The following is a 57,671-nucleotide window of genomic DNA, read 5'->3' as shown; positions in this document are numbered from 1 at the left end:
CTTTATTCGTAAATTACTCGATAAAGCGAATATTCCACATATAGTAACCCGGGAGCCAGGCGGCACGCCGCTCGCGGAAGAAATTCGCAATCTTCTGGTTGTTCCGCGTGAAGAGTCGATGACTGAGTTGGCTGAGTTATTGTTGGTGTTCGCAGCGCGGGCACAACATTTAAAGACACTAATAGAGCCTGCCTTGGTGAAAGGTGTATGGGTATTGTGTGATCGGTTTACCGATGCCACCTTTGCCTATCAAGGCGGTGGACGGGGTTTGTCTGCTGATACCATTGATCAATTACAAAACTTGATTCAGGGTGATTTGCGTCCTGACTGCACCTTGTTACTAGACGCCCCGGTAGATGTTGGCATGGCGCGGGCAGGTGCGCGAGGCGCTCTTGATCGATTTGAGCAGGAAAAGCAGGTGTTTTTTGACAAGGTCAGAAGCGCTTATTTACAGCGAGTTGAACAAGAGCCTGAGCGTTTTTCAGTCGTTGACGCTAGCGCAGATTTAGCTACGGTTCAGGCTAATATTGAGTTGGTTTTGCAGTCGCAGATCTCCCTTTATAAGGGCGTGAACAATGGCTGATCCGCTGGTTGCCTATTCCTGGCAAATGAGTCAATGGCAGGATCTTCAGCGCCTAATTGACTCAAATCGATTGCCCCATGCGCTATTACTAGCTGGGCCAGATTTAATTGGTAAGTTACGGTTTGCAAAAGCACTTGCTGGTTATTTATTGTGTGAATCACCTAACAAGTTGGCAGCATGCGGGCAGTGTCGAAGCTGTCATTTCCAGATTGACGCCAACCATCCCGATTACCGAGAAATATGCCCCGAGGAGGGCAAGCGCCAAATCGGTATCGATCAGGTTCGAAGCCTACAAAGTTTTTCGGCCCAACACGCTCATCGTGACAATGGTCGGAAGCTCGTGGTGATTCACCCGGCGGAGGCGATGAACGTATTTACCGCGAACGCTTTGCTTAAAACGCTAGAAGAGCCTAATACTGGTACAGTGCTTATTTTGGTGAGTCATACAAGTAGCCAGTTACTTCCTACGATACGATCTCGATGTGTGCAGCTACGCTTTGGCGTGCCCGATGCTACTTTGGCGCAAACATGGTTGCGTGATTATGTTGGCGACGCTGAGTTAGCCAAGACTTTGCTTTTGGCGGCGGGTGGCCGTCCTTTGGCGGCAAGACAAATATTCGATGATAACGGTTTGGCCACTCGCGATGGCTATGATGCGGGTCTAATGGCCATGCTTAACCGGCAAAAAACACCGTTGCAGCTCGTCGATGATTTATTTGATCAAGATATTTTGCAATTGCTTGATTGGTGGTGTTCGCGGCTTATGGATTTGTCGCGGCATCAACTCGCGGCTAAACCATTACAGGCGAAGAGTTGGCAGGCTTTCGAAAAACTGTCACCCAAGCTTGTTATGCAGACTTTGCAGCGTGGTTTGGAGCTGCGCTCCGGTTTTAGCCGCGGGGTGGCTTTAAATAAACGTTTAATTTTAGAATCACTGTTTCTTGATTGGTCCGCATTGTGCCAAAGCCGTGCGGCATCGGAAGCAAGTTGATATAGTGTCGCCTATTATGGAATTTGGTTTTGAGTCTATGAGGTTGAATATATGAGTGGTGCGCAGGGTGCACGCAACGGGATTTTGTCTCTGACTATCAGGGATAAAGCTGTTCTCTACGCGGCATATATGCCATTCATACGTGACGGCGGTTTGTTTGTTCCAACCACTAAGCCTTATAAAGTAGGTGATGAAGTGTTTATGCTACTCACCCTAATGGACGAGCCAGAAAAATTACCTATCGCAGGTAAAGTTGTATGGATTACCCCGCGTGGTGCGCAGAGTAATCGCGCCGCAGGTATCGGCGTTCAATTTGTAGGTGGCGACGGCGTTGCCAATAAAAAGATTGAGTCCTATCTTGCGGGTATAATAGAGTCTGATAAGCCCACGCACACCATGTAAACTCATCACTGGCCCATTCAGGCCAGTACGTGAAACAGAAAAATCCTAACGGAAATCTCATGCTCGTAGACAGTCATTGTCACCTCGATCGAATTGACCTTAAGCCCTATGATGGCGACTTAAATTTAGCAATACAGGCGGCAACGGAGCGTGGCGTAAGCAAAATGCTATGTATCGGTATCGATTTGGGCAATGCCCCGACGGTCGTTGCCATAGCCGAACGCTTTCCGCAAATTTATGCGTCTGTTGGCGTGCATCCACTCGATATAAGTGATGAGGTCTGTTCGGTACAAACGCTTACTGATCTGGCTGATCATCCCAAGGTTGTGGCGATTGGTGAGACCGGCTTAGATTATTATTACAGCAAGGATCGTAAAGACGATCAGCAGCGCAGTTTTGCCCAGCATCTTCAGGTGTCGGCGGCCATTGGCAAACCGACGATTGTTCACACTCGGGATGCCCGCGAGGACACCTTAGCCATTATTGCCGAGCACGGGGCGCCCTCGGTGGGCGGTGTATTGCATTGCTTTACAGAATCGTGGGAAATGGCAGAAGCGGCGATAGATATGGGCTACTGTATTTCCTTTTCCGGCATCATTACCTTTAAAAACGCGGAAGAACTTCGTGAAGTTGTGCGTCGCGTTCCTATTGATCGTTTACTAGTAGAAACTGATTCCCCCTATCTGGCGCCGGTGCCTTACCGCGGTAAGAAAAATGAGCCGAAGTATGTTGTTGAAGTGGCGGAGTGCGTGGCGGAATTAAAAGGTTTGTCTTATCAAGACGTGTTGCGACATACAACGCAAAATTTTGAACGGCTTTTTCCGTTAGCGCGATAAGTACGCAGCGATACGGCTTTATATAGACTTAGGAGACAGTGCATTGAGCACAGAGACATTATTAACGACCCCTTTGAACGCCTTACACCGCGAGCTTTCGGCCAAAATGGTGCCATTTGCAGGCTACGACATGCCTGTGCAATATCCTTTGGGCGTGCTCAAGGAGCACCTACATGTAAGAAATGCAGCGGGTCTATTTGATGTGTCTCATATGGGGCAAATACGTGTGAGTGGCCCAAATGTTGCGGCCGAACTTGAAAAATTAATGCCGCAGGATGTTATCGGGCTACCCGAAAACCGTCAGCGTTATGGCCTGTTGACCAATGAGCAGGGTGGCATACTGGATGATCTTATGTTCGCCAATTGTGGTGATGACTTTCTGTTAATTGTGAACGCCGCTTGTAAACGTCAAGATTTTGCCTGGTTGAAGCAGCATCTGCCTGCAGATATAAAAATGGAGATGCTTGAAGATCAAGGCTTGCTCGCGCTGCAGGGGCCGCAGGCGAGACAGGTACTGTCGCGTTTGGCGCCGGAGACGGCGACGATGATCTTTATGGATACTGCAGATTGCATGATCGGTGGTATCTCATGCTGGCTAAGCTGTTCGGGCTACACCGGTGAGGATGGTTTTGAGATATCAGTCGCCCCAGAGCAAACCGAGGCACTAGCACGCTTACTTCTAGCTGAGCCTGAAGTTGAATTTATTGGATTGGGGGCCAGAGACTCCTTGCGTCTAGAGGCCGGACTTTGTCTTTACGGTCACGATATGGACGAGACGATTAGTCCGATTAGCGCCAACTTACTGTGGTCAATTTCAAAAGCTCGACGACCAGACGGCGTTCGCAGTGGAGGCTACCCAGGCGATTCGTTTATCTCATCACAACTCGCTAATGGCGTGACTGAAAAACGTGTTCTTCTTGATGTCGAAGGTAAGGCACCGGTGCGTGAAGGGGCGGAGATTGTCACTACTAGCGGCGAAACAGTGGGTAGAGTCACTAGTGGTGGCTTTGGTCCCAGTATTGGGCGGCCTATTGTGATGGCCTATGTTGCAACTGCTGCGCTCAATTCAGATGAATCATTGTTTGCAAGTGTGAGGGGTAAGCAATTGCCTGTGACTCTGCGGAAAACACCGTTTGTAGAGCAACGTTACTATCGCGGCTAATGGATTGAGAGAGGTGCTGTGAGTAAATCTTTTACAACATCCGTTATCGAAGGGTTTTATGGTCGTCAATGGACGTGGTCTCAGCGCTTTACTTTGCCGGAGTCGCTCGCAAATTGGCAGTATCAAAGCTACATCTATGCACCGAAGGGCGACGCTAGTTTACGAAGCCGTTGGTCTCAGCCATTTACTGAAGAGCAGCGATTAAATTATGAGCGTCTTGGTAACGCCTGTCATGCGGCCGGTTTAAGCTGGGGCTTAGGCCTGTCGCCGGTGGGCTTGCAGGCAAACTATGGCACAAGTGAAAAGCACTCATTAATTAAAAAAATAAAAGAAATTCAATATCTTAAGCCGGATATCTTATGGGTTTTGTTCGATGATCTGCCCGCTGGAAATATGCTGCTGGCACATAATCAAGTCGCTGTTGTTAACGATATCCAGCGTCATTTGCCTAATGTTCAGCTGGCCATGTGCCCAAGTTATTACAGTTTTGACCCAATTCTTGAAGAGCTATTCGGTGCCTGCCCAGAACATTATTTCCGCGATCTAAATACTGGACTTGGGCAGGACATAGATTTGTTGTGGACGGGTAATCGTGTCGTAAGCGAGTCCTATACTGCGGATGATTGTCGGCGCGCGGCAGAGCTACTAGGTCGAAAGCCGCTCATTTGGGATAATTATCCGGTAAATGACGGTCGAAAAATTAGTCGGTTTTTGCACTTGGCTCCGTTCACTGGCCGGCCAGCAGAAATGGCTCAGCTGTGCAGTGGTCATGCCGTTAATCCAATGAATCAATTTCATTTGTCTATGTTGGTGTTGCCAACGCTGGCAGATGTCTATGCTCGCGGGGTTCACTATGATCCAGATGCGGCGTTTGCTGATGTAACAGCGGACTTGCCAACCGAGTTGGCTAGTCTAGTCTCTAGGGATGCCGATATATTTCAGAATCTTGGCTTAGACGGCATGAGTGACGGGCAAAAAGCACTATTGCGTTCAGCTTACGGCAGTATCGATCATCCCTTGGCGAGAGAAGTTTGCGAGTGGTTGGATGAGCTATACCGATTTGATCCTGCCTGTTTGACGGATTAATGTGTTGCCGTGCTTGCCAAGAATTTCGGAATACGGTAGTTTTAGCACCCAATGTTTACATGGTAAACATGAAAAGTATGGCAAATGCCGCCGCCACAACTCTATTCGAGGAAAAAAAATGATTTATCAAGGCAAGGCGTTAACTGCAAAGTACCTAGAAGAAGGCATTGCGGAACTCTGTTTCGACCTAGAAGGCGATTCAGTCAACAAATTTAATCAGCTAACTCTTTTGGAGTTGGGTGCAGCGACCGCCGCCTTAGCTGCGGAAGCAAATTTGAAAGGTGTGCTCGTTAGCAGTGCGAAGTCGGTATTTATTGTCGGTGCTGATATTACCGAATTTACCGAGCTTTTTAAGTTACCAGACGCGGATATTAGGGAGTGGGTGACTAAGGCAAATGCTGTGTTTAATGCGTTTGAAGACCTGCCCGTGCCAACCGTGGTCGCGATAAATGGTGTTGCATTAGGCGGCGGTTTTGAAATGTGTTTAGCCTGTGACTTCCGGGTGATGTCGTCGGCAGCAGTTGTCGGTCTTCCGGAAGTAAAATTGGGCATTAACCCCGGTTTTGGTGGCACTGTTAGATTGCCTCGTGTTATCGGTTGTGACAATGCAATGATGTGGGTTGCAACGGGCAATCATCAAAAGCCAGATGCTGCGCTTAAAGATGGCGGTGTTGATGCGGTTGTAGCGCCAGATGTTCTTCGTGATGCGTCTTTAGATCTTCTTAAAAACGCGATAGCAGGTGAGTTTGACTATAAGGCACGTCGTATCGAAAAAACCTCTCCGGTTAAATTAAATGATATCGAGCGCATGATGTCTTTTACCACCGGTAAAGCGATGGTTGCTCAGCAGGCTGGTCGCCATATGCCAGCACCTCTGACTGCAGCTAAGTCGATGGAGCGTAATGCTGGTTTGAGTCGCGCTGAGGCCATTGAAGTTGAAATTGATCATTTCATTAAGCTAGTACGTACGCCACAGGCTGGCGCCTTGGTGGGTTTATTCCTAAGTGAGCAAGCGGTGAGCAAAGCCGCGCGTGGTTTTGCAAAAAATGGCGGAGATATAAAACAAGCTGCGGTCTTAGGTGCGGGCATTATGGGTGGTGGTATTGCTTACCAGTCTGCCTATAAAGGTACGCCGATCCTAATGAAAGACATTGCTGATGCCGGTCTTGCGCTGGGTATGAAAGAAGCTGGCAAGCTTCTCGCAAAACGAGTGTCCCGCGGTCGCATGACTGCAGACAAAATGTCTGCGGTGCTAAACAGTATTCGTCCATCGTTAAGCTATGACGGCTTTGATAAAGCCGATGTGATTGTTGAAGCGGTAGTTGAAAATCCAAAAGTGAAGCAGGCAGTTCTTTCTGAGACTGAAAAACACATCCGTAAAGATGCGGTTTTGGCGTCAAATACCTCAACAATATCCATCACCCATCTTGCCGATGCGCTGGAGCGCCCAGAGAACTTCTGCGGTATGCATTTCTTCAACCCTGTGCACGCGATGCCCTTGGTAGAGGTTATTCGTGGTGAAAAAACCAGCGATGAGACCATATCCAAAGTCGTTAAATACGCGCTACAAATGGGTAAAACCCCGATTGTTGTCAACGACTGCCCAGGTTTCTATGTGAACCGTGTGCTGTTTCCGTATTTCGCCGGCTTTGACATGCTGATTCGCGACGGTGGTGATTTCCGTAAGATCGATAAAGTTATGGAAGGCTTCGGCATGCCAATGGGGCCTGCCTACCTGATGGATGTTGTCGGTATCGATACCGGCTACCACGCCGCTGAGGTAATGGCAGAAGGCTTCCCAGATCGCATGCGCCATGACTTTACGGGTATTTCGCAAATGATGTTTGAAGCGAAGCGCTACGGTCAGAAAAACGGCATCGGTTTCTATCGTTACGAAGAAGACGCCAAAGGTAAGCCTAAGAAGTGTGAAGATGACACGGCGTTAGCGATGGCAGAGTCTGCGAAACAAGCCACGGTTGAGCTTTCCGACGACGATATCGTCGCGCGGATGATGATACCAATGTGTATAGAAACCGTTCGTTGTATCGATGAGGGTATTTTGCGTGACCCAGCTGACGCCGATATGGGTTTGGTTATGGGTATCGGTTTCCCCGTTTTCCGTGGCGGTGCGCTGCGCTATATCGACCAAATGGGCGTTAAAGCCTTTTGTGAGATGGCAGATCGCTATGCGGATCTTGGTCCGCTATATCAGCCAACAGAAAGCCTCCGCCAGATGGCGGCCAATGGCGAATCTTTTTTTAAATAAACGGGCGGAGATACAACCATGACTTATAAAGCAAATGATGTAGTAATCGTCGATTGCGCCCGTACTCCAATGGGGCGTTCAAAAAACGGCGTATTCAGAAATGTACGTGCAGAAAACATGTCGGCGGCGTTGATAGATAGTTTATTGGCGCGCAATCCCGGTATTGATCCGGCGCTGTTTGAAGATGTGATTTGGGGCTGTGTAAACCAGACCAATGAGCAGGGCTGGAATATTGCGCGGATGATCTCGGTGATGACAAAGCTTCCCCATGAAGTCGCTGGTCAAACTGTGAGCCGACTTTGTGGTTCATCAATGTCGGCCTTGCACACTGCGGCGCAGGCCATTATGAGTGGGTTTGGCGATACCTTTATGGTTGGTGGCGTAGAGCATATGGGCCATTTGGCGATGAACCACGGCGTTGATCCTAATCCGCAAGCAAGTAAATACGTTGCCCGTGCTGCCGGTATGATGGGGATGACCGCAGAAGCACTCTCGATGATGCACGGTATTGGTCGTGAGCAGCAGGATGAATTTGGTTTGCGTTCGCATATGCTTGCAGCAGATGCCAGTGCTAATGGTCGTTTTGACAAAGAGATTATCGCTCTGGAAGGCCACGGTGACGACGGTCGTAAAATCTTGGTAAAAGCGGATACCACCATTCGCCCCGAAACCACTCTTGAGAGTCTTGCTCAGTTGCGTCCAGCCTTCGATCCTCGTAACGGTACAGTGACCGCCGGTACCAGTTCGCAAATTGCTGACGGCGCCTCCGCCATGATCATGATGTCTGGACAGCGGGCAATGGATTTAGGTTTGTCACCTCGCGCAAAAATAGTTGGTATGGCTGTGGCGGGTGTAGATCCGTCGATAATGGGTTACGGTCCTGTGCCATCGACTCAGAAGGCTTTAAAGCGTCTTGGCATGAGTATGGACGATATTCAAACCGTCGAGCTCAACGAGGCGTTTGCGGCGCAGGCTTTGCCAGTGCTTAAAGATCTCAAGTTGCTAGACAAGATGGATGACAAGGTAAACCTCAATGGTGGCGCGATCGCATTAGGTCATCCGTTTGGTTGTTCCGGGACCCGAATAGTCACAACACTTCTTAATGTTATGGAGCAGCGTGATACGTCGGTAGGTCTTGCCACTATGTGTATTGGTATGGGGCAGGGCATTAGTACAATTATTGAGCGAGTTTAACGTTGTCATGGGCTGTTATTGCCTGATTTTTACGCAATAACGGCCTTTGATGATAATTGTTTGCAGGTCTGCTTGATCACGCCCATGGCCTGTGGCACAATCTCGTTCCTCGCGTAGTCATGGCTGCGCGATTTTATTTGTAAACCGTGATAATTCAATACCTTAAGACGGTTTTACAAGTGCGCGGATGTGGTGAAATTGGTATACACGCCAGATTTAGGTTCTGGTGCCGCAAGGCGTGAGAGTTCGAGTCTCTCCATCCGCACCATTTCATAGAATTCTTTTAAATGGCCGCTTTGAAATCATAGTGGCCATTTGTGTTTAACAGCCCTGTTTTGAGGACCCCCCATGCAAGTCTCAGTTGAAACGACTTCTGGCCTAGAGCGTCGCCTGATTGTTGGCGTTCCTGCTGCACGTGTTGATAGTGCCGTTGATTCACGCCTGCAAAATGCTGCGCGCACTGTAAAATTAGACGGCTTCCGCCCTGGTAAGGTACCAATGCGTGTTGTTCGCCAGCGTTTCGGCGAGTCAGTGCGTATGGAAGTGCTTGGCGAAGTCATGAATGAGAGCTTCTATGAAGCCATTCAGCAGCAGGGTCTAAAACCAGCTGGTCGCCCAAATATTGAACCCAAAAGTTTAGAAGCGGGTAAAGATATTGAATTTGTTGCAACCTTTGAGGTGTTTCCTGAGGTTGAATCAAAAGACTACAGCACGATAGAGGTCAAAAAGCCGGTTTCAGAAATTACTGCCGCCGACATTGATAAGATGATCGAGAATCTTCGTCAACAACGTGCTGAATGGCAAGTTGTTGAGCGCGCTGCAGCCGGTGGTGATAAGGCAAACATTGATTACTTGGGCACGAAAGACGGTGTCGAGTTTGAGGGCGGTAAAGCCGAAGGTAGCGATCTAGAGCTGGGTTCTGGTCGTATGATTCCTGGTTTTGAAGATGGTGTTGTTGGCATGAAGGCTGGCGACGAGAAGGTTGTGGCACTATCTTTCCCTGACGATTACCACAGCGAAGACCTTAAGGGTGCCGCTGTTGAATTCAAGATTACCTTGAATAGCGTTAGCGAGAAAAAGCTTCCAGAATTGGACGAAGCTTTGTTTGAAGCTTTCGGCGTCAAAGAAGGCGGCGAAGAAGCTTTTCGAGCTGAAGTAGAAAAAAATATGGCTCGTGAGTTGAAAAATGCGACTAAGTCCCGCATTAAGAATCAAGTGATGGAAGGTGTGCTTACCATTCACGCAGACTTACAAGTTCCAAAAGCCTTGGTTTCTCAAGAAATCGACGCTTTGCGTAATCAGCAGATGCAGCAATTTGGTGCGATGGCCGAAAAGCTAAATGCTGCTGATATTCTTCCTGATGAGCTGTTCCGCGAAAACGCAGAGCGCCGCGTCAAGTTGGGCTTGGTCTTAAATGAGTTGATTAGCGCAGAAGGCATCAAGGCAGATGAAACTAAGGTTCGCGCTGCTTTGGAAGAAATGGCCGCAAGCTATGAAGACAAAGACGAAATTATTAATTGGTATTTGAGCAACCCGCAGCAACTTCAACAGATCGAAGGCATGGTCATTGAAGAGGAAGTTGTTGAGAAATTGCTTGAAAAATCGAAGCTTAGCGAAGAAACTTTAAGCTACGAAGAAGTTATGTCGCCACCAGCGAAAGAGGCAGAAGAATCCTAATCTGAAAAGGATACTCTGGTTTTTCCGGGCAAGCGACTGAACGAAAGTTCCGTCGCTTGATTTTTTTCCGCTGGCCGTAAATTTAGAACATTAATTACGTACTGAAGAGTATTCAATATGTCTCGCAACTCGATTGATGGTTATAACAATAATGCTGTAACTAACCTAGGCTTGGTGCCTATGGTGGTGGAGCAAACTGCTCGTGGTGAACGCTCCTACGACATTTATTCACGTCTACTGAAAGAGCGCGTTATTTTTTGCGTGGGCCAAGTTGAAGATCATATGGCCAATCTCATTGTGGCGCAGCTACTTTTCCTTGAGTCAGAAAACCCGGATAAAGACATTCATCTTTACATTAACTCTCCGGGTGGGTCGGTCACTGCTGGTTTATCTATTTACGACACAATGAAGTTTATAAAACCCGATGTCAGCACTATGTGTATCGGCCAAGCTGCGAGTATGGGTGCATTCTTGCTGAGTGGTGGTGCCAAGGGTAAGCGCTTTATCGTGCCAAATGCCCGCACCATGATTCACCAGCCAAGTGGCGGCGCACAGGGTCAGGCTACGGATATAGACATTCAAGCTAGAGAAATTTTGATTATTCGCGAGAAGCTTAATCATTTGATGGCCGAACATACTGGGCAGACTTATGAAACCATCGCCCGCGATACTGAGCGTGATAACTTTATGAATGCGCAGCAATCCTGTGACTATGGGTTGGTTGACGAGGTGTTAACTGCGCGTAAATAGTACTATTAAGCACGTTGTTCGCATTCGATTGTGGATAGTGCAAACTTGCAAAAGCGGGTAAAAGGCGTCATCTTTACCCTAAGGTGCTTCGAACACCCTGCAAAATCAGAACAAGGTAGGTATGAATGAGTAGTAAAGACGGCACAGATGATAACGGCAAACTGCTGTACTGTTCCTTCTGTGGTAAAAGCCAGCACGAGGTTCGCAAATTAATTGCGGGGCCGTCTGTCTTTATCTGTGATGAGTGTGTCGATCTTTGTAATGACATCATTCGCGAAGAAGTTCAGGAAGCAGCAAGCGAAGCGGGGCGTGACAAATTGCCTACGCCGCAAGAAATTAATCACACGCTAGATCAATACGTTATTGGTCAGACTCGTGCTAAGAAAGTATTGGCTGTGGCTGTTTACAACCATTATAAGCGCCTGCGTTACGGCGATAAGCACAAAGATGACGTAGAGCTTGGCAAAAGTAATATTTTGCTGATAGGGCCAACCGGTAGTGGTAAAACCCTGTTGGCTGAAACCCTTGCTCGATTACTTGATGTTCCGTTCACCATTGCTGATGCGACTACGTTAACTGAAGCCGGTTATGTGGGTGAGGATGTTGAAAACATCATCCAAAAACTGCTGCAGAAATGTGATTACGATGTAGAAAAGGCCCAGATGGGCATCGTTTATATCGATGAAATCGATAAAATTTCGCGCAAATCGGATAATCCGTCGATTACTCGCGACGTGTCGGGTGAGGGGGTGCAACAGGCGCTTCTTAAGCTGATCGAAGGAACAGTTGCATCAGTGCCACCTCAAGGTGGTCGCAAGCATCCGCAACAAGAGTTTTTGCAGGTTGATACCTCAAATATCTTGTTCATCTGTGGTGGTGCGTTTGCAGGGCTCGATCGCGTTATTCGCGACCGGTCTGAAAAAGGGGGTATTGGCTTTAGTGCAGAAGTGAAGAGCAAAAATGAAGCTCGGAACGTGGGTGAGATTTTGGCCGATGTTGAGCCTGATGATTTAGTGCGTTACGGACTAATTCCTGAATTCGTAGGCCGTTTGCCGGTCATAGCGACGCTCGAAGAATTGGACGTGGATGCCTTGGTCAGCATTCTCACCGAACCGAAAAACGCTCTAACCAAGCAATACGCTAAGTTGTTCGATATGGAAGGCGTAGAAGTCGACTTCCGTGAAGATGGTTTGCGATCAGTTGCTGAAAAAGCGATGACGCGTAAAACCGGTGCACGTGGTCTGCGCTCCATACTCGAATCGGTATTGTTAGATACGATGTATGATCTTCCCTCTATGGATAACGTCAGCAAAGTGGTCATTGATGATTCGGTCATCAAAGGTGATTCTGCCCCGATATTGGTGTATCACAATAGCGAGCATGAGCAGCGCAAAGCAGCTCCAAAAGAGTAATCCCCGCTAAATAACACTGCGAAAACCTCGTTTTCGCAGTGTTTCTCTTTTTTGTCAGTTTCTTTACACGTCAAGTCTTGTTTTTAACTCCGCAAATCCCCATCTTAGAGCTAAGCTGTCTGTATTGGCGGCAAATATCCGCTGCGAGCGGATTGAACCAGATTAACTAAGAGGAAACGTAATGGCTGACACACACGAGATAATGGAATTGCCACTGCTTCCTTTGCGCGACGTCGTGGTTTATCCCCATATGGTGATCCCACTATTTGTAGGTCGGGATAAGTCGATCCGAGCGCTTGAGTTAGCCATGGCTAGCAACAAGGAAATTGTACTCGCTGCCCAGCGTAATCCAGATCTCGATGAGCCAGGCACAGATGATCTTTATGATATTGGCACCGTTGCGAATATCCTCCAGCTACTAAAACTTCCTGACGGAACCGTTAAAGTTTTAGTGGAAGGCACCTATCGTGCACAGCTAAACGCGGTGACCGCAGAAGAAGATTATTTCAGTGCAGAAATCACGGCGATCGATGGCGAGAAAATAGCCGCCGATGAGTCAGAAGTAATGCTTCGCTCAGCTATTTCTCAATTTGAAAAGTACATCAACCTGAGCAAGAAGATACCTGCGGAAGTTCTTACATCTCTATCAGGAATAGATGATCCTGGCCGTTTAGGCGACACCATCGCTGCACACATGACCATGGAGCTTGAGCAAAAACAAGCGGTTTTGGAAATGGCTAATGAGCGCGAGCGCCTTGAGAACTTAATGGGGTTGATGGAAGCGGAAATCGATCTTTTTCAAGTTGAAAAGCGTATCCGTGGTCGCGTTAAAAAGCAGATGGAGAAGAGCCAGCGCGAGTACTATCTGAATGAGCAAATGAAAGCGATTCAGCGTGAATTAGGCGAATCTGAAGAGGGTGTAAATGAGCTCGAAGAACTAGAAGGCAGGGTTCTGAAGGCGGGCATGAGTAAAGAAGCCCTTGAAAAAGCCAAAGCCGAATTAGCAAAACTTAAAATGATGTCGCCCATGTCTGCCGAGGCCTCGGTGGTGCGTGGTTACATTGATTGGCTAGTCAATATTCCTTGGCAGAAGCGTTCGCGTGTGAAACATGATTTAAAACGCGCCCAGGAAATATTAGATGAGGATCACTATGGCCTAGAGGAGGTCAAGGATCGCATTCTTGAGTATCTCGCTGTTCAAAAGCGGGTAAAGAAAGTGAAAGGGCCGGTACTTTGTTTGGTCGGGCCACCTGGCGTAGGTAAAACATCGTTAGGTGAGTCTATCGCTCGCGCAACCAACCGCAAGTTTGTCCGTATGGCGCTGGGGGGGGTTCGTGACGAGGCCGAGATTCGCGGTCATCGTCGAACCTATATAGGTTCTATGCCGGGTAAAGTTATTCAAAAAATGTCGAAAACGGCCGTACGCAATCCCTTATTTTTGTTAGATGAAATCGACAAAATGGGGATGGATCACCGTGGTGATCCTGCCTCGGCATTGCTAGAGGTGTTGGACCCAGAACAGAATCATGCTTTCAATGATCACTATCTAGAAGTCGATTACGATCTGTCTGACATCATGTTTATTTGTACGTCTAACTCACTGAATATTCCACCCGCCCTTATGGATCGGATGGAAGTGATTCGGATTCCTGGTTACACAGAAGACGAGAAGATCAATATTGCTCGCAAGTACCTCATACCTAAGCAGTTAAAGAATAACGGCTTAAAACTGACGGAAGCTGAAATTGATGATGAGGCACTGCAAGACATAGTCCGTTATTACACCCGCGAGGCCGGGGTGAGGGGCTTGGAGCGCCAAGTTGCAAAGGTTTGCCGAAAAGTCGTTAAAAGTGTCGCCCTTCATGGTGATACCGGCATTATCTCGGTAACGAGTGCAAATCTTGAAGAGTATCTTGGCGTCCGTCGTTATACCTTTGGCAAGGCCGAGGAAGAAAATAAGGTGGGTCAAGTCACTGGCTTGGCGTGGACTCAGGTCGGTGGCGAGCTTCTCACCATAGAAGCGGTTTCTGTTGTCGGTAAAGGCCGTCATATTAAAACCGGTTCGCTTGGCGATGTTATGCAGGAATCTATCCAAGCTGCAACAACGGTAGTTAGAAGCCGTTCTAAGCGTCTTGGTATTCCCGCGCGCTATCATGACAGGCACGATATCCATATCCATATGCCAGAGGGAGCAACGCCCAAGGATGGCCCGTCGGCGGGTATTGGTATGTGTACGGCACTTGTTTCGGTGATTACCGGTATTCCTGTTCGTTCAGATGTGGCAATGACCGGTGAGATTACCCTACGTGGCCAAGTATTAGCGATTGGTGGTTTAAAAGAAAAATTACTGGCAGCGCACCGTGGCGGTATAAAAACCGTTATAATCCCTCTGGAAAACGAGCGGGATCTGAAAGAAATTCCGGAAAACATAAAAGCCGATTTAGAAATCCGTCCTGTAAAATGGATTGATGAGGTTCTAGATATTGCGCTGGAAAGTCTTCCTGAAGAAATTTCTGAAGAAGCTTATCTTGCTGGTATAGACGACAGTCACAAGAACGTTGATGGCAACGGAGATAATCTTGGTGAATCGCGCGCAAACGCGCACTAGACGCAGAGATATCTTGACCATATACGGCGCAGTTGGTATAAATCCCACTCTTTACGCATATGGCTCTTACAGCGTATGGGTATATTTGTGACGGTCACCAGTCAGTTAACGTAGAAATATTTTTTATAACAATTTGAAGGGGAAGAATAAGTGAATAAATCTGAGCTAATCGACGCTATCGCAGAATCCGCGGATTTGTCTAAAGCAGCGGCAGGACGTGCATTGGATGCAGCCGTAGAAGCCATTACTAATGCACTGAAATCAGATGATTCAGTTTCTTTAGTTGGGTTTGGTACCTTTAGTGTAAAAGACCGCGCAGCTCGCACTGGTCGCAACCCACAAACTGGTGCACCAATCGAAATTTCAGCAGCCAAAATTCCTAGCTTTAAAGCTGGTAAGGCGCTGAAGGATGCCTGTAATTAAGGTATAGACTGCCAGTCCCGTTCATTCGGGGGGCCGTAGGGGTAAAACCTCTTACAGAAGGCGCATCGAGAGGTGCGCTTTTTTTTTGATTCAGAATCAGGTTTAGCATCAATGCTGCAAAATATTCGCAATAACATTCAGGGAACCGCGGCCAAAGTCATCATCGCGATTATTGTAGTGCCATTTGCACTATTCGGGATCGATAGCTTATTCAATAGCTCCTCACCAACACCCGCGGCGGTCGTAAATGGTGCCAAGATTTCACAGGCAGAGTTGCAACAGGCAATTAGCCTGCAAAAACGTCGCTTGTTAAGCATGATGGGCGATCAAATTGACCCTAGCATGCTAGATGATACAATTTTGCGAAAACCGGCTTTAAACACCCTGATTAAGCAACAGCTTCTTCTGCAAGCTGCCAAGAATGAAAATATCGAAATTTCTACCGCGCAGCTGAACGCCACGATTGTGGCAATGCCACAGTTTCAGGAAGATGGTCGCTTCTCGCAAGAACGCTATGAGCAAGTTCTGCGTCTACAGGGTTATAACAGTAGTTTCTTCAAGCAGTTGTTAAAATCCGATTTAACGATTCAGCAGCTATCAACCGCTATTGCCGGTTCTGCTATTGTTAGTGACGCTGAAATTACTCGTGCTGTGGGATTATTGTACGAGTCGCGTGATTATCATTACATTAACGTTCCCCTTGCTAGGTTCACTGACAACGTCACGGTCAGTGACGAAGAAGTTGCCGCTTATTACGAAGCAAATACAGATGCGTTCTTAAGCGATGAGAAAGTTCGTTTCTCCTACATTGAACTTACTGAGCAGCAGTTCTATGAGCCGGTTTCGGAGGATCAAGTTCAATCCGAATACCAGCGCTTAATAGAGGCAAGCAATAATCAAATTGAGCGCGAAGCCGCCCATATTTTAATTGAAGTAAACGATGATCGCAGTCGTGAAGAAGCACAAGCGCAGCTAGAAAAGATACGTGCTGAAATTCTTGCCGGCGCGAGTTTTGGGGATGAGGCGAAAAAATATTCTGCGGACGCGGGTTCTGCTGCTAATGACGGTTTACTAGGGTTTACCAGTGGAGAAAGTTTTCCTGCGGAATTCGAAGAAGCCTTGGCTAATTTAAACGAGGGTGAATTGTCTCCAGTTGTTGAAACTGAAGCCGGTTTGCATCTGATTAAACTAGTCAGTATTCGCAAGCCTGAAGTACCCGATATTGATGCGGCGCGTTTGGAAATTACTGAGCGTTTACGTCAGCAAAAAGCGCAACCTCGTCTCGTTGGGGCTGTTGATACCCTAAAAGACCTCGTTTTCAACGCTGAGAGTCTGAAGATGCCAGCTGAAGAAATGAAGTTGAAAGTGAGTCAAAGCGAATTACTGAGTCAAAATTCAACCGAAGGATTGTTCGCATTTCCCGCAGTAAAACAAGCTGCTTTCAACCAAGAGCTCCGTAGTCAAGGTTTGAATAGCGAGGTTATAGAGCTCACGCCAGATCGCTATGTAGTTCTTCACATAGAGGAATATAAAGCGCCAGAACCGAAGCCTTTAGAAACCGTAAGGAATGAAATTAAAACTACCTTGTCTGACAACAAGGCAGCTGCTGCGGCCTTGGCTAAGGCGAAGGAGTTGCAGCTTGCGTTAAATGCCGGAGGACGTGCGGAGGAGGTCGCTAAAGAACATGGCCTAGTATGGAATGGCGTTGTCGATGGTAAGCGCAGCGATATCAGTGTTGATTCATCGATACGTAATCAGGCATTCGCAATGCCTCGTCCAGGATCTCAAGCCAGCGTAAGTACTTTACGCAAAAACGGTGGTGATCAGGTCGTTTTACAATTGCTAGAAGTCCGCTACGGCGATTTATCTTCGTTGACAGGAAATGTTGCGATGGAAGCTGAGAAAAATGCTTATCGTAATAAATCATCTCAAGAGTTTTCTGCCTACTTTAATAGTTTGTGGGAAAGCGCTGAGATAAAAATTAATTGATTAAATGTGATTATTACGGTGGTGCAGCAGCTACAGTGATAATCACTTGGATATATAAAAATAATGATTTCCGCTGTACCGAAAAGACCGTTACAAATTGGCCATATCGACGTTTGGTATTGTTTTACCGATGATCATCGACTCAACAGTCGAGTAGATCAGTATGAGGCGATGTTATCTCCCGCAGAGTTAGCTCAATACCAACAATTAATGCATGGCAGCAACGGCAAAGATTATCTTGTCAGTCGTGCGTTATTAAGAACTGTGCTATCTGAATATTGTGATCTTGCACCAGAGAAAATTAGCTTCTGTGTAAATGATTTTGGTAAACCAGAACTAAATAATAGCGAAGCGCGAGGGATCATTCAGTTTAATACAGCCCATACAAGTGGGCTGACTGTATGCGTTGTCACGAGAGATAATGATGTTGGTGTCGATGCTGAAAGTCATGCAGAAAACCAAAGTGTCGTAAATATGGCTGATGACTATTTTTCGGCGCTAGAGTTGCAAGCATTGAATAGCTGCTCCGATGACCAGAAATTAGACCGATTTTATCGTTATTGGACTCTTAAAGAAGCATATATAAAAGCACGGGGTGAAGGCCTTTCTATCCCCTTGCACGACTTTTCGATTGTATTAGATGAAGAGGGTGGCTTCGACGGATTTATTGGCCCGGAAGCTGACCGCTGGGATTTCCGAGTTTTGTGTAAAAATCTTAATTACACCGTAGCATTGGCAATGGGTGGAAAAATTGAAAATGTTTCGTATTTTCACAGCCTGCCATTAGGGCAGCAGGTACAACTCAGTCCTGAAGACGCGTTTAATCATATGCCTTTGAATACGAACGCGCAGCGCCATCGTATGATTGGTTAATTAGTAACGAGGATGTTTTTGTGTACAAAATATTGACCCTTAATCAAATTTCACCGAAAGGTTTAGAGCGCTTGCCTCGCGCAAGCTATGAGATTGCGAGTGAGTTTACGACCCCTGATGCCATCTTATTACGTAGTCACAAATTACAAGCCGATGACATTGCGAAGACTGTTAAAGCAATTGGTCGCGCCGGTGCCGGAACTAATAACATTCCAGTGGCTGCGTGCACAGAGCGTGGTATTCCTGTCTTTAATAGCCCTGGCGCAAATGCCAATGCCGTTAAAGAGTTGGTCATTGCTGGTTTAGCGCTCGGCTCTCGCGGAATCTTGCAAGGCATTTCCTATGTGAATTCGCTAAGCGATATGAACGATGCCGGTGAAATGGCAAAATTGCTGGAAAAAGAAAAGAAACGTTTCAAAGGCAATGAGTTAGCTGGCAGAACACTGGGAGTTGTTGGTCTCGGTGCGATAGGCTCAATGATCGCTAATGCAGCACTGAACTTAGGTATGGATGTTATTGGCTACGACCCTGCGTTATCAGTAGACGCAGCTTGGCGTCTACCTAGCTCTGTTAAGAAGATGGAAAATATCGGCAGTCTGTTTGCAAAGGCCGACTATATAACTCTTCACTTGCCGGTTTTAGAGTCTACCCGTGGTTTGGTAAACGCTGACTTATTGGCCGCCTGCAAGCCGGAATGTTGTTTGCTTAACTTCGCTAGAGAAGAAATTGTAAATGTTGATGCGGTAATCGCTGCGCTCGATAAGAAACAATTGCGTCAGTTCATTACCGACTTCCCTGTGCCGTCACTGATTGGACGTGACGATGTGATTTTAATGCCACACATTGGTGCCAGCACTGACGAAGCGGAAGATAATTGCGCGGTAATGGCAGCGGAGCAGATAGATGATTTCCTTAAAAATGGAAATATAAAGAATTCCGTTAATTTTCCAAATTTGCAATTAGAACGCAGTGGTTGCTGTCGTATAGCGATAGCCAACCATAACGTTCCTAAAATTCTTGGCAGTATCTTGGGGATTTTGGCTGACGCAAATATCAATATTGTTGATATGCTAAATAAAAGTCGCGATGAGATTGCCTACAACCTAATTGATTTAGGTGGTGATATTAGTGACTCACTTTTGTCTGAATTGGCGGCTTTAGAGGGCGTAATAAACGTTAGGTTGATTCATTAAGCCCCTTACTCATTCCGTAAAGAAAGCGTGCTTTAGGAGGGTACTTTGATGGCAACATTAACAGCAATAGAATCACTGTTACGCGATCAACGAGGTGCGCCTCCTATTGAAAAGTGGCATCCAGAGTTAAGCGGCGATATTGATATTGTCATAACTTCAGATGGCCGCTGGATTCATGAAGGGGGCGAAATAAAACGCCATAAACTCGTAAACTTGTTTGCTTCTATTTTACGGCGTGAAAAGGATGGTGAGTATTATCTTGTAACCCCTGTTGAGAAGTGGCGAATTACGGTAGAAGACCTGCCCTTACAGATTATTGATTTTGAAGTGAGTGAGCTAGCAGAAGGGCGGCGAATTGCTGTAAAAACCAATGTCGATATGTGGTTGGAACTCGGTACCGTGCATCCGCTAAAGGTCGTTACGGATGAGGCGACGCAAGAGCCAAAACCGGCTGTAGTCCTTGAGCATGGTTTAGAGGCCAGAATTAATCGAGCGTGTTTTTATAAATTAGTTGAACTGGCTGAATGTATTGATGGCCAATTGGTGTTGAAAGTTGGCAGTGAGAATTTTGAGCTAGGTCGCATTTAATTTTTTTATAGTAATTTTTTGAAAGAAAACAAAAAGGGCAGCGTAAGCTGCCCTTTTTTATTACAAAAAAACGGTTACATATTTGGGTAATTGGGTCCACCCAAGCCTTCAGGTGTTACCCATACAATATTCTGTGCAGGGTCTTTAATGTCACAGGTTTTACAGTGCACACAGTTCTGGCCGTTGATCTGGAATTTCGGTGTGCCGTCTGCACTTTCAATAACTTCATATACACCCGCTGGGCAGTAGCGCTGCGCAGGTTCGGCGTATTTGGGCAAGTTGTCGCGAATAGGCAGCTCTGGGTCTTTCAGGGTTAAATGGCAGGGCTGGTCTTCTTCATGATTGGTATTAGATAGAAAGACAGACGTCAGCCTATCAAAGGTGATTTTGTTATCAGGCTTCGCGTAGGTGATCTTCTTTGAATCTGCCGCCAGCTTCATTTCCGCGTGGTCTGGGTGATCGTCACCTAATGTCCACGGAAGTTTGCCACCGAAAAGGTTGATGTCAATGAAGGCATAGGCTGAGCCTACCAAGTTACCCCATTTGTGCTGAGCTGGACCGAAGTTGCGTTGCTCATAAAGTTCTTTATAAAGAGACGAGCTTTCGAACGCCGTTTTGTATTCCGTTAACTCGGCACCAGTGGCTTCGTTCTCAGTAATCGCCTTGTGAACCACTTCAGCTGCGATCATGCCTGATTTCATCGCAGTATGGCTGCCTTTGATTTTAGCAAAGTTTAGCGTACCAGCATCACATCCAATCAATAGGCCGCCTGGGAAGGTCATTTTTGGTAGTGATTGCAAACCACCTTTTGCAATAGCGCGCGCACCGTAAGAAATACGCTCTCCACCTTCCAAGAACTGAGAAATGGTAGGGTGCTTTTTGAAGCGTTGGAATTCTTCAAATGGTGATAAATATGGGTTGTCGTAGCACAGGTCGGTAATTAAACCGATGGACACCTGATTGTCTTCGATGTGATACAGGAAGCTGCCGCCAAAAGCGCCATTTTCTGACAAGGGCCAGCCAGTCGCGTGAATAACCTTACCTTCTTCGTGCTTGGCAGGATCAATTTTCCACAGCTCTTTAATACCGATGCCGTAATGCTGGGGATCTTTGCCCGCATTCAAATCGAATTTTTCCATCAGGCGCTTGCCCAAGTGACCACGGCAGCCTTCGGCAAACAGGGTGTACTTTGCGTGAAGCTCCATGCCGGGCATGTAGCTGTCTTTGTGGCTACCGTCCTCTGCAATGCCCATGTCGCCAGTTACAACACCTTTTACGCTTCCGTCTTCATGGAATAGAACATCTGCAGCGGCAAAGCCAGGGTATATTTCAGCACCCATACCTTCGGCCTGCTCAGCCATCCAACGGCACAAATTGCCAAGACTGATAATGTAATTGCCTTCGTTGTGCATTGTCTTTGGTACAGCGAAACCAGGAACCTTGATCGCCTTCTCGGCGCTGGTCATATAGTAGATGTCGTCGCCCGTTACCGGGGTATTGAGCGGGGCGCCTTTTTCTTTCCAGTCTGGAAAAAGCTCATTTAGCGCGGTGGGTTCAAAAACAGCACCTGAAAGAATGTGAGCGCCGACTTCAGAGCCTTTTTCTACAACACAAACACTGATGTCTTTACCGGTGCTTTCGCTTAACTGACGAATTTTACACGCCGCAGCCAATCCGGCGGGGCCAGCCCCAACGATCAGGACGTCAAATTCCATTGATTCGCGTTCCACAGACTCTCTCCTCTGTATGCTATAGCTGCATAGCCCTTGTTTTGGGCGGTTTATGACCGATTTAAGGCGCGAATTATAAAACCTGAGGCTTTAAAACGCTACTTTAGCAGGGGTTTTATTCCTTACTTATTTGTTATTCTTACAATCTGGTGCGCAAAAAAAACCTTTTTTAAACAAAACCTTACTAATTAATGTTCCAATTATGAATAGCTTGCGAATAGCTGTTATTCGCGAGGTGAATATGCTGCTTTTATTGACCTTAGGTCTTATACGCGTCAATATAACCGCGCTTTGAAAAGAGGCTTTATCCGGTTGGAACTGGTTTGCAGTTCCACAGCGTAGGGATATAAAGCCATTCCATTTAATTTACGCGTGTACTGGGGAATCCATGAAGGTTCTGGTTGCTGTCAAACGAGTAGTTGACTACAACGTAAAAGTACGTCCGAAATCGGACGGTACTGGCGTTGATCTGAATAATGTAAAAATGGCTATTAACCCATTTTGCGAAATTGCCATTGAAGAGGCTGTACGCCTGAAAGAAAAAGGCGTGGTAACCGAAATAGTTGCTGTCTCTATCGGTCCTAAAGTATGCCAAGAGCAGATTCGTACTGCGCTGGCGCTGGGTGCTGACCGCGGCATTTTGATTGAGACAGACGTTGAGGTTCAGCCTCTAGCCATTGCTAAATTGTTGAAAGCCGTTGTTGATAAAGAAGAGCCTAAAATGGTGATTCTTGGTAAGCAGGCGATCGACGGTGATAACAACCAAACAGGCCAGATGCTTGCTGCATTATCTGGGATGTCTCAGGGTACCTTCGCGTCTGAAGTTGTTGTTGAGGGCGATAGTGTCACTGTTACTCGTGAAGTCGACAGCGGCTCACAGGTTGTTAAACTGGCGTTACCTGCTGTAGTGACTACAGATCTGCGTTTGAATGAGCCGCGTTACGCGTCGCTACCCAATATTATGAAGGCGAAGAAAAAGCCTTTAGATACAATGACACCAGAAGAGCTAGGTGTTGAAGTGACGCCGCGAGTGACCACACTTAAGGTTGAGCCGCCTGCAGAGCGTCAAGCTGGCGTTAAAGTCGCTGATGTTGCTGAACTTGTTGATAAGCTGAAAAACGAGGCGAAAGTAATCTGATGAGTATTTTAATTCTTGCAGAACATGACAATGCCTCAATTAAAGGCGCTACTTTAAATACTGTTGCCGCTGCGAAAGCAATCGGTGGCGATATTGTCGTTCTTGTTGCCGGTGAAGGTTGCGGCGCTGCCGCAGAAGCTGCAGCGAAAATTGATGGCGTAAGCAAAGTTCTTGTTGCCGACAATGCAGCTTACGGACACCAACTTGCTGAGAACGTAAGTTTGTTGGTTGCTGAGCTTGGTAAAGACTACGGCTATATCTTAGCCCCAGCTACCACCAACGGTAAAAACACATTGCCACGTGCTGCTGCGCTGCTAGATGTTGCGCAGATCTCTGAAATTATCTCTGTAGAAAGCGCTGATACATTCAAGCGTCCTATCTATGCAGGTAACGTTATCGCGACTGTACAGTCCTCTGACTCAATCAAAGTGATCACTGTTCGTACTACTGCGTTCGACGCAGTTGCAGCGGAAGGTGGCAGCGCATCAGTAGAAGCAGTTGGCAGTGCGCATGACGCCGGTAATTCTAGCTACGTTCGCGAAGAAGTTGCGAAAAGCGATCGTCCTGAGTTAACTGCGGCCAGTATCGTAGTATCTGGTGGCCGTGGTATGCAAAATGGCGATAACTTTGCCATGCTGTATTCCTTGGCAGATAAACTGGGTGCTGCGGTGGGTGCTTCTCGCGCAGCTGTCGATGCAGGTTTTGTACCTAACGATATGCAGGTCGGTCAGACTGGTAAGATCGTCGCGCCTGGTCTGTACATCGCGGTTGGTATCTCGGGTGCAATCCAACATTTAGCGGGAATGAAGGACTCTAAAGTCATTGTCGCGATCAACAAAGACGAAGACGCGCCGATTTTTCAGGTCGCGGATTATGGTTTAGTTGCAGATCTGTTTGATGCGGTGCCAGAGCTTAATTCAAGTCTCTAAGCCTGCAATAGCAGTATTAAAAAGGAGCCCAGTGTTTACTGGGCTTTTTTTTGTCTTCAATTCTTGGTTTTATTGAATATATATATATTCTAGCTGTCTTATAAAGACTTACTACGTGAAACTCGTTGGTCTCGACATAGCTAATCAAATTATAAAAGCTAGAGATGCCGATGAGATTGACGCTCGCGGATTAAATGCAAAGGAGAGATACATGAGGAAGTTAATATGCGCGGTGGCACTTTCGTTGCCACTGACAGGTTTGAACGCACTTGAGTTAGATGCGGATTCGTCGGTACTGAATTTTGTCACTATTAAAAATGATTCCGTTGCGGAGCTGATGAGCTTTACGTCTGTAAGCGGAAATATTGATGAGAATACCGGCAAAGCAACACTGAGCGTCGATTTAAGTAGTGTCGCGAGCGGTATCGATATTAGAAATGATCGAATGCGTGAGCATCTGTTTCAAATTGATTTATTTCCAAACGCGGTCTACACCACAAATTTGGATATGGCCGAATTAAATTCGATAGGGATGGGCGAGCAAAAAACGATGGACTTAAGCGGGGAGTTGTCACTCCACGGTAAAAAAGCGCCACTTAAGTTTAATGTGCTTGTGACGAAGCTCAGTAACGGTAGCTTCAATGCGACAACAAGTGCGCCATCTTTCATCAATGCCAATAGCTTTGGTCTTGCACCGGGTATCGGCAAGTTGCGCAGCTTGGCGGGCTTGGCGGGTATTGATCTTGTCGTTCCGGTGACATTCTCAGTCGTTTTTAAGTAGTTGTATCTGCGGCGGGTATTAATCTCGCCGCAGTTTGTCTGAAATACCGATTGGTGTTGGGTAGTTGAAGACCACGATATATGATGAAACGACAAAACTGATAATCGCAGTCGCTTGAATCAGATGAGACGCTTCTCGACCAATAAGCAGCATTTCTGCTGCTACGTAAGCAATGAGTAACGAAAATTCGCTAATTTGCCCCATTCGAAAACCTAAATCCCAAGCGAGTTTTTTGGTCTCGCTCATTCCGTGGATTAAATAGCGGAAAATAATAGGCTTTAGCGTGAGTATCAGCATTGCTAGTACGGCTGCCGGCAGCAAAATTTCACCAAGCAAGCCGAGATCAAATCGTGCGCCCAGCGAAAAAAAGAACAGGATTAAGAAAAAGTCTCTCAGTGGCTTTAGGTTGATAGCAATGTATTGAGATATGGGGCTTGTCGCCAAACTAATACCCGCCAAAAAAGCCCCAATTTCTGTAGATAAACCCAAGAAATGTGCTGCCTCACTCATACCCAAACACCAGCCAATGGCCAGTAAAAAAATGTATTCATGAAAGCGATCGAACCGTCTCAGCATTGGCAATAATAAATAACGTACCGCGGTGAAGGCAAAAAAAACTAGGATGGGGAGGGCGATTAGGGTCCTTAGTAGGCTAATAGAAGAGAACTCGCCTTGGCTCATACTGAATAAAACCAACAACACAAAAATGGCGATTAAATCTTGCAATAGCAATAAACCGACCATCAATTCGCCAGTGTGGCGGTGATGAAGTGCTGTAGTGGGCAAAAGTTTTATACCGATAATGGTACTGGAAAACATCATCGCAGCGCCGACAATAAGGCTTTCAGTTCGACTAAAGCCAAAGCTATAGGCGAGCCCAAAACCGATGAGGGCAAAGGTCAGAGAGCTTGCGATGGCAACCACCGTTGCTTTCTTTAGGGTGCTAAGTAGAGATTTCGGTTGCATATCCAAACCGAGTAAAAATAGCAGGAATATGATGCCAAATTCTGCGATCTCGGCGAGTAGCTTGAGATCAGTTACCCAGCCGGTTCCGTAGGGCCCAATAATAGCGCCGAGGGCGATATAGGCGATTAATAGTGGCTGACGGGTATAAAGTGCTATAGACGCAAGAACCGCTGCACCACTAAATATCATGAAAAAGGATGAGGTTAGGCTTGCTTCCACGCGTTGTACCTCTAACTGCGGCGGGCTTTCATCATCACACAGGCGCGTGCTATGAAACAATAAGGGAAATAGAAAATGCCGTCATTAAGACGGCATTTTCGGTATCGGATGCTGGTATTAAAACTTAGCGGCGGCGAAATAGTGGCAGACGCTGGTCAATACTCGGCTGGTAGGATTCTGAAAAATCCTTAAAGCTTGCTAGAGACTCTTCAAGATCAGAGTTTTCTAGAGCAAAGCTATTAAAGCCACAGCGGCTTAGGAAATACAGTTGATCTCTCATGAAGTCACCAATGGCGCGCAACTCACCCTTATAACCCAATTGCTCGCGCAGCTCACGACCATATGAGAAACCGCGTCCATCTGCAAATTTTGGGAAATCTACTGCAATCAGGTTTAGCTCGGTGATATCGTTGGCAAGCGCTTTTGGCGACTCGTCGCTTGCTAAAAATACCGCGATATCCCCAAGGGCTTTAAGCGAGTCTTTATGCTCTAGCCACAGCGTCAAAGGGACAATATAGCCACCTGACTCTGGGAGCGTTGCCGCGTCGCGCCAAACCTGCCAGCTATCATCACTAATCTGTTGGTCTTTAATTATATTAGGCATAAGCGCTCTCCTTAAAGGGGTTTATGCCAACGCGACGGAAGGTGTCTAAAAAGCGTTCTTCCGGCTGGCGCAGACTTACATAGGTTTCTAAAACTTTCTCAATCACATCGGGCACTTGGTTTTGCGCAAAGGAGGGCCCGAGGATAGCGCCTAGTGAGGCTTCTAAGCCCTGGCTGCCACCAAGTGATACTTGATAAAACTCCTGGCCTTTTTTATCTACGCCTAGGATTCCGATGTTCCCAATATGATGATGGCCACAGGCGTTCATGCAGCCGGAAATGTTAAGCTCAATCTCTCCGAGATCATATACGTAGTCGATGTCATCGAATCTGCGCTGGATCGCTTCTGCAATGGGAATGGATTTCGCGTTCGCTAGCGAGCAGAAATCGCCGCCTGGGCAGCAAATGATATCGTTCAATGTGCCAACTGTTGGCGACGCAACTTCCAGCTTATCTAGCTCTTTCCATAATGCCAGTAGATCAGCTTGCTTTACATCTGGAAGTACTAGATTTTGGTGATGCGTGCTGCGTATTTCGCCAAAGCCGTAACGCTCGGATAGGTCTGCGACCGCTTCAAACTGCTCAGCAGTTATATCTCCCGGTGCAACGCCCACGGTTTTAAGGGCTAGAGTAACAATGCGATAGCCCGGTATTTTGTGTTCATGGGTATTATGCTGAAGCCAGCGAGCAAAATCGGCATTTTCCAAGGCCAACGCCTGCATATCCTGCTGTGCTAGTGTTTCGTAGCTGGGTGATTGGAAAAATGACTTAGCACGATCAATCTCTTCAGCGCTTAGGGTCAGGTCACCATCTTTGATGTGAGCCCATTCCTTTTCAACTTCAGCTTTAAAAGCCTCAGCGCCCATGGCGCGAACTAAAATTTTAATCCGCGCCTTAAATTTATTGTCACGACGGCCAAGCTGGTTATACACCCGCAAGATGGCTTCTAAATATGTCAATAAATGTTGGGGTTCAAGGTTTTCGTAAATAAGACTGCCGATGACAGGCGTTCGTCCGAGGCCGCCACCGACGAATACGTTGAATGCGGTTTTGCCACTGGTGTCGTGACTTATTTGTAAACCGATATCATGCATCATGATCGCAGCCCGATCAGATTTTGATCCACACACCGCTATCTTAAATTTGCGGGGTAAGAACGCAAATTCGGGATGGAAGGTTGACCACTGGCGAATAATTTCACAGTAAGGACGTGCGTCTTCAATCTCGTCAGCGGCAACACCGGAAAATTGATCCGCCGTGGTATTGCGGATACAGTTGCCACTGGTTTGAACTGCGTGCATTTCAACTTCTAACAGTTCAGCTAAAATATCGGGTACTTCTTCCAGTTTAGGCCAGTTTAATTGCACGTTTTGGCGGGTACTGATATGCGCGTAGCCCTTGTCATACTTGCGGCTTATGTGAGCAAGTTTACGCAATTGGATTGAGCTCATCGTGCCGTAAGGTACGGCAATACGCATCATTGGCGCCAAGCGTTGAATGTATAAGCCATTTTGAAGGCGCAACGGTAAGAATTGCTCATCGCTTATTTTGCCGTCGAGATACCGCTGCGTCTGGTCGCGAAATTGGGCGACACGCTGACTGACGATTTGACGGTCAAAGTGGTCGTAAATATACATAGAAACCTTTGTCTTAAGAGTTTTGGTGGGCAAATAATGCATTTTTAACGCTGCGGCATTATTTCCTGCCCATATTTTACGTAGAAAAGGGCGCCGGTTCACGCATCGAATGAGATGGTAACGACTATGTCCTTATTACGCTAACTGATTTTCTGGGTAATGCTTATGCGATGTGTCGATAAGGGAGGTGCATCCTAGGGATACGTATTGATCCCGAATTGGCCGTAAAACGGCATAATTAAACCTAAACAGTCTGCATTTTTTTGCTACAATACTTGCAACTTCTTTTGCCGAACTTCGGCGTCTTTAACTCGTATTATGAGGCTCCTATGTCTGATCAAACCCAAGAACAGCGCGAAGATAACTTTGCGGATGTGTGCGCTACTATAGCAATTTTAGCGTTAGTGGTAGGCACTGCAATTTACTGGCTGCACGGCATGCCGACCTAGTTCGGAATGCGCACCCATAAAAAAAGCCGCTAATGCGGCTTTTTTTATGGGTGCAACGTTTAGCCAATTCATTATTTTAAGACGATTTGTACGATGGTATATACGGTGGTGATAAACACAGCAACAAAAATGATTGCCGTGATAACGTAGTTCCTAAACTTACCATGGGTAAAGTCACGCTCACGGTTTTTGCTGTTTTGTACACCAAAAGCTGCTGACACTACACTGCCTATAACGGCTAAAAGGCTCGGTTTCTTGGCCTTGTCATCCTGTTGATCCATATTTCATACTCCTATCAACCGTGAATTAATTCGCGTGCCGGCGGCTTAGCGTGACCGCTATGGATCGTAATCCAGATTTGGAGATAACCAACGCTCCATCGCTGTCATTTCCATGCCTTTTCGTTTCGCGATCGACGCTACCTGATCTTTACCGATGCGACCGACAGCGAAATATCGCGACTTGGGGTGGGAATAATAAAACCCACTTACCGCGGCAGCGGGGTGCATGGCGAGATGATCGGTCAATATAATGCCGGTTTCATTCGTTGCATCTAACAAATTAAAGAGCGTCGTCTTTTCGGTGTGATCAGGACAGGCCGGATAGCCCGGCGCAGGCCTAATACCTTGGTAACTTTCTTTTATTAATTCCTCATTGCTAAGCTCTTCATCCGGGGCATACCTCCAAAATTCTTTGCGAACGCGGCGGTGCAAGGTTTCCGCGAATGACTCTGCAAGTCGGTCGGCTAAGGCTTTAACCATGATGGAGTTGTAGTCATCATTGGCTTTTTCATACTTGGCTGCAAGCTCGTCCGCACCGAGACCGGTGGTCACCGCAAAGCCGCCAACATAGTCGGCGACGCCACTATTTTCAGGGGCAATATAGTCCGCCAAACTCATTTGGGGCTTGTCATCCGGCTTTTGTGCCTGCTGCCGAAGATGATGCAATGTGGCTAGTTGCTCATTCGTCTTGGGATCGAGTACCGCTATATCGTCGGTACCCGCGCGGCGGGCCGGCCAAAAACCGATGACGCCATTGGCTTGAAGTAGTTTGCCGTCAATGATGTGGTCGAGCATTTGCTGGGCATCATTGAATAGACTTCGTGCTGCTTCACCAACAACGTCATCCTCAAGAAGTTTTGGATATTTCCCTGACAATCCCCAAGAGATAAAGAATGGCGTCCAGTCGATAGTGTCGCGCAATTCTTCAAGCGGGTAGTTGGTAAAGGTTTTAGTGCCTAAGAATGTTGGCGTTGGCGGGGTGTAGGTGTCCCAGTCCCACTGATAAGACAGCTCGCATGCGGCTTCATAGCTATGCAGGCGCTTTTTACCTTGGTTGCCCGCGCGACGTGCACGGACGCGCTCATACTCATCTTTTCGTTCAGCGACAAAAGCCGCTTTCATGTCTTGGCTAATTAGCTGCGTAGCAACAGCGACACTGCGAGATGCGTCTGGCACATATACAGTGGCGTCTCTGGTGTACTTGGGCTCTATCTTCACCGCCGTGTGGGCTTTAGATGTCGTTGCACCGCCGATCATCAGAGGGATAGTAAAGCCAAGACGTTCCATTTCACTGGCGACATAAACCATCTCGTCTAATGATGGGGTGATTAAGCCGCTTAAACCAATGATATCTACGTTCTCGCGTTTGGCTGTTTCTAGAATCTTGTCGCATGACACCATAACGCCGAGGTCAATAACTTCAAAGTTATTACACTGCAGCACAACGCCAACAATATTTTTTCCAATATCGTGTACATCGCCTTTTACGGTTGCCATTAAAACTTTGCCGTTGGCTTTGGCGCCGACCTCTTTACCCGCCTCAATGAATGGGTTTAAGTAAGCTACGGCCTGCTTCATTACGCGGGCAGATTTCACCACTTGGGGCAAAAACATTTTCCCGTCGCCGAAGAGGTCACCCACAACGTTCATGCCATCCATCAACGCGCCTTCGATCACATCGATGGGCTTAATCGCCGCGGCACGGGCAGCCTCGGCATCCTCTTCGATATAGGTAGAAATGCCTTTTACGAGAGCATGTTCAATGCGCTTGTTTACCGGCAGTTCGCGCCAGCTAAGGTCTTCCTTGTTTTCAGCAGTACTGCCATCACCTTTGTATTTGTCGGCGATATTTAGCAGGCGCTCAGTGCTGTCATCGCGACGGTTAAGAATGACATCCTCAACATGATCTCGTAACTCAGCTGGGAGGTCGTCATAAATAGCGAGCTGGCTGGCGTTTACAATCCCCATATCCATACCCGCCTTGATCGCGTGGTAGAGAAATACAGAGTGGATTGCCTCGCGTACTGCGTTGTTTCCACGGAATGAGAAAGAAACATTGGATACCCCACCAGACACCATGGCATAGGGGAGCTCTTTCTTTATATACGCCGTCGCTTCAATGAAATCGACCGCATAATTGTTGTGTTCATCAATGCCGGTAGCAACTGCAAAAATGTTTGGATCGAAGATGATGTCCTGTGCTGGAAAGCCTATTTCATCGACCAAAATGTCGTAGCTGCGTTTGCAGATATCTGCCTTACGCTTGAATGTATCCGCCTGGCCATCTTCATCGAAGGCCATCACTACAACAGCCGCGCCGTACTTTAAGCAGGAGCGCGCGCGCTCACGAAACTCATTTTCGCCTTCTTTCAGCGAAATGGAGTTAACAATGGGCTTGCCTTGAATGCACTTAAGCCCTGCCTCAATAACGTCCCACTTTGAAGAATCGACCATTATGGGCACGCGGCAGATATCAGGCTCTGCGGCCACAAGGTTTAAGAAGGTGACGATGGCGTTTTGCGCATCGAGCATGCCTTCATCCATATTAATGTCGATTACTTGCGCGCCGTTTTCCACCTGCTGGCGAGCAACCGAGAGGGCAGCATCGTAGTCATTTTCTAAAATCAGCCGTTTAAATGCCGCAGATCCCGTCACGTTGCAGCGTTCGCCAACATTCACAAACAGAGAATCTGGACCGATATGGAATGGCTCTAGCCCGGCAAGTCGACAGATTGGCTCGCGTTGAGGCAGTGGCCTAGGCGCTATGCCTTCCATTGCGTTGCCAATTGCTTCGATATGGGCAGGAGTCGTACCGCAGCAGCCACCGACTAAATTTAGAAATCCGCGTTGCGCAAACTCTTTCAGTTCGCCGCGCATGTCTTCTGGTGTTTCGTCGTATTCGCCAAATTCATTGGGCAGGCCGGCATTGAAATGACCGCTGAAATAACAGTCTGAAGCCTCACAAAGTTCTTCAACAAAAGGACGTATCTCACTGAATCTACGGCCGCAATTAGTTCCAATGATCAGCGGTTTTGCGTGCGCTATAGAATTCCAGAACGCCGTCGGTGTTTGGCCAGAAAGGGTCCGTCCACTGGTGTCTGGGAAGGTCACTGAAATCATAATGGGTAATTTCTGACCACTATCTTCGAAATATTGAAGTACCGCGTAGACCGCCGCTTTAGCGTTTAAACTATCGAATACTGTTTCGATCATCAGAATGTCGGCGCCGCCGTCAATCAGGCCACGGGCCGCTGCGTAGTAATTTTCGACGAGTTGGTCAAAATTGATATTTCGAGCGCCCGGATCGTTCACATCGGGAGAAATCGACGCGGTGCGGGGGGTAGGCCCAATGACACCGGCAACAAACCTAGGCTTATCAGGATTCTTTGCGGTTTCAGCGTCAGCAACTTCCCGTGCTAAAGCTGCACCGACCCGATTTAGTTCCTCTGCAATTTCGCCAAGTTCGTAGTCGTCTTGGGCAACGGCGGTCGAGTTAAAGGTATTGGTTTCGATAACATCCGCGCCAGAATCGAGGTAGGCTTGGTGGATTTCGCGGATAACATCCGGCCGAGTCAGCGTTAAGAGGTCGTTATTGCCTTTTAAATCTTTGTGGAAGTCGGCAAAGCGCGCGCCACGATAGTCCATCTCCTCAAGTTTATAGCTTTGAATCAAACTGCCCATAGCGCCATCAATAATCAATATTCGATCTTGAAGGGCTTGAGTAAGTTGGGAGATGCGGGGTGTGGGCTGGCTCATGGATATCCTAGTGTGTAAAACAATTAAATAGCTAAAGCGCTTCTCGGACTGTGGCCGGAATAGGCTTCGTGGTAAACTGTGCAATTCTAACAGATACACGGCCCAGCATTGAAATTGTTTGGCAAAACAGCAGGATATACAGAGGTTATTATGTCAACAGAGCAAACAGCCGTTAATGTGACGATCACAGAATCTGCCCAAGACTACCTCGCGGAGCTCTTGAACAAGCAGGACGACGTTATCGGCGTACGGGTGTTCATCACTCAACCGGGTACACCTAAAGCAGAGACGTGCATTGCCTATTGTCGAGAAGGTGATATGACCGACAATGATATCGTGCGCGACTACCCTCAGTTTAAAGCTTACTTTGAAGGGCGCAGTATTCCCTTCTTAGATGAGGCGCTTATTGACTATTCTAAAGATCGTATGGGTGGTCAGCTCACGATCAAAGCACCCAATGCGAGACTGCCGCGGGTTGATGCAAATAGTCCACTTGAGGATCAAATTAACTATGTGTTGTATAACGAAGTTAATCCATCCCTTGCTGCTCATGGCGGCGAAGTGTCTTTGCTAGAGATTACCGACGATAAATTTGCCATCCTTAAGTTTGGTGGTGGTTGCCAAGGCTGCGGTATGGTCGATGTCACTCTGAAAGAAGGCGTGGAAAAGACCCTGCTTGAAAAGGTGCCTGGCATAGCAGGTGTCAAAGACACCACAGACCATACCAATACCGAGAATGCCTATTTTAAATAGAGCTTAGCGACGTTCAGTTGTAACAGCCGGCTCCTGTATTCGTGAGCCGGCCCTCTAGGAAAACTCCACATGAAATTACCCCACTCCCGCACAGAGATTCAGGTGCGTTTTTCAGATTTAGACATCCTCGGGCACGTATCGAATAGTTACTACGCACAATATTTTGACTTGGCGCGGGTGACCTTTTTTAAAAATATTTCCAATATTAGTAAAAGTCCTAATCCTTCCCATGTCGTTGCCAGTGTCAAAATGGACATGATTCGCGAGATTCGTTTTGATAACTTGGTAATCGTTGATACTTGGTGCTCAAAGATGGGCACGAAAAGTATGACCATTGAGCACCGCATTTACGCAAATGGTGAACTGGCAACTACTTGTCAAACCGTACTTGTCGGTTTTGACAGAGATACACGTAGTTCAACGGCTCTCCCTGAGGTCTGGGAGGCGACAGACCTCAGCGGTATCGTTGCTCCAGTTGCGCCATAATTTCTTTTAAATGACTGTTTTTCCAATCGAAAATCATTGCTACTGCGGCAACGCAAAACCTTTCACCGAATGTTGCTATCAATATATCAGTGGTAACACGGCGGCCCCGACCGCAGAAACCTTGATGCGGTCGCGGTTCAGTGCGTTCTGTATAAAAGATCCTGACTATCTCTTGGAAACACTCCATAAAGATCCCCGCGCGAAAGAAAGCCGCAAGGCGCTACTGCGTAGTTTTGGAAACACGCAGTGGCGGTCCCTGAAAATTATTCGCAGCCATCAAGGCGCGGGCGGACAAAGGAGAGGAGCGGTTGAGTTTGCTGCTTTTTTTGTCGAGGGTGAAAAAGGCGGGCAACTCCATGAGCGGTCTCGATTCGAGTTTGAAGATGGCCGGTGGTTTTATACCGATGGTGATATTTTACCACCGATAACTGTGCCCAGAAACGAACCTTGTTGGTGTGGCAGTGGTCGGAAGTTAAAGAAATGTCATCCTGATTAGGAGAGTTAGATGTCGGTTATAAGAGTGCTATCGTATAACGTGCACAAGGGGTTTTGCTCAGCAAACCGACAATTTCTGCTTAAGCAGATTCGCGAGAGCATCCGCAGCGTTGATGCTGAGGTGGTTTTTTTACAAGAGGTGGTGGGAGAGAATAGCCAACATTCGGCCAAGGTGGACGGGTGGATAGACGAGAGCCAATTTGAGTTCCTCGCGGACTCTGTTTGGCCGCATTTTTCCTACGGAAAAAACGCAGTATATGACCATGGGCATCACGGCAATGCGATTCTGAGTAAATTTCCGATCATTAAAAGTGAAAACGTCGATATTTCTTTATATCGACGATCGCAGCGGGGCTTGCTGCTCAGCGTAATCGAGCCTGGTATTTACGTAATCTGCATGCATATGGGGCTTTTAGGTTGGGAGCGGCACCAGCAATTCAATCTCTTAATGAAATTCATTGAGCGAAAAATCCCCAAGGATGCCCCTTTAATTATCGCCGGGGATTTTAACGATTGGAGTGGGGCGTTGCATTGGCGCTTTAAACATACACTTAAATTGCGCGAAGCTTCAGTAGAGATCAATGGCAAACTCGCCAAAACCTTCCCTGCTAAACGGCCGGTATTGCGCTTAGATAGAATCTATTTCAGGGGGTTTACTGCCGTGGCGGCTAAACGGCTAAACGGAGAGCCGTGGCGCTCATTATCGGACCATTGCGCACTTTACGCTGAATTGAAGTTGGATCTATAAATAAAAAAGCCCCTGGAGATAGGGGCAAAAAACCATGCATTATGGTCGTGAAGCACCCTACTTACGTCAGAGCGATGCCTTTAGATTTTACTAAGGCAAAAAATAAGCAAAAAAAGCGCCCAAAGGACACTTTGATAATATGACGCAATAATGACTAGCGCTTACGGCTTGGTAACACGTCTTTCAAACGCTCCCGCATCGTCCGCAGAGCAGTTTCAGTTTCTTCCCAGCCAATACAGCCATCGGTAACCGAAACACCATAGGCTAACTTCGACAAATCTTCAGGAATGCTCTGATTGCCTGCATTTATATTACTCTCAATCATCAAGCCGATAATTGAAGTGTTGCCCTCTAAGACCTGATTCGTCACGTTCTCTATGACTAGCGGCTGAAGAGAGGGCTGCTTGCTTGAGTTTGCATGACTTGTATCGACCATAATATTCAGCGGGATACCGGATTTATCGAGCTCAGCTTCGCACAATTTAATGTGCACAGAATCGTAGTTAGGGCCTTGGCTACCACCGCGCAACACAATATGTGTATAAGCATTGCCGCGGGTATGAATAACCGCAACTTGGCCTTCGCCATTGATTCCTAGAAAACGGTGGGGTTTAACTGCAGAGCCAATAGCATTTAAAGCGACGGTCAAGCCACCATCTGTGCCGTTCTTGAAGCCTACAGCCGATGACAAACCACTGGCCATTTCACGATGCGTTTGTGATTCGGTTGTGCGGGCGCCGATTGCAGACCATGAAATACAGTCCTGCAAATATTGTGGTGAGATTGGATCAAGCGCCTCGGTGGACGTAGGCAGACCGAGTTCGCTGATATCCAATAAGAGTTTACGACCTATATGCAAACCGTCTTCAATTTTGAAGGTGTCATTTAAGTAGGGGTCGTTGATTAAACCTTTCCAGCCAACCGTGGTTCTCGGTTTTTCAAAATAAACCCGCATGATGATCACTAAGGTGTCGCTAACTTCATCAGCCAAGACTTTCAGGCGACGCGCGTAATCCATTGCCGCATCGACGTCATGAATAGAGCAGGGGCCGACAACCACAAACATGCGGTGATCTTTACCATCTAAAATATTTCTGACGGTCTCACGACCTGCAGAGATAACTTCTTTTGCGGCGTCGCTCATCGGCAAGGCAGCTTTTAGCGCGGCAGGAGTAATAAGAATCTCTTGCGCATCAACATTCACATTTTCAATAACAGTGTTAGACATAGCTCTTCCGATGTCGGATACATATAAACCCAATTTAGCTGACCATTCTAACGTAAAAATAAGTCAATTAAATATCCACCACAGTATTAGAAAGGTAAAATACCTTGAATTTCAGGGGAATAATGCCGAGTGAGTGGGAATAAATACCGAGAGGCTAAACAATTAACTGGGATTTGCTTGTTGAATTCAACACTGCCGCACTTGTTATTATCTGCATTACTCATTAGCTCGTTGAGCTATGCTAGTGAAGAGTTACCTCTACCTGTTGTTAAAATGTCGCCAAAGATGCGAGGCGATGAACAACCGGTTCTGCGCTTTTCGACTATACCTTGTGACCAACTCACTACAATCAATCCTTACACGCCAGATGAGCAGCGTGCTCTGGCACAACGCAAGCAAGAATGTCTTGCGCAATTTCAGCAGTTTATTCCGAATAAGGCTCTGCGATAATGGCCAAACACCGTAGTATTAATACCTTCAAACCAAGTAAAAAAGCACAGCCTACAGTAGATTCACGTCCAATCGAACTCCGTATTGACAGCCTCAGCGATGACGGCCGAGGCGTGGCGAGGCACAATAATAAAGTGGTGTTTATCGCTGACGCATTAATGGGTGAACAGGTTGTTGCCAAAATCAGCCGTTCACACAAGCGCTTTGACGAAGCCCGGTTAATTGAGGTCACTGAACCGTCTGATGATAGAGTAGAGCCGCCATGTGCTATCTACGAACGATGCGGTGGCTGCCAACTTCAGCATTTAAGTTATGCTGGCCAGCTAATGTATAAACAGAGCAGATTCGCCAAGCTAATCGCCGCAACGGCGCCCTCCACGCTAATCCCATCGATTCTTCATGGGGAGAACACCGGCTATCGGCACCGCGCCCGCTTAGCGTATTCAGGCGGGCATTTAGGTTTTAAGGCTAAAGCGAGCCACGACATCGTCCCAGTGGATACCTGTCCGTTACTTGAAGACAGCTTAAACACGGTGCTGGCACAATCACGCGGCCCGATTCAAGGCTTTTTCGGTGATAACGCCAAAGGTGAAGTCATACTCACTGCAGATTTCCGAGGCAGAATTGGTATCCGAATACTGAAAGAGGGCTTTGTCGATTTAAAGCGCAGTGAAAAACTGGCTGATGACATTAAGGCTCCCGCATTTTTGCATAGCGTCGTCGGAAACAAAGGACAGTCATGGCTGGGGGCACATGAGCCACTGTATTTTCAAGCAACAGATACCCGGACATTGCGCTATCAACCGGGAGATTTCACCCAAGTTAATACATCAATAAATAGGCAGATAGTTAAGCAATGTCTCAGTTGGTTGGCACCCCAAGCTGGCGAACGAATCACCGATTACTTTTGTGGTTTGGGAAACTTCAGCGTTGCCTTGGCGGATGCTGGCGCGCAGGTGATTGGATTTGATTCTGGCAAAAGCATGATTGAAAGTGCGAATCAGCAAGCCAGAGAAGGGAAGTTGGCAATTGAGTACTTTTGCGCCGACTTATTTAATGACGCGGAAATAATCGTTCCAGCGTCTTGCCACAAAGTCATTCTTGATCCGCCCCGTGCTGGCGCGAAAAAATTGTGCGAACGAATCGCCAAGCAAAAAGCGATTACAACAGTGGTTTATGTCTCTTGCGACCCCGCAACCCTAGCGCGTGACCTAGCTATATTGAGCCAAGCCAGTTTTAAGATTACAGATGCAGCTATGGCGGATATGTTTCCCCACACTCACCATATAGAGAGCGTGGTTTTATTGCAGCGTTAAGGGCATCGATATACCCTGGCGGCAATCGCAAGAACAGCCGCTCTAACTAGCTGCTACACGGGGCAATAAAGTCGTCGGCGTAGCGATGAATACCGTCAATTTTTTTCGCAACATCCTGCGTGTCGCCGTGATAAAAAGGCCACGGCTGGGTCAATATATGGCTAACACCGCCGTCTTCTAGGCGTTTATATGCATCTGGTGTGAACGCGTCCGACGGCGTGGCCATAACGGAAAACGGTAGGTTCTCGCGCCCATATTCTCGGCGATACCCATTAATTTTCTTTATGCAGGCCATAATATCTTCACTGGTTTGCAGATCTGTTACCCAGCCGTCTCCGATTCTCGCCGCGCGCCGCATCGCGGCGTCGCTAATACCACCGACCCAGATTGGAATGTAGGCGCTTGGCGCGGGATTCATTTCTAGGGGAGCAAATTGGTAGTGCTTGCCCTGATATTCGACCAATTCGCCAGTCCAAAGCAGGCGCATGATTTCAAGCATTTCGTCTGCGCGTTTACCACGGGTATGGAAATCTTGCTGCAGTAGCTCAAACTCATCTTTTGACCAGCCCACGCCGATCGCTGGTATCACCCTGTTGTCCGAGATAATTGCCGCCGTACTAATCGCCTTGGCAACCAAAAAGGGATTTCGCATAGGCAATACAAATATATTATTTGTAAATTTCAACGTTGTGGTAATAGCGGCTAAGGCGCCAATCATAACCCAGGGATCTGGCCAGTCGGAGAATGGCTGCCAGCGGCGTTCACCGTCTTCGGTATAGGGGTAGGGGGTATTTAACTTCTCAGGGTTCACGACATGGTCAGAAAATGACATAGCCTCCCAACCACAATTGTCAGCCGCGATAGCAAGCTTTTTTAAATCTGCGACGATGCTAAATGAGGTCGATATGACAAAGCGCATAGTACAGTCCTATTATTTTTATCCTGCGATAGACAAAGGTTTAGCCTATCGAATTGCCGTTAAATTATGTTTCTCGCAAATATAGTTGAGCAGACCTACTGCTGATACTTCAATCTGGGCAATAACCTGATCGAATGCGGCGTCATCACCATAGTAGGGATCGGGGATTTGAGCGTTTCCTGCGTGCCCGCTGTACTCCATAAGCAGCTTTATTTCACCCTTGTAGCCCTTGGGCGCCCATGCGGTGACGTTCGTAAGGTTCATGCGATCCATAGCGATAACGTAGCTGGCCAGATCATAGTCGGTATCGTCAATTTGGCGCGCGATTTGGTGGTCAATTTGAATGCCGCGACGCAGTGACGCCGCTATCGAGCGGGGATCTGGTGATTTGCCAATATTGAATGCCGCTGTACCACAGGAGTCCACGGTAATCTGTTCGCCCAAGCCAGTGCGCTCTAGTAGGTGTTCAAAAACTCCTTGGGCGGCGGGTGAGCGACAAATATTGCCTAAGCAAACAAAAACGACGTGAATTGGCATTACGGTGTAGACATTCCAGATAATCGAGCGGTAGCACTAAGATAGCACTCAGGTTATATCTGGGCATCATCCGTTTGGCGGGGTGCGGATCTAGCAAAGCACGTTAACGGTAGGCTAACAACACCACGAACTTTGGATCAGAGGCAATAATATCGCAGTGGCCAAAGAGCTGTTTTAGTAGGACGTGGTAGCCCAAATGCCGGTTACCAACAACACAAATGCGCCCTTCAGGTGCAAGATGTGTCACGCAATCCTGAAACATCGTTTTAGCAATATGATCGCCAACGTGATGATCTTGATGAAATGGAGGGTTGCACAAAATCAAATCGAAAGGCTCGTCAGTGTAATTCGATAAACCATCGTCAGCGATATATCGCGCTTTAGCTGCTGCCGTCGGCGTGTTGGATGCAGCATTTTTGCATGCGGAGTCGATTGCTAAAAAAGAGTCGTCAAAAAAATAAATACTGGCATCAGGCCACCGTCGAGCAGCGGAAATGCCTAATAAACCATTGCCGCAGCCCAGATCGGCAACCCGTGTGGCATTTGGCAGTAGCTCAATACCCTTCAGCATAAGACGGCTGCCACGATCTAGCTTGTCTCGGGAGAATACGTTTGCGCGGTTGCACAGGGTTAGACCAAGTTCTGGGAGGCTCAATACTTTACTGTCGTCAGCTGGCGCTTTGGGTGTAGGGGCTTCTAATAATTCAATTAGACGTGCCTTTTTACGCGCCAAGCTAGGTCGAGCTGGGGCTAGGTAGTCGGCAAAGTGCGTGACCACATGATGATCGATGTGACGCGCCATAGCGGCTGCAATAAAGCGTTCTGGTGCGGCGATTAATGGCGCAAGGTGCTGCAATTGATATTTCAGCAATGATCGACTTTTAGGGAGTTTGTATAAAATATAATCATAGCTGCCCTGTGGGATTTCGGTCGCAGGCACAAATAATGGTGGTTTGCGTTCATTGCGTGCGCAATTTTCAAGACTCGATAACTGACTGATTGCCGAGTCAGCCCACAGAGTGCAGCTATAATCTGCAAGGGCAGTACTCAGCGCTCCCTGGCTGTCATTGACAATCAAAAAGCGACTATCTACAGCAATATCTTTAGCTGCGAGATGGTGCAGCAGGTACTCATCCGCCGCATCCCAAGCTTGCAATGTCTCGCGATCGCGATGCGGCCGACGACTCAGCGTAAACGATCCCGTGGGCGCGTTTAAAATAGCGGTGGCTGGCATCAGTTGTGACTTGCCGGTTCTAACAACAATGCTTGTAAGTTCACGCGATCCTTTTCACTTAAGCCGAGGCCATTTTCAATATAAGCATCGATCTCACCGTATTCTTCGTCGATCGCTTTGAAGGCTTCGCCTAAATAATTTTCCTGAACAGTGAAGAGGGTTCGAATGACGTCTTTGTTTACCTGATACATCGTTTTTTCATGAACATAATTCACGATGTGGTCAACTCTGGCAGCAGTGTAAACATTCGTCGCCATATAATCCTGCAAAATGGTTTGGTAGGGAACGCCTAGAATGCTAAGCAACAGGGCCGCGCCCAAACCAGTGCGGTCTTTACCAGCAGTGCAGTGAAAGACGTGGGGAAAGCTGGTTTCTTGCAACAGTAATTCCAGCCACTGGCGATATACCGGTGTGAAACGCTCTATCATTTCTCGATTAGCTTCTATGAGAAAATGGGCCATGTCATCTGCTGTAGCGTCCTCCGCTTGCAGGCGTGCGGTAATCCGTTCGATTTGCGCCGCTTCGACGGTAATCGGTAAAATATTTACTTTAATACCACCCGTACTTGGAAGCTTGTGTGGCGATTCATCACGCTCTTCGTCGGAGCGAAAGTCACTTACCTGCTTTATGCCTAGACGCAAAATAAAATGCTGGTCTTGCTCAGACAGCGACGATAGCTTGTCGCATCGATACACGCAGCCCCATTTAAGTTGTCGCTTATCGGCTGTCTGGTAGCCACCTAGATCACGAAAATTATGCATGTTGTCAAAAGGCAGCTTACGATGTGACTCACGTTCTGACGACGGCAGCAATGCCGGAATGGGGCGACTGCCAGCCAGCCCGGCGTCGGTTAATTGATGTGGCGTTGAGAGTATTAAATCTAGGGTATTCATAATGTTACTTTCATTATTTCGTGTAAATACTAAGATCTCATTAGCTCTTGGTATTGTTAATGTGGGGTTGTCGACTGGCTCGGTATTCGCCAGGCGTCATTCCTGTCCATTTTTTGAATGAGCGGTGGAATGCACTAGGTTCGTCGAAGCCAAGCAGGGCCGAAACGGCATTAACCTTTAGCTCGGGCTGGTTTAGCCACCGTGTTGCATGCTCCTGACGAAGCTCATCTTTAAATCGTTGATACGTGGTGTCTAAATCTTTTAAACGGCGGCGCAAGGTTCGTACCGACATATTCAATTGCTCTGCCATCACCACCACGCTGGGAAATTCATGGCTTAGGTCACTGCCTACAATTCGCTTCATTTGCGACAGCAGCGAGCTGTCGTCGTCTTCCTGAGACACTAGTAAATGGTAAGGCGCGTTCCGTAAGAACTTACGCAGTGATTCTTCGGTATGAATTAGCGGGCAATCTAAACAGTACTCGGCTAAATGAAAGGCATTATGCTCGCTGCCGAAGTGTATCTCACAGCCAAATAGTTGATGAAAGTATTCACTACGCTCTGGGCCGTCTGCTTGTAAATGCACGGAAATTAACTCAAGAGGCTTACCAATTAACCACTGACAAAAACGACGCCAAATAGCCATGGAATGGGCGATGGTCGTTGCCGAGTCGCCATTGTTATTGCCGACTAAATCGGAATTGTCCGGAAAACGATAAAATGCAGTGCCGTCTCCCAAGCGCTCAATAGGCCGTTTATGAGTATTCGGTACGTCGGTAAGAGTGCGGCAGAAATTGATAAACTCTGCGGCGCGGCGCAAAGCTTGCTCTAGTGTTTCACAGTGAATAATAAACAAACACAGCATTCTGAAACTGCCCGCAGGCATGCGCTGATCGAGCCCCAATCCAAAGGATTCATCTTGCAGCAGCCACATGACGCGCCGATAAATCTGGCTGTAATAGCGTCCGTCGATCAGGGTCTCTAGATCGGCATTCGGTGCTAAGGGGTTGATGGGCAATTCTAGTGAGCGTAATAACTTTTCACCGCTATAGCCTTGGGCTTCGGCGACTTGCAGCATACTGCGAGCGTATTTCAGCGGTACACGTTCTTTGTATGGCGGGTAGTTATTGCGCACAGTAAGCCTTAAGTAGAGTCGATGACATTGCGGGACAGTTAAAACTGACAAGCACCAAAACGGCTACGATATTAGTAGGGCAAGAGTTTACCCCGTATTGGATTAAAAATGGACGTAAAACGCCGCGTTTTATTTTACTAATGCCTGTAAAAGTGGATCAGGAGTTGAGCTTAGGCGACGGTAAGTTCCTTCCAAAAGTGACAGGCAGCAGGGTGGCCGTCATGATCTACATTGAGCGTCGGTGCATCAACCCTGCATTTATCTTTCGCGTAGGCGCAGCGGGTATGGAAGCGACATCCCGAAGGGGGCGCCATCGGCGAGGGGATATCGCCGCCAATAAGACTAACCGCTTCCGGCGCGCTGCCAAGTTTTGGAATAGCTGCCAATAGGCCTTGGGTATATGGATGCCGCGCGTGACTATAAATAGCCTGGGCCTCGCCAATTTCGACTATTTGACCTAAATACATGACCGCAATCCGATCACTCATGTGGCGAACCACACTGAGATCGTGGGATATAAATAGCATGCTTAAATTTAGTTCTCGCTGAATATCGAGCAGCAAGTTCAGTATTTGCGCCTGAACGGAAACATCTAGGGCAGATACTGCCTCATCGCATATCAGAACCTGTGGTTTTAATGCTATTGCTCTGGCGATACCTATGCGTTGCCGTTGTCCACCTGAAAACTCATGGGGGTATTTACTGCTCGCGGTACTAGGAAGTCCCACCATGTCGAGAAGTTCAGCGACTCGACGACGGCGAGATTCCGCATCGCCAATACGATGAATGATGAGTGGCTCTTCTAAAATGGCAGACACTGTATGGCGGCTGTTAAGCGATTCGAAGGGATCTTGAAATATCATTTGCAGTGAACGACGGTAATCCCGCATAGCACGATCAGACAATCCCGCGATATTTTGGCCCTGATAGATTACTTTACCGGCGGTAGGGCGGTGCAGATTTAAAAGTGCTTTGCCAAGACTGCTTTTACCGCAACCTGACTCTCCAACTAATCCCAAGGTTTCACCCGAGCGCAGCGAAAAACTGACATCATCTACGGCCCTGACAACGGCGCGCTGGCGCGTAAAAATACCTTTGCTTTGGGAGAAATGCAGCTGCAGTCCCTGAACCTCAAGAATTGACTCGCTCACTGTTTGATCTCCTTCCATCGATGGCAGGCAACCATAGTGGCGTTGGTATTTACGTCCTGCTGTGGAATTTCAGTGTGGCAAATATTGGCAACGTGGCGGCAGCGATTGGCAAAGCGGCAGCCCGGCGGCATATTCTCAATGGCTGGCACTTGTCCTTCTAGGGCCAGTAATGGCGATTTAGCGGGTGAGTTTATTCCCGGTAATGCCGCAATCAGGCTCTGGGTATAGGGATGGCAGGGCTTCGAGAACACGTCTTTTGCTGGCCCATACTCGGCTATTTTTCCCGCATACATAACGGCAATGTGATCGCTTAGCTGTGACACTAGTGCAAGATCGTGGGTGATGAATAGCATCGCCATGCCATTTTTTTCTTGCAAACGTTTCAACAAACGTACGATTTGCGCCTGTATCGTCACATCCAATGCAGTGGTCGGTTCATCGGCAATGAGTAAATCGGGCTCGCAGGCGAGGGCCATTGCAATCATCACCCGTTGCCGCATGCCACCTGACAGTTGGTGCGGGTAGACTGCTAGTCGTTCCTCTGGAGCGGGAATGCCCACTTCATGCAGGAGTTCTAGGGCCCGTTCACGGTGTTTTCTACGAGACAACTTAGGGAAGTGAATATTAAGTACTTCAATAATTTGCTGTGCCACCGTTTGAACGGGGTTCAAGGCGGTCATTGGGTCTTGAAATATGACGGCGATATTCTTACCTCGTATTTGCCTCAATCTTGACGGGGCAGCGGTGCTTATCGTTTCGCCATTAAATATTAACTTACCGTGGCTGCGCCTTGCCTGTGGCTTGGGTAATAGATCCAGTATCGACATTGCCGTTAAACTTTTACCGCAACCCGATTCTCCGACAAGCCCTAGGGTTTTACCCGCTTCAATATCGAAGGACACCTTGCTGACAAGCTCACGTGCAGCGCCATCATCACTCAGAATGGACACCGATAATTCTTGCACCGACAGTAAGCTCATGGCGCAATGACCCACGTTTTATCCGTAATGTTGATTGGCGGCAAGGAGTCACCATCATCTTTGGCCTCCAATGTTCGCTCCTGTTCCTCAGCATCAATCCAAAAAAGCCCGCCGCTACCGCCCAACGGATCGAATAGCGCGTCGCTAGTGCGGGTTCCATGATTTGGCGGCAGCTTGATCCATCGCCAGAATGCTTCACGGGTGTAGGGCACTTTAAACGTGGGAATAAACGAACCCTGATCGTGAACCATTTGTTCAAGCTCATGGGCAAGTTTTACCCGAGTCTCTTTTTCAGTGGCGGTGCGATAAGCCATAATTTTTGCGTCTAGGGCTTTATTGTCAGTGTTAGTAACATTGTTGGTTTGGGGTTTGTGGGCATTGTCGGAGTGATAAAACTCCCAGTAGCGCGGAGACAGTCCGCCGCCAGCCCATCCCATCCAAGCGGCTTGATGTTTATTTTCCATAATTTGCTTAAATGCGGCAGAGGCATCGAGTAGTTGCAATTGAAAGTCTATACCCGCTTTGCGCGCTTCTTGAGCGAGGATTACCAACCGATCGTTGTGGCCACTGTTATAGTAAGTAATGCGTACTCTAAGAGGCACGCCGTTTTTGACGCGAATGCCGTCATCCCCTCGTTCACTCCAACCGGCTTTGTCGAGATATTCAGCTGCTTTTTTCAGGTCAAATTTTCGCGCCCGAATTGAGCTATTTGTGTAGTCGCCAAATCCATCATGTGCGGTTTCTAAACGCTCATAATCACCGTGTAATACCGTATTTATGACTTTATCGACATTGAGCGCATGGGCGATGGCGTAGCGAACATTGATATCGTCGAGTGGCGTAGCATCTTCGTTTAAAAACAGGCCGCTGATGGGTTGCGGAACGTCATTGTAGAATTTTATTTTGCCGACATAGCCCTTGTCATAAATATCGCCAGTGGCCTTTTTATGCCAAAAGCGGGGCATTAGCAGGGGAAAGGTATCCAGCTCGCCCTTACGAAAATACTGATAGGCAATATTGAGATCACGGATTAACTTTACGCGGATATGGTCTGGGTTATATCGGTATTTAAAATAGCGCTTATCGTTGGCCCACCAGTCCTTTTTTCTGGTGAATTCGATGTACTTGCCCTTGCGTATTTCACTGATCAGATACGGGCCGGTGTTGGGTTCTATACGCCAGTTGTAATCCCGCACCCAGTTCTCGTCTAGTTTGTGAAAGTGGGCCGGTACAGGTGAGACGCTATATTCAAACAGCATCTCGTTTTGGGGCTTTGGTGTCGCGCCCTCGATACCGATGGTGTGGTCATCGTATTTGACCAGCCCGGTGATGATTTCGCTAAAATAGTTGTTATACCACGGCGCTAAAATATATTTCGAGCGCATAAACTCTAGGCCATAAACAAAGTCATCTGCAGTAACAGGAGTACCATCAGACCAACGTGCATCGGGGTCTAAATGAAAATAAATAGTATGACCGTCGCTGCCAAACGCCCATTCTGTTGCGAGCTCTGGAATGGGTTTTAGCGTATCGGGATGAATGCCAACCAAACTCAAATTATTAGACCGCATATAGCCGGCAAAACTGCCATTCGAATCCGGACCCACTAGGCGAAGTGTCAGCGGAAAAGTGGTTACAAAGGTGCGAAATCGGCCTCCGCGTTTTGCATTCGGGTCGGCAAAAATTGGATCACTCACGTTTGTTTGCCAAACCAGATCTGTCGGCAGGGTTTCTGGCAAAGCCTTAACGTCAAGGCTAAATACACAGATAAATGTGGCGAGAAGTATCGAAACTAAATTACGCATATAGTTTTATTCATAAAAGCTGAATTTTCTTGGGTCGTAGGCATCGCGGATGGCTTCACCAATGTATGCGACCAACATCAGTATGACGGTCATTGCCACTACCACTGAGCCCACCAACCAAAGCGCTTCAAGATTTTCTGTGCCCTGCTTAAGGAGTTCGCCCCAGCTCGACACCGGTGGCGGTAAACCGAAGCCCAAATAATCCAAGGCAGTCAGAGAAGTAATACCTGAGGCGACAGAGAAGGGGACAAAGGTTACCAAGGTCGATACGCTATTTGGCAGTATGTGTCTAAAGACAATGCGAGGGCCGGACGCCCCCAGCGCGCGGGCAGCCATGACGTAGTCTCTCGCAACTTCTTTATATGTCGCGGTACGCATATACCAAGTCATGCTGGTCCAGCCGAAGAAGGCCATAATAAACAGTAAGGTCCAGAACCCCGGTGTAATAACCGAGGCGACAATCATAATCACGTAGAGGAAAGGAATGTTGGACCATATCTCGATGATACGCTGAAAGATCAGGTCAAAAGCACCGCCCCAAAACCCCATCATGCAGCCTATCGCGACACCGGCGCCGTAATTAAAAACCAACAACAGCAGCGAAAATACAATAGCCGTTCTAAACCCGTAGATCAGCCGAGCGGCGACATCGCGGCCGCTGGTGTCCGTGCCTAGATAGTGCCGCGTATCAACGGAGGGAGCGTGAGGAGGGAAATCACCTGCAATTAAATCCGTCTCCAACGGGCCAAACGGGATAGGCGGCATGATAAGCCAACCATCTTTATTACTAAGACTTTTCTTAAGCTCTCTGTAATTAACTTCATAGTTGTAATCTAGTCCAAAATCCTTACCAGTTAACACATCGCCGTAAATGGGGAAGTGTACTTTGCCCTCATGTACCACTAGCAGGGCGCGATTATTCGCCAGCATTTCTGCGCCGAAACTACAGAGTGTAAGTCCCAGTAATATCCATGCCGAATAGTATCCGCGACGGGACTGACGAAAGCGTTGCCAGCGTTTTTTGGCGACCGGGTTTTTAAACAGTGTCATGAGCCACTCCGTTCGCCAAAACGAATACGGGGATCGACCAGCGCAACACAGATATCTGACAAGATATTACCCAGCAAATACAGCAGCGATGAGATTACTAGTATTCCCATCACAATGGGGTAGTCACGTTCGATAATGGCTTCGTAGCCAAGTAAACCAATTCCGTCTATGTTGAAAATGGTTTCAATAAGGAAGGAGCCGCCCAGCAACAGCGAGATATTACTGCCAAAGGAGGTAGCAACGGGAATTAAACTATTACGAAGAGCGTGTCCGCGGACACTTTCACTGCGGCTTAAGCCCTTGGCTGTTGCGGTGCGCATATAGTCAGCGGATAAATTGTCCATTAAGGAGTTTTTCATCATCAGTGTGGTAACAGCAAAGCTACCTGCCAAGTACGCAATTAAAGGTAATACTGAGTGACTGAAAATGTCAGAGGCTTTTCCCCAAAGCGTTAGTTCGTCGTAGTTGTCGCTAATAAAGCCACCGAGCGGAAAAATATCCCAATAACCTGCAAACATTGAAATCAGCGCGATACCAATCACGTAGCTAGGTAAAGCGTAGCCCAAAAAGACCACAGCCGATGACCAGCTGTCTAGAGCGCTGCCGTGATACATACCCTTTGCTAAGCCCAGCGGAATACAGACTGCGTACGTTAGGATTAATGTGGTTAGACCATAGTAAATAGATATAGGAAAACGTTCTTTTATAATTTGCCACACGGGATCTTGGTAGCGAGTCGAAAGGCCAAGATCGAACTGCAGCACTTTTTTGAGCCAAATGGCATAGCTAGACAACATCGGCTTATCAAAACCGTAGTAGCGTTTTAGCTCTTCCATTTGTTCGTCGGAAAGGGTGCCGCCGCCTTGACTGCGTTCAAGAGAGCCAGTTTCGCCACCCAGTTGAATTTGCGTCATTAGGCGCTCAATTGGCCCGCCGGGAACTACGCGGGTGATGGCAAAAACCAATAGAGTAATACCAATGAAGGTAGGAATTATGAGTAGAAATCGGCGAACAAAATAGCCTGTCATATACGCGGCACAAACCTAGGCAAAGCGAGAAGGCTATACTATATCAAAACGCAGTTAAAGATCCGCGTGAGTGATGTCGACATAAAGCGTTAAAGATTGACCGGGACGTAAATATTGGCTGGTTTTAATTGAATTCCATTCGACAATATCGCGAATTCGCAAATTAAAGCGGCTAGCGATCAGTGACAGTGAGTCCCCATTTCGTACTTTATAGCCCACTTTGCGAATAATACCTTTGTCTGAATTCTTAGCTGCCTTACCCCATATCACCAATTTTTGGCCGGGTTTAATTACCGAGGCAGAACTCATATTGTTCCAAGAGAAAACTTGTTTGCTCGTCACACCGTGTTTTTGAGCGATTGCGCTTACCGTGTCACCGCTAACCACTTTGTACTCAACACGAGACGCTTCGGTAGAAGCCAAGCCGCGATTCAGCCCTTTAAGTGGCGAAATGCCGTTTCCTGCGTCGGGAATGAGTAGTACCTGATCTACTTTTAATACGTCACTATCAAGTTGATTACTCGCGCGCAGCGTTGCTACATCAACATGATGACGGCGAGCAATAGTTACCAGATTATCGCCACGTTGGATTTTATAACGCTGCCACCGCACGCGATCACGCGCTGGAATTTTCGTTAGGCGAGATGCAAATTCCTTAGCTTTACCCTTTGGAATAAGTAAACGATGCGGCCCTTCCGGCGCCGTCACCCAGCGATTGAAACCGGGATTTAATCTGTATAGCTCATCTACACTGATTTCTGCTAATTTCGCTGCCTGCGCCAAATCGATCTGACTACCCGTGTTAACAGCTACGAAATGCGCTTGGTTAGGAACAGAAGGCAGGGTGAGATTATAGGACGCCGGGTTATTAAAAATCTTTACTAACGCTAACATTTTAGGAACGTAATTTCTGGTTTCCTTGGGCAGTTTTAGCGACCAGAAATCAGTTGGTAGCCCCTTCTTTCTGTTCTTGGTAATGGCCTTATTGACCGTTCCTGCACCCGCGTTGTAGGCCGCCAGCGTCAATAGCCAGTCGCCATCAAAACGTTTATTTAAATCAGTTAAATAATCTAACGCAGAGTCTGTTGCAGTGATGACGTCTCGTCTGCCGTCGTACCACCAGTTTTGATCGATACCTAAATGTTTCGCGGTATTAGGAACGAACTGCCAAAGACCCGATGCTCGGCCGTGGGAGTATGCGAAGGGATCATAGGCGCTTTCTACAAAGGGCAGTAATGCCAAGTCGCCGGGAAGGTCACGTTCCTTGAGATTTTCAAGGATGTAATAAATGTAGCGCGAAGCACGTTTACTTATATTGGCGAGGTAGTAGGAGTGTTCCGCGTACCATTCTTCTTTTTCTTCTACTTCAGATTTTTTCGTTAACTCGCCGAATCGAAGTTCCGACGCCAATCTGGGCCAAATCTCGATAAAACTTTGTTCAGTTGGCTGGCTTTCGATGTCGTCTGCCAGTGAGGTATTGCTTGTAACTAGTTGCGCGTTAGCTGTTTTACCCGCGGGTACTTTTGCTCGAGGCTTGTATCTGAAACCATCTAAGGTTTCTTTGGCAGGATCACTGTTTAGCTTTCTTTCTACGACTTGTTGGTATTTGCACAGTTTGGTGTTTTGATTTTCCGCTCGATCACAATATTGGGTGTCATTTTTGCTACGTGCACTGCGTTGTTGTGGTGTTTGAGCGCATGCCGACAGCAGCGAGAGTAGAATCGCACCGAAGATGAGCTTAAATATGTACGTATCGCGTTTTATCATTATTCACTATTTCGTTAGCGTTGCTCAAAAACCATCTTTCCACGCACGTAGACTGGCGAAAATATCTATCTGATTCCACGACTTAAGATCAGCATGCGCCGCAACGCGTTGTTGCACAACAGAATTTCCTGTCCTTAAGAATGGGTTCGTCAGCAATTCAAGTGCCAACTCAGACGGTACTGTCGGGACATTCTTTTCCCGGCGTGACTGAGTCTCCACAAAGCGATCTTGTAATTTGTGGTTTTCTGGCTCGACAACTAAAGCAAAATTGAGATTACTTAAGGTGTATTCATGCGCACAGTAAACTGCTGTATTTGTCGGTAAAGCTTGGATTAGTCCGAGGGAGTTTAACATTTGTTCCGGTGTGCCTTCAAAAAGTCGCCCACATCCGCCAGCAAAAAGCGTATCGCCGCAGAATAAAGCGGGTCCAGAGGGTGAGTTTTTAAGGTAATATGCGATATGATCCAACGTGTGTCCGGGCACGGCAATGACTTGAAAGGTAAGCCCTAGAACAGTGACAGAATCGTTGTGACGCACCCGGTGATTGATACTGCTGCATTGATTGTCTGGGCCGTACACTGGAATATCTGGATACAGCTCAAGAAGGCTATCTATGCCATTCACGTGGTCATAGTGATGGTGGGTTATGAGAATACCGGAAAGCGTTAAGCCCATTTTTTCGATATGCTTTATCACAGGCGCAGCATCGCCGGGATCGACAATAATTGCCTCTCCGTTGCGCGCGACACACCAAATATAGTTGTCGCTAAATGCAGAAATAGGTGATATTGACAGCATAATCATTATTTTGATGTGGACAGCGAAGGATAAACATTCCTGTGGCTCGCTGCAATAGGCCCAGCAACAGGTTCGTTAGAGGGTACAGCATGGCAAATTGGCGCACGCAACACTCACCCGAAGTTCTAATGCCGGCGCTTAGGCAATGGTTTCAGGGGCCTGTGGGCAGAACTGTGCTGGCAGAAGAGATGCCACTCATTGCTAGTGCGATCAGTGATACATCCACCGCAAAATATAATCTGTTAAACCTGAGCGTCATTCCTGAGCGCTGTCCGATTGATCGCAATGTATTTCAGCGTCAGTTTTGTCTTGGGGGAATGCAGCACTACGGTTTAAGCCAAGTCCTCGATGTCGTGTGTGATTTCGAGCATTTACCGGTAGCAAATGAGTCTCAAGACGTGGTTGTTCTCCACCACCTTTTGGAATTTGTCGATAATCCCCACAAGGTGTTACGGGAAGTCGAGCGAGTCTTAGTTCCCCATGGCAAAGTCGTAGTCTGCGGCATAAATCCTTATTCACTGCTGGCAGTGCGTGGATTATTGGGAAGGCTGAAGCGCAGTCCAATGTGGCAGAACCACCGTCTACCTATTCATCGACTGCAAGACTGGCTGTCATTGCTGGGTTTCGAGGTCAGTGTTGTCGAATATGGTTTTCATCGCGCTCCCATTAGTAGTCCAAGCTTCTTCATGTCACACAAACCTGTGGCAAAAAACCTACCTATGGGTGGTGTTTTCATTCTTAGCGCGACAAAATACCGGGCGCCGCTGAGTCCTTCTGTAAGAAATCTAGCTCGTCGGGCACAAATTCTTCGCCACCCCGCTATGGCGGGCGCAACCCGATCAATAAAGTCACGAGCTGATTATGAGAAAAGCCCAAGAGAAAGTTGAAATTTTTACAGACGGTGCATGCCGCGGCAACCCCGGTCCGGGAGGTTGGGGCGCATTAATGCGGTTTGAGGGTAAAGAACGGCACCTGTTTGGCGGTGATCCTGCCACCACGAATAATCGTATGGAGTTAATGGCGGCCATTGAAGCATTAAAAGCCTTAAAACGTCCCTGTGATGTGGTGTTAACAACTGACTCGCAATACGTTCGGCAGGGTATTACTGAATGGATGGTGAATTGGAAAAAACGCGGATGGAAAACTGCTGCCAAGCAACCCGTAAAAAATGCAGACCTCTGGCAGCAATTAGATGCCGCCACCCTTGGACACAATATTGATTGGCAGTGGGTAAAGGGTCATAGCGGTCACCGAGAAAATGAGATCGCTGATATGTTAGCAAATCGCGGTATAGATGAATTAGAGAAGGCCTGATGCGACAAATCGTACTAGATACAGAAACAACGGGTCTTGATCATGCGTCAGGACATCGGATTATAGAAATAGGCTGCGTAGAGTTGGTCAATCGCAAACTAACCGGCCGCCATTATCATCAATATATAAATCCGGACAGAGAAGTAGAGGCGGGGGCAATAGAAGTTCACGGCATCACAAATGAGATGCTAAAAGACAAGCCACTGTTCGCTCAAATAGCAGATGAGTTTTATGAGTTTATTCAAGGCGCGGAGCTTATTATTCATAATGCGCCCTTCGATATTGGCTTTATCGATGCCGAATTTGCACTGCTGAGACGCAAAACCCCTAAAATCAGCACAGTGTGCGGGGTGATCGACACCCTTATCATGGCGCGGCAGAAGCATCCCGGACAGCGCAATAGCCTAGACGCTTTGTGCCAACGTTATTATGTAGATAACTCTCAACGGGATTTACACGGCGCACTTTTAGATGCGGAGATCCTTGCCGACGTCTATTTAATGATGACCGGTGGTCAAACCGCATTAGCATTGGCCGGAGATGATGGCTCCCAGCAAAGCGAGGGCGGGGCAGCGAGTGATCACCGGCGCCTGCCTGACGTACCGAGAAACTTACGCGTCATTGCGGCGACGTCGGATGAATTGGCTTTACACCAACAGCAACTAGCAGAAGTTGCTAAAGCCAGTGGCGGAAATTGTGTTTGGCAGCGCGATGTAAGCTGATTCGTGGCCGGTGCGGCGCGAGCTGTGTGAACCCAATATCGGCGCCTATCTAAAATAATAAAGCTGTGCTTATCATCCAATTAATGCTAAATAGTCTATAAATAACCGCTAGTTATGCGTACAAGTCAAAGCAAAACTTTATGGCAAGCCCCATTGGGCTATAAGGATATTGTGTGGCACTGAAAGTAGATATCAATACCAGCTCCTATGCCATGGTGGCTGACGAACTGGCAAAAACCTTACAGCAGGCTACCAATGTTTTTGAAGCATTTCTGTCTGAGCGCCACAGTTTAGATTTGCTCCAGCAGTGTGAAGCAAGTTTGCGGCAAATCGGGGGCACCTTGCGGCTCTTGGAAATTCCCGGTGCAGCCTTGCTCGCAGATGAAATGCGGGCATTGTGCGGGGCCATTCTTAAAATTATTACGGCAGTACCAGAGGGGCAGCTCAATGCGCTGAGTACCGCGTTTTTCGTGCTCCCTCGCTATCTTGAATTCGTACAGTCTCGGCAATCTGAAGTACCACTGCTAGTAATATGTCATGTCAATGAATTACGGACAGTCCACAATCAACTATTGCTTCCAGACAGTTACTTTTCAGACACTGACGAAGGCCTCTTTAGTCGAGATTCTCATATACAAGTGCGCAGTAAATCATTAGCAGAGCCGGCGCTGTCTGATAACCTAAAGCGGATTAGCCATCTCTACCAAAGTGGTCTGTTAGGTGTATTACGTGATGCCCACAACCCGATGCAGCTGGTAATTATGTCGCGCGCTGTAAGACGTTTTCGCAGCTGTATCGACCCTGGTCCACAACAGCGTTTTTGGCTAATAGCAGATGCAGTGCTTGATGCTTTTGCCAATAGTGGACTGGAGCTTAATCCCCACCGCAAACGCGTCTTGGCTGGCCTAGAAGGACAAATGCGTGGTCGGGTAAAAAATAGAGTCGTCCTTAACGAAGTACTCGAACGAGAGATGATCTTTCTATTAAAAATTAGTGCTTACCGAGAAGGCTTCGTTGCCAAGGTCATGAAGGCAGCGCGTATAACCGCGTTTGATATTGACGACAATCAGCTCAAAAAAATGCGCGGTATTATGCTCGGCCTGAGTTATGACACGGTCTCATCTGTCATTCACGAATTGCGCACAGAGTTACGGCATGCCAAAGATGTATTAGAACTGCTAGCCCAGCATCAACGTAGTGACAGCGAAGAACTGTTGCCGCTGACATCGGTGCTCAAGCAAAGTGCGGACATCTTGAGTATTCTTAACTTGCCCGTGCTTGCGAGTACCCTAACCGATCATGCAAACGCCTTGCACGCGCTAGTTGGCTGTGACTTAAGCCAAGAGCGCAGCCGACTTGAGGATCTTGCAGATACATTGTTATTCATTGATGGCAGTCTTGCGCAAATTGACCGTCGCAAATTAAATTACGAGGACTTAGGTGATATATCGTTAGAACGAAGAGATGAAATCAGCGCTGATAATCAAGTCAGTGAAGCGCGTAGTATTGTGATCGAGGAATCTAAAGCCGCAATTGGCCTCGTTAAACGCGCTATCTCCGCTTATATAGATTCGGGCTTTGACAGTACTCATATTGCAAATCTTCCGCAGTTACTTGATTCCGTGCGCGGCGCATTCCAAATGATTAATGTGAAAAAGCTCCCCGATGTGACTTTAGGTGCAAGCGAGTTTATGCGTCGCTTTGTCGATCGAGAATCCGTTAACGCCGCGTCAGATGTGCAAGAGTTGGAAACCCTCGCCGATGCCATGATCAGCATTGAATATTATTTAAATGAACTGGGCCGACGCCACATCGCTGATGAGCGCATTTTACAAGTGGCTGAAGACAGTATCGCACAGCTAAGGAAGGCAAGCTAAATTATGAGCGACCTTCTAGGGCTTGATCAACTATTACTCATTCTTACCGGTCTCGGCGTCTTAATGTGCTTTCTGGCGTTTGTTCGCTTTCGGAGACACGCATTTACTGGTTTTTTAGCACTTATCGTCTCGGTGAGTTTTACCGGCGCCGCGGTGATTGTCACAAAAGATGTCTACAGCTATCGTCACTTAGCCGATGAACAACTAGTCGCAAGAGTGTTTGTGGCAGGTAAGGAGAAGCAGCAATTCATCGTTAGTGTGGACACCGTTAATGACGAGCCCCTGCAAACGTTTTTACTGATGGGTGATCAGTGGCAGCTGGACAGCCGGGTGATTCGTTGGGCAGAACCTATTGCAAGACTGGGGTTTGATAATCTCTACCGATTAGATCGCTTATCGGGTCGCTATCAAAGCATTGAGGAAGAGCGCGATCTAGCCAGAACGATATATCTCATTAGTATTTCCGACCCTATCGACCTATGGGAATGGCTGCGTAGCAATGAATATCTACGTAAATGGGTCGACGCAGATTACGGTACCGCTGTTTTTGCCCCGATGGTTGATGGCGCACAATTCAGTGTTTACTTAGGTCGCAGCGGGCTCTTTATTCGCGCCGAAAATCCAATAGCCGTCAAGGCCTTAGGCAATTGGCCAACTTGACTTGACCCTTGCTCACATAACAATATGTGGCACTTTTGAAACATCTCTAGGAGTACGTAGTTGGACTTTTTACTGGAATACGGCTTATTTTTGGCCAAATCGGTCACTATTGCTGTTGCCGTTGTCGTTGTTATCAGCGCAATTGCTGTTGCAAGTCAGCGTAGTAAGCGTGATAGCAGTGATGGGCATATCGAAGTCACGACCTTAAACCACAAGTTTGAGGATTGGGAGGACATGCTTAAGTTTGAAATCCTAGATGAAGACACCTTTAAAAAAGACCGCAAAGCTAAGAAAAAACAAGAAAAACAGGACCGCAAAAAACACACCGACGAAAAGCGTAAGCGCTTATATGTTTTAGACTTTGATGGCGACATGAGTGCCTCTGAAGTCGAATTTTTACGCCATGAAATATCTGCTGTATTAACGGTGGCTAGACCAGAAGATGAAATTCTACTTCGTCTAGAGAGCCCAGGCGGAATGGTGCACAGCTATGGTTTGGCGTCTTCCCAACTACAGCGTATTACCGCCCACGGTATTCCGCTCACTATCGCCATCGATAGAGTCGCGGCGAGTGGCGGATACATGATGGCGTGTATCGGTAATCGCATTTTAGCTGCGCCTTTTGCTGTTATCGGCTCTATAGGGGTGGTAGCCCAACTTCCTAATTTCAATCGCCTGTTGAAAAAACATGACGTCGATATAGAGCTGCACACCGCAGGGGCACACAAACGCACCCTAACCATGGTGGGCGAAAATACCGACGAAGGGCGTAAGAAATTCGTTGAAGAACTGGAGGAAACCCACGTTTTATTTAAAGAGTTTGTCAGTGAGAATAGGCCACAGCTAGATATTGATCATATCGCCACTGGAGAAGTTTGGTACGGAAAGCGAGCTTTGGATCAGAAGTTGATCGACGAAGTGCGCACCAGCGATGATTATTTACTTAGCAAGCGTGAAGATACGGATATGTTTTCCGTTAAATACCGTCAAAAACGCACCCTGCCAGAGCGTCTTGGATTTGCAGCTGAGAGTGCCGTTAATCGAAGCTTAACGTCTCTACTTGGAAAGCTTAGCCAAAGCCGATACTGGGGATGAAAAAGGTAGTAGGCGCGAACGCGATCACTGGTCGATGTGCGTTTGCGTCTTTTAGGAAGCCGGTCTATGTGGCGGCACTAGTCTAAATATTTGTAGAGCAATTAATATTGACTAACAGACACCACAGAAAGAAACGAGATAAGCAAATTGCACCGCAACGTCGTATTCAGTTAGGAATAAAGCGCTGGGAAATCGTGTTGGCTCTCGCTATTTCCGGGAGTATTGCCCTAGTAATAGGAGTAATAGTTAATAAAAGGCTTGGCGGCGAAATGGAGGCAAAAATAGAGAATGACTTTAGACGAATTTCAGTTGCGCTTCATCAGTATAAGTTAGATAACAAGCGCTACCCGAGCACAGACCAAGGATTAATGGCATTGCTGCAAAAGCCGACATCGCCACCGCAAGTACCGCTATGGAAAGGCCCATATATTAATCGCGAGGCCATCATTCTTGATCCCTGGAAAAAAGCCTACTTTTACGAAAGTTCTGATGCACCACCGGGGTTTGAAATTCGCACCCTAGGCGCAGATGGGAAAGAGGGTGGAGAGCATGTGAACGAAGACCGAGTAGTGCGTTTTCAGAGTAAGCGGTCATTCCAAGACGTCCTGCCCTCGCGTACAATTTTTCCCTAAAGTAACCTCATATTTTCCAAGTTGAGGTTACCCCCATGAGAAAACACCGCCGCCCAGAACAGTGGCAAAACCTAGT

52 protein-coding genes and 1 tRNA gene (1 of these 53 running past the window's edge) are annotated in these 57,671 nt (G+C 47.5%); 34 read left to right on the top strand and 19 right to left on the bottom strand.

Translation table 11 applies throughout. The features are described from left to right. The 18 genes from tmk to O9X78_RS16560 form a co-directional block, all read left to right on the top strand. Positions 1-583, top strand: the 3' portion of a protein-coding gene (gene tmk / locus O9X78_RS16645) for a dTMP kinase (protein ID WP_269620860.1). Its footprint begins 74 nt before the window's first position; 583 of the gene's 657 nt are visible here — the last part of the coding sequence; the start codon falls outside the window, past its left edge; it ends in the stop codon at positions 581-583. Then, the gene (locus tag O9X78_RS16640; RefSeq protein ID WP_269620859.1) at positions 576-1,574 is read left to right on the top strand and encodes a DNA polymerase III subunit delta'; all 999 of its coding nucleotides are present in this window, start codon (positions 576-578) and stop codon (positions 1,572-1,574) included. Before tmk ends, O9X78_RS16640 begins: the two co-directional genes overlap by 8 nt. A 51-nt stretch (positions 1,575-1,625) precedes the next feature. Next, a complete protein-coding gene (locus O9X78_RS16635; RefSeq protein ID WP_269620858.1) occupies positions 1,626-1,976 on the top strand; it encodes a PilZ domain-containing protein in 351 nt (116 codons plus the stop codon). Between the two features lie 59 nt (positions 1,977-2,035). Beyond that, complete coding sequence (locus tag O9X78_RS16630; RefSeq protein ID WP_269620857.1) at positions 2,036-2,812, top strand: TatD family hydrolase; 777 nt, start codon at positions 2,036-2,038, stop codon at positions 2,810-2,812. Positions 2,813-2,855: 43 nt separating this feature from the next. Further along, the gene (gene gcvT / locus O9X78_RS16625) at positions 2,856-3,974 is read left to right on the top strand and encodes a glycine cleavage system aminomethyltransferase GcvT (protein ID WP_269620856.1); all 1,119 of its coding nucleotides are present in this window, start codon (positions 2,856-2,858) and stop codon (positions 3,972-3,974) included. An 18-nt stretch (positions 3,975-3,992) separates the two neighbouring features. After that, entirely contained in the window at positions 3,993-5,060 is a 1,068-nt protein-coding gene (locus tag O9X78_RS16620) for a beta-N-acetylglucosaminidase domain-containing protein (RefSeq protein WP_269620855.1), read from the top strand. A gap of 118 nt (positions 5,061-5,178) precedes the next feature. After that, positions 5,179-7,326 carry a fatty acid oxidation complex subunit alpha FadB gene (gene fadB / locus O9X78_RS16615; RefSeq protein ID WP_269620854.1) on the top strand — a complete coding sequence of 716 codons (2,148 nt, stop codon included), beginning with the start codon at positions 5,179-5,181 and terminating at the stop codon, positions 7,324-7,326. Positions 7,327-7,344: 18 nt separating this feature from the next. After that, positions 7,345-8,520, top strand: a complete 1,176-nt coding sequence (fadA, locus tag O9X78_RS16610; protein ID WP_269620853.1) for an acetyl-CoA C-acyltransferase FadA — start codon at positions 7,345-7,347, stop codon at positions 8,518-8,520. A 183-nt stretch (positions 8,521-8,703) separates the two neighbouring features. After that, a tRNA-Leu gene (locus O9X78_RS16605) sits at positions 8,704-8,788 on the top strand. Positions 8,789-8,868: 80 nt separating this feature from the next. Continuing rightward, positions 8,869-10,197 (top strand): trigger factor, encoded by a 1,329-nt coding sequence (gene tig / locus O9X78_RS16600; protein WP_269620852.1) that lies wholly within the window; start codon positions 8,869-8,871, stop codon positions 10,195-10,197. 117 nt (positions 10,198-10,314) lie between these two features. Then, complete coding sequence (gene clpP, locus O9X78_RS16595) at positions 10,315-10,947, top strand: ATP-dependent Clp endopeptidase proteolytic subunit ClpP (protein ID WP_269620851.1); 633 nt, start codon at positions 10,315-10,317, stop codon at positions 10,945-10,947. A gap of 125 nt (positions 10,948-11,072) precedes the next feature. Beyond that, on the top strand, positions 11,073-12,359 hold the full coding sequence (gene clpX, locus O9X78_RS16590; RefSeq protein WP_269620850.1) for an ATP-dependent Clp protease ATP-binding subunit ClpX: 1,287 nt from the start codon (positions 11,073-11,075) through the stop codon (positions 12,357-12,359). Between the two features lie 181 nt (positions 12,360-12,540). After that, a complete protein-coding gene (gene lon, locus O9X78_RS16585) occupies positions 12,541-14,967 on the top strand; it encodes an endopeptidase La (RefSeq protein ID WP_269620849.1) in 2,427 nt (808 codons plus the stop codon). A 150-nt stretch (positions 14,968-15,117) separates the two neighbouring features. Continuing rightward, entirely contained in the window at positions 15,118-15,390 is a 273-nt protein-coding gene (locus tag O9X78_RS16580) for an HU family DNA-binding protein (RefSeq protein WP_103684697.1), read from the top strand. A gap of 111 nt (positions 15,391-15,501) precedes the next feature. Beyond that, positions 15,502-17,379 (top strand): SurA N-terminal domain-containing protein, encoded by a 1,878-nt coding sequence (locus tag O9X78_RS16575; protein ID WP_269620848.1) that lies wholly within the window; start codon positions 15,502-15,504, stop codon positions 17,377-17,379. A gap of 63 nt (positions 17,380-17,442) precedes the next feature. Next, complete coding sequence (locus O9X78_RS16570) at positions 17,443-18,252, top strand: 4'-phosphopantetheinyl transferase family protein (protein WP_269620847.1); 810 nt, start codon at positions 17,443-17,445, stop codon at positions 18,250-18,252. 20 nt (positions 18,253-18,272) lie between these two features. Then, the gene (locus O9X78_RS16565) at positions 18,273-19,445 is read left to right on the top strand and encodes a phosphoglycerate dehydrogenase (RefSeq protein WP_269620846.1); all 1,173 of its coding nucleotides are present in this window, start codon (positions 18,273-18,275) and stop codon (positions 19,443-19,445) included. Between the two features lie 48 nt (positions 19,446-19,493). Further along, complete coding sequence (locus tag O9X78_RS16560) at positions 19,494-20,033, top strand: DUF1285 domain-containing protein (protein ID WP_269620845.1); 540 nt, start codon at positions 19,494-19,496, stop codon at positions 20,031-20,033. 74 nt (positions 20,034-20,107) lie between these two features. On the opposite strand, the gene O9X78_RS16555 is transcribed toward O9X78_RS16560, so the two are convergent. After that, a complete protein-coding gene (locus O9X78_RS16555; RefSeq protein WP_269620844.1) occupies positions 20,108-21,763 on the bottom strand; it encodes an electron transfer flavoprotein-ubiquinone oxidoreductase in 1,656 nt (551 codons plus the stop codon). Between the two features lie 388 nt (positions 21,764-22,151). Here O9X78_RS16555 and O9X78_RS16550 point away from each other — a divergent pair, with 388 nt between their 5' ends. The 3 genes from O9X78_RS16550 to O9X78_RS16540 all read left to right on the top strand — a co-directional run bounded on the left by O9X78_RS16550 (position 22,152) and on the right by O9X78_RS16540 (position 24,611). Further along, on the top strand, positions 22,152-22,901 hold the full coding sequence (locus O9X78_RS16550) for an electron transfer flavoprotein subunit beta/FixA family protein (RefSeq protein WP_269620843.1): 750 nt from the start codon (positions 22,152-22,154) through the stop codon (positions 22,899-22,901). Beyond that, entirely contained in the window at positions 22,901-23,830 is a 930-nt protein-coding gene (locus O9X78_RS16545; protein WP_269620842.1) for an electron transfer flavoprotein subunit alpha/FixB family protein, read from the top strand. Before O9X78_RS16550 ends, O9X78_RS16545 begins: the two co-directional genes overlap by 1 nt. 211 nt (positions 23,831-24,041) lie before the next feature. Further along, positions 24,042-24,611: a YceI family protein gene (locus O9X78_RS16540; RefSeq protein WP_269620841.1), complete on the top strand. Its 570-nt coding sequence runs from the start codon at positions 24,042-24,044 to the stop codon at positions 24,609-24,611. A gap of 18 nt (positions 24,612-24,629) precedes the next feature. On the opposite strand, the gene O9X78_RS16535 is transcribed toward O9X78_RS16540, so the two are convergent. The 5 genes from O9X78_RS16535 to metH all read right to left on the bottom strand — a co-directional run bounded on the left by O9X78_RS16535 (position 24,630) and on the right by metH (position 32,522). Further along, the gene (locus O9X78_RS16535; RefSeq protein WP_269620840.1) at positions 24,630-25,796 is read right to left on the bottom strand and encodes a cation:proton antiporter; all 1,167 of its coding nucleotides are present in this window, start codon (positions 25,794-25,796) and stop codon (positions 24,630-24,632) included. Positions 25,797-25,920: 124 nt separating this feature from the next. Then, entirely contained in the window at positions 25,921-26,400 is a 480-nt protein-coding gene (locus O9X78_RS16530; RefSeq protein WP_269620839.1) for a DUF934 domain-containing protein, read from the bottom strand. After that, entirely contained in the window at positions 26,393-28,036 is a 1,644-nt protein-coding gene (locus O9X78_RS16525; RefSeq protein WP_269620838.1) for a nitrite/sulfite reductase, read from the bottom strand. Before O9X78_RS16525 ends, O9X78_RS16530 begins: the two co-directional genes overlap by 8 nt. 520 nt (positions 28,037-28,556) lie before the next feature. After that, entirely contained in the window at positions 28,557-28,766 is a 210-nt protein-coding gene (locus tag O9X78_RS16520) for a DUF2970 domain-containing protein (protein ID WP_269620837.1), read from the bottom strand. Positions 28,767-28,823: 57 nt separating this feature from the next. Further along, positions 28,824-32,522, bottom strand: a complete 3,699-nt coding sequence (gene metH / locus O9X78_RS16515) for a methionine synthase (RefSeq protein WP_269620836.1) — start codon at positions 32,520-32,522, stop codon at positions 28,824-28,826. A 150-nt stretch (positions 32,523-32,672) separates the two neighbouring features. Between metH and nfuA the strand changes: the two genes are divergently transcribed. The 4 genes from nfuA to O9X78_RS16495 all read left to right on the top strand — a co-directional run bounded on the left by nfuA (position 32,673) and on the right by O9X78_RS16495 (position 35,004). After that, positions 32,673-33,275, top strand: a complete 603-nt coding sequence (nfuA, locus tag O9X78_RS16510) for a Fe-S biogenesis protein NfuA (RefSeq protein WP_269620835.1) — start codon at positions 32,673-32,675, stop codon at positions 33,273-33,275. Positions 33,276-33,344: 69 nt separating this feature from the next. Beyond that, the gene (locus O9X78_RS16505) at positions 33,345-33,761 is read left to right on the top strand and encodes an acyl-CoA thioesterase (protein ID WP_269620834.1); all 417 of its coding nucleotides are present in this window, start codon (positions 33,345-33,347) and stop codon (positions 33,759-33,761) included. 10 nt (positions 33,762-33,771) lie between these two features. After that, positions 33,772-34,257: a YchJ family protein gene (locus tag O9X78_RS16500; protein WP_269620833.1), complete on the top strand. Its 486-nt coding sequence runs from the start codon at positions 33,772-33,774 to the stop codon at positions 34,255-34,257. A 9-nt stretch (positions 34,258-34,266) separates the two neighbouring features. Continuing rightward, on the top strand, positions 34,267-35,004 hold the full coding sequence (locus O9X78_RS16495; RefSeq protein WP_269620832.1) for an endonuclease/exonuclease/phosphatase family protein: 738 nt from the start codon (positions 34,267-34,269) through the stop codon (positions 35,002-35,004). Between the two features lie 154 nt (positions 35,005-35,158). On the opposite strand, the gene O9X78_RS16490 is transcribed toward O9X78_RS16495, so the two are convergent. Then, the gene (locus tag O9X78_RS16490) at positions 35,159-36,232 is read right to left on the bottom strand and encodes a 3-deoxy-7-phosphoheptulonate synthase (RefSeq protein WP_269620831.1); all 1,074 of its coding nucleotides are present in this window, start codon (positions 36,230-36,232) and stop codon (positions 35,159-35,161) included. Between the two features lie 129 nt (positions 36,233-36,361). Here O9X78_RS16490 and O9X78_RS16485 point away from each other — a divergent pair, with 129 nt between their 5' ends. Together O9X78_RS16485 and rlmD are read left to right on the top strand one after the other, a co-directional pair. Then, positions 36,362-36,682, top strand: coding sequence for a hypothetical protein (locus tag O9X78_RS16485; RefSeq protein ID WP_269620830.1), 321 nt, complete (start codon positions 36,362-36,364; stop codon positions 36,680-36,682). Further along, complete coding sequence (gene rlmD / locus O9X78_RS16480) at positions 36,682-37,998, top strand: 23S rRNA (uracil(1939)-C(5))-methyltransferase RlmD (protein WP_269620829.1); 1,317 nt, start codon at positions 36,682-36,684, stop codon at positions 37,996-37,998. Before O9X78_RS16485 ends, rlmD begins: the two co-directional genes overlap by 1 nt. Before the next feature lie 46 nt (positions 37,999-38,044). On the opposite strand, the gene O9X78_RS16475 is transcribed toward rlmD, so the two are convergent. From O9X78_RS16475 to gloB, 12 genes are all read right to left on the bottom strand, one after another. Next, complete coding sequence (locus O9X78_RS16475; protein WP_269620828.1) at positions 38,045-38,917, bottom strand: LLM class F420-dependent oxidoreductase; 873 nt, start codon at positions 38,915-38,917, stop codon at positions 38,045-38,047. Positions 38,918-38,962: 45 nt separating this feature from the next. Beyond that, a complete protein-coding gene (locus O9X78_RS16470) occupies positions 38,963-39,454 on the bottom strand; it encodes a low molecular weight protein-tyrosine-phosphatase (protein WP_269620827.1) in 492 nt (163 codons plus the stop codon). Between the two features lie 103 nt (positions 39,455-39,557). After that, positions 39,558-40,688 (bottom strand): methyltransferase, encoded by a 1,131-nt coding sequence (locus O9X78_RS16465; protein ID WP_269620826.1) that lies wholly within the window; start codon positions 40,686-40,688, stop codon positions 39,558-39,560. Next, positions 40,688-41,581: a tyrosine-protein phosphatase gene (locus O9X78_RS16460; RefSeq protein ID WP_269620825.1), complete on the bottom strand. Its 894-nt coding sequence runs from the start codon at positions 41,579-41,581 to the stop codon at positions 40,688-40,690. Before O9X78_RS16460 ends, O9X78_RS16465 begins: the two co-directional genes overlap by 1 nt. Positions 41,582-41,621: 40 nt before the next feature. Further along, entirely contained in the window at positions 41,622-42,716 is a 1,095-nt protein-coding gene (locus O9X78_RS16455; protein ID WP_269620824.1) for an AraC family transcriptional regulator, read from the bottom strand. A gap of 170 nt (positions 42,717-42,886) precedes the next feature. Next, complete coding sequence (locus O9X78_RS16450) at positions 42,887-43,867, bottom strand: ABC transporter ATP-binding protein (RefSeq protein WP_269620823.1); 981 nt, start codon at positions 43,865-43,867, stop codon at positions 42,887-42,889. Next, a complete protein-coding gene (locus O9X78_RS16445) occupies positions 43,864-44,847 on the bottom strand; it encodes an ABC transporter ATP-binding protein (RefSeq protein ID WP_269620822.1) in 984 nt (327 codons plus the stop codon). Before O9X78_RS16445 ends, O9X78_RS16450 begins: the two co-directional genes overlap by 4 nt. Further along, on the bottom strand, positions 44,844-46,652 hold the full coding sequence (locus tag O9X78_RS16440) for an extracellular solute-binding protein (RefSeq protein ID WP_269620821.1): 1,809 nt from the start codon (positions 46,650-46,652) through the stop codon (positions 44,844-44,846). Before O9X78_RS16440 ends, O9X78_RS16445 begins: the two co-directional genes overlap by 4 nt. A gap of 6 nt (positions 46,653-46,658) precedes the next feature. Continuing rightward, a complete protein-coding gene (locus O9X78_RS16435; RefSeq protein ID WP_269620820.1) occupies positions 46,659-47,702 on the bottom strand; it encodes an ABC transporter permease in 1,044 nt (347 codons plus the stop codon). Further along, complete coding sequence (locus O9X78_RS16430) at positions 47,699-48,730, bottom strand: ABC transporter permease subunit (protein ID WP_269620819.1); 1,032 nt, start codon at positions 48,728-48,730, stop codon at positions 47,699-47,701. Before O9X78_RS16430 ends, O9X78_RS16435 begins: the two co-directional genes overlap by 4 nt. A gap of 54 nt (positions 48,731-48,784) precedes the next feature. Then, the gene (locus O9X78_RS16425) at positions 48,785-50,497 is read right to left on the bottom strand and encodes a lytic transglycosylase (protein ID WP_269620818.1); all 1,713 of its coding nucleotides are present in this window, start codon (positions 50,495-50,497) and stop codon (positions 48,785-48,787) included. A gap of 24 nt (positions 50,498-50,521) precedes the next feature. Then, a complete protein-coding gene (gloB, locus tag O9X78_RS16420; protein ID WP_269620817.1) occupies positions 50,522-51,295 on the bottom strand; it encodes a hydroxyacylglutathione hydrolase in 774 nt (257 codons plus the stop codon). Between the two features lie 89 nt (positions 51,296-51,384). On the opposite strand from gloB, the gene O9X78_RS16415 reads away from it, so the two are divergent. From O9X78_RS16415 to O9X78_RS16385, 7 genes are all read left to right on the top strand, one after another. Beyond that, positions 51,385-52,182 (top strand): class I SAM-dependent methyltransferase, encoded by a 798-nt coding sequence (locus O9X78_RS16415; protein WP_269620816.1) that lies wholly within the window; start codon positions 51,385-51,387, stop codon positions 52,180-52,182. Beyond that, entirely contained in the window at positions 52,157-52,609 is a 453-nt protein-coding gene (gene rnhA / locus O9X78_RS16410) for a ribonuclease HI (RefSeq protein ID WP_269620815.1), read from the top strand. Before O9X78_RS16415 ends, rnhA begins: the two co-directional genes overlap by 26 nt. Then, on the top strand, positions 52,609-53,331 hold the full coding sequence (dnaQ, locus tag O9X78_RS16405; protein WP_269620814.1) for a DNA polymerase III subunit epsilon: 723 nt from the start codon (positions 52,609-52,611) through the stop codon (positions 53,329-53,331). Before rnhA ends, dnaQ begins: the two co-directional genes overlap by 1 nt. Positions 53,332-53,504: 173 nt before the next feature. After that, on the top strand, positions 53,505-55,208 hold the full coding sequence (locus tag O9X78_RS16400; protein ID WP_269620813.1) for a FimL-related protein: 1,704 nt from the start codon (positions 53,505-53,507) through the stop codon (positions 55,206-55,208). A gap of 3 nt (positions 55,209-55,211) precedes the next feature. Next, positions 55,212-55,868 carry a cation/multidrug efflux pump gene (locus tag O9X78_RS16395; RefSeq protein WP_269620812.1) on the top strand — a complete coding sequence of 219 codons (657 nt, stop codon included), beginning with the start codon at positions 55,212-55,214 and terminating at the stop codon, positions 55,866-55,868. Between the two features lie 60 nt (positions 55,869-55,928). Next, entirely contained in the window at positions 55,929-56,963 is a 1,035-nt protein-coding gene (sohB, locus tag O9X78_RS16390; protein ID WP_269620811.1) for a protease SohB, read from the top strand. 107 nt (positions 56,964-57,070) lie between these two features. Next, positions 57,071-57,595, top strand: a complete 525-nt coding sequence (locus O9X78_RS16385) for a type II secretion system protein GspG (protein WP_269620810.1) — start codon at positions 57,071-57,073, stop codon at positions 57,593-57,595. Positions 57,596-57,671 lie beyond the last annotated feature (76 nt).

The sequence above is a fragment of the Zhongshania aquatica genome (assembly GCF_027257955.1).
Lineage (GTDB): Bacteria > Pseudomonadota > Gammaproteobacteria > Pseudomonadales > Spongiibacteraceae > Spongiibacter > Spongiibacter aquatica.
This window is presented reverse-complemented; position numbering and strand designations above follow the sequence as displayed.

Coding starts and splice junctions, on each gene's coding strand:
- O9X78_RS16640 (WP_269620859.1), top strand. CDS start 576: ATGGCTGATCCGCTGGTTGCCTATTCCTGGCAAATGAGTCAATGGCAG.
- O9X78_RS16635 (WP_269620858.1), top strand. CDS start 1,626: ATGAGTGGTGCGCAGGGTGCACGCAACGGGATTTTGTCTCTGACTATC.
- O9X78_RS16630 (WP_269620857.1), top strand. CDS start 2,036: ATGCTCGTAGACAGTCATTGTCACCTCGATCGAATTGACCTTAAGCCC.
- fadB (WP_269620854.1), top strand. CDS start 5,179: ATGATTTATCAAGGCAAGGCGTTAACTGCAAAGTACCTAGAAGAAGGC.
- fadA (WP_269620853.1), top strand. CDS start 7,345: ATGACTTATAAAGCAAATGATGTAGTAATCGTCGATTGCGCCCGTACT.
- tig (WP_269620852.1), top strand. CDS start 8,869: ATGCAAGTCTCAGTTGAAACGACTTCTGGCCTAGAGCGTCGCCTGATT.
- clpP (WP_269620851.1), top strand. CDS start 10,315: ATGTCTCGCAACTCGATTGATGGTTATAACAATAATGCTGTAACTAAC.
- clpX (WP_269620850.1), top strand. CDS start 11,073: ATGAGTAGTAAAGACGGCACAGATGATAACGGCAAACTGCTGTACTGT.
- lon (WP_269620849.1), top strand. CDS start 12,541: ATGGCTGACACACACGAGATAATGGAATTGCCACTGCTTCCTTTGCGC.
- O9X78_RS16575 (WP_269620848.1), top strand. CDS start 15,502: ATGCTGCAAAATATTCGCAATAACATTCAGGGAACCGCGGCCAAAGTC.
- O9X78_RS16570 (WP_269620847.1), top strand. CDS start 17,443: ATGATTTCCGCTGTACCGAAAAGACCGTTACAAATTGGCCATATCGAC.
- O9X78_RS16560 (WP_269620845.1), top strand. CDS start 19,494: ATGGCAACATTAACAGCAATAGAATCACTGTTACGCGATCAACGAGGT.
- O9X78_RS16550 (WP_269620843.1), top strand. CDS start 22,152: ATGAAGGTTCTGGTTGCTGTCAAACGAGTAGTTGACTACAACGTAAAA.
- O9X78_RS16545 (WP_269620842.1), top strand. CDS start 22,901: ATGAGTATTTTAATTCTTGCAGAACATGACAATGCCTCAATTAAAGGC.
- O9X78_RS16540 (WP_269620841.1), top strand. CDS start 24,042: ATGAGGAAGTTAATATGCGCGGTGGCACTTTCGTTGCCACTGACAGGT.
- O9X78_RS16530 (WP_269620839.1), bottom strand. CDS start 26,400: ATGCCTAATATAATTAAAGACCAACAGATTAGTGATGATAGCTGGCAG.
- O9X78_RS16525 (WP_269620838.1), bottom strand. CDS start 28,036: ATGTATATTTACGACCACTTTGACCGTCAAATCGTCAGTCAGCGTGTC.
- O9X78_RS16520 (WP_269620837.1), bottom strand. CDS start 28,766: ATGGATCAACAGGATGACAAGGCCAAGAAACCGAGCCTTTTAGCCGTT.
- metH (WP_269620836.1), bottom strand. CDS start 32,522: ATGAGCCAGCCCACACCCCGCATCTCCCAACTTACTCAAGCCCTTCAA.
- nfuA (WP_269620835.1), top strand. CDS start 32,673: ATGTCAACAGAGCAAACAGCCGTTAATGTGACGATCACAGAATCTGCC.
- O9X78_RS16505 (WP_269620834.1), top strand. CDS start 33,345: ATGAAATTACCCCACTCCCGCACAGAGATTCAGGTGCGTTTTTCAGAT.
- O9X78_RS16500 (WP_269620833.1), top strand. CDS start 33,772: ATGACTGTTTTTCCAATCGAAAATCATTGCTACTGCGGCAACGCAAAA.
- O9X78_RS16495 (WP_269620832.1), top strand. CDS start 34,267: ATGTCGGTTATAAGAGTGCTATCGTATAACGTGCACAAGGGGTTTTGC.
- O9X78_RS16490 (WP_269620831.1), bottom strand. CDS start 36,232: ATGTCTAACACTGTTATTGAAAATGTGAATGTTGATGCGCAAGAGATT.
- rlmD (WP_269620829.1), top strand. CDS start 36,682: ATGGCCAAACACCGTAGTATTAATACCTTCAAACCAAGTAAAAAAGCA.
- O9X78_RS16475 (WP_269620828.1), bottom strand. CDS start 38,917: ATGCGCTTTGTCATATCGACCTCATTTAGCATCGTCGCAGATTTAAAA.
- O9X78_RS16470 (WP_269620827.1), bottom strand. CDS start 39,454: ATGCCAATTCACGTCGTTTTTGTTTGCTTAGGCAATATTTGTCGCTCA.
- O9X78_RS16465 (WP_269620826.1), bottom strand. CDS start 40,688: ATGCCAGCCACCGCTATTTTAAACGCGCCCACGGGATCGTTTACGCTG.
- O9X78_RS16460 (WP_269620825.1), bottom strand. CDS start 41,581: ATGAATACCCTAGATTTAATACTCTCAACGCCACATCAATTAACCGAC.
- O9X78_RS16445 (WP_269620822.1), bottom strand. CDS start 44,847: ATGAGCTTACTGTCGGTGCAAGAATTATCGGTGTCCATTCTGAGTGAT.
- O9X78_RS16440 (WP_269620821.1), bottom strand. CDS start 46,652: ATGCGTAATTTAGTTTCGATACTTCTCGCCACATTTATCTGTGTATTT.
- O9X78_RS16435 (WP_269620820.1), bottom strand. CDS start 47,702: ATGACACTGTTTAAAAACCCGGTCGCCAAAAAACGCTGGCAACGCTTT.
- O9X78_RS16430 (WP_269620819.1), bottom strand. CDS start 48,730: ATGACAGGCTATTTTGTTCGCCGATTTCTACTCATAATTCCTACCTTC.
- O9X78_RS16425 (WP_269620818.1), bottom strand. CDS start 50,497: ATGATAAAACGCGATACGTACATATTTAAGCTCATCTTCGGTGCGATT.
- gloB (WP_269620817.1), bottom strand. CDS start 51,295: ATGCTGTCAATATCACCTATTTCTGCATTTAGCGACAACTATATTTGG.
- O9X78_RS16415 (WP_269620816.1), top strand. CDS start 51,385: ATGGCAAATTGGCGCACGCAACACTCACCCGAAGTTCTAATGCCGGCG.
- rnhA (WP_269620815.1), top strand. CDS start 52,157: ATGAGAAAAGCCCAAGAGAAAGTTGAAATTTTTACAGACGGTGCATGC.
- dnaQ (WP_269620814.1), top strand. CDS start 52,609: ATGCGACAAATCGTACTAGATACAGAAACAACGGGTCTTGATCATGCG.
- O9X78_RS16395 (WP_269620812.1), top strand. CDS start 55,212: ATGAGCGACCTTCTAGGGCTTGATCAACTATTACTCATTCTTACCGGT.